The following is a 48,321-nucleotide window of genomic DNA, read 5'->3' as shown; positions in this document are numbered from 1 at the left end:
CCCAGTCCCGTTCATCATGTCCATATCGTTTCAAATAGCAGTCGCCCGTGCGATGCCATCGGTCCATTCGTTGATGACAGGCGCAATCTCGGCGTCCTGATCGAAACCATCACCCTGTTTGACAACAGGGAGAACCACTATGTCAAAGCCCACCTGGAAACCAGGAAACTTGAAGGATGGCATAATCAGGAAAACATACCCTGCCGCTGGACGGACGGCTATGCTCTCCTGCCCCTGGACCAGCATGTTCTGCAAAAGGGCCGGAAGATCCTTACCGTAAAGGTCATCGCCGCTGGACCGTATATCTCACAAAACCAGTTGGATCATAAAAATCAGCTGAAAAACTGAACAGCATACTTCAGATTATTACAGGATCAGGTTATCTAATACGTTTCAATACTGTATTTCATAACCTGATCTTACTATAAAATTTGCCAGACATCTTTCTAGAATAATTCTTATCCTCGATTTCATCGAAAAATTATCATTATCTGCATTTATCAACATTTCAATTAAAAATTTTATATACAAATGGTTATTGTTCCAATGATATTGATTGATAAATATCTCATATACCGAACATCAATCTGATATTCTGGATGGCCGCCCCTGATGCTCCTTTTCCAAGATTATCCAAACTTGCAGTCAATATTACCTGATCATTTCTATTATTCGAATGAACCCTCAGCTCCATACGATCGGTAGAGGCCAGCTGATTTGCGGGAAGACGCGTCAAACCATCCTCAACAAAAACAATATTTTTTCGTTGAAAGTAATGTTCCCTCAAACATGTTTTAAGCTGTTTGACTGTACCATTTAACAACTTAACATGCAAAGGTATCGAAACAATCATTCCCTGTGCAAAATTTCCTACGGATGGAACAAATACAGGTTCCTGCACCAGATCGCAATAATGACAAATTTCCGGTAAATGCTTATGATTCAAATCTAAAGCATATAATTCGAAAGGAGGTGCATTCTTTTCCCGTTCATAAACTGCAATCAACTTTTTCCCTCCTCCACTATAACCACTTACAGCATTAATGGTTATTGGATAGTCCACGGGAATTATACCCGCCTTTACCAAGGGATGAAGCAAAGCAATTGCTCCACTGGAATAACATCCAGGATTGGCAACCTTATCGGCTTTTGCAATTTTTCGTTCTTGACCCGGATCCAATTCAGCAAATCCATAAACCCATTCCGGATCTGTTCGAAATGCTGTACTGGCATCCAAAATACGCGGTCTTTTACTTTCCATCATCTCAACAAGAGCAACAGCCTCACGTGAAGCCTCATCCGGAAGACATAAAACCGCCAAATCAACTGCCGCCATCATTTGAAGACGTTTATCAATATCATGACGATGCTCAATGGGGACCGAACATAATTCAATTGGCAAATCCGCCAAACGTTGTCGTATACCCAACCCCGTAGTTCCATATTCCCCATCAATAAAAATTTTAGGCATTTCTGTCATGACTGTCATTCCAAATAAATCGGTTTTTAATAATTAAACATATGCTTAAATAAAAAAGGCGAAGAAAAGCATAATGCCTTTCCTCGCCCCTGATTTCATAAAGCTGTAAGGCTTAACGTTTACTGAACTGGAAGGAACGGCGGGCTTTTGCCTTACCATACTTCTTACGTTCAACAACACGCGCATCACGTGTCAAGAAGCCTGCCGCTTTTAATGCGGCACGTAATTCAGGTTCATAGTTGCATAAAGCACGACTTAATCCGTGACGAACCGCGCCAGCCTGTCCTGACAAACCTCCCCCTGTTACAGTGCAGTAAACATCAAACTCACCTTCACGATTGGTTACCTGAAAAGGTTGATTCAACAACATCTGCAAAACTGGACGAGCGAAATAACTTGTTACCGGACGTCCGTTAACAATAATCTCGCCCTTACCGGGTTTTACCCATACACGTGCAATGGCATCCTTACGACGACCGGTTGCATAGGCACGACCAAACTGGTCACGCTTTGGTTCACGAACGATAACTTCCTGTTGTGCCAAAACAGTATCAACAACTGCCTCTTTCAGATCAGCCAAGCTGCCTGTACGTTCTTGAGTCTCTGACATATTCCTCAGGCTCCAACTTTTGTAGTTTTATTAACGCTATTTTTTCGGTTCAACGCAGCTATATCGAGCTTAACCGGTTGCTGTGCTTCATGTGGATGAGCATCACTGGCGTAAACATATAAATGTTTCATCTGTTTACGCTGCAATGGACCACGGCTAATCATCCGTTCAACTGCCTTAATGACAAGATGTTCCGGATTTTTACCCGTCAAACGTTGTCTGATCGTACGTTCTTTGATCCCACCGGGATAACCCGTATGATAATAGAACATCTTCTGTTCTACTTTTTTGCCTGTTAAGGCGACTTTATCAGCATTGATAACAATAATATTGTCACCACAATCGACATGGGGTGTATATTGTGGTTTATGCTTGCCACGAAGGCGATTAGCAACGATAGCAGCCAAACGTCCCAAAACGATGTCTTTCGCATCGATCAGAACCCAATTCTTGGTTACTTCCGCTGGTTTAAGCGAAATGGTTGTTTTCATTAACTCTAGATTCCGTTAATTGAGCAAAACTGTAATTTGACTTTTGTTTATTAACTCAAGTATGATTTTCGTCAAGTTTTTTTTTAAAATTTACTAATTTTTATTTGTTTTTCAATGGCTTTAAATATGTGGTATTATAATACCACATATTTTTCTCTTCTCTTTGAGAAAAAATCAAATAAATTCTTATTACTTACTACAATACTACAATGATCCAGCATTAATTAGACAAGCAATACAATAATGGAAAATTATTTCCGCTAAATTTTTCTGTATCTTAATCTTCTTGTTATAATGAATATTAATCAAAGTATTGTAATATATTGGCACAACCAGTCCTAATTGATTTAATTGCCTGCAAATAAAAGGTATTAAATGCCAAATTTAAACCATGTTTTACGGAAAAATTTTATTGTCACAATAAATTGTCGGATGGGGCGAATGACGGGGATCGAACCCGCGACAACCGGTACCACAAACCGGCGCTCTACCAACTGAGCTACATCCGCCATTGTGTGATGAAATGTCTTTACTATAATTCCGTGTAATTCGTCAATTCATTTTCAAAAATTTTATTTAATTTTCTTTTATGCATAATAAATCAAGCTCTTACAAAAATATAAAGACCTGAATACTATGCAGAAATTCAAAATTTTAAAAAAATCAAATCAGAAATCTATACGTGCAGTCACCTTGAAATAACGTCCCGGTTGAGAGAAATATGCCTTCTGTAGACTGCGGGAGGATTGTCCAACCGGCAAAGAAGATGCATTATAATATTTTTTGTCAAACATATTATACATACCAAATTGAAACCGCAAGGGACGATAAAAAGAAGGTCTGTACCATCCGATCAAATCAAAAACAACATAACCTGGCGTATTCCACTGTTTGGAAAGAACACCCGTGTTATTCAAAAATTTGGCATTGTCCCTGGCTATTGCAAAAGTACTTGATAAATCTGTTCCCCAATTATCTGTTTTATATCCAAACCCAATGATTCCCCGGAAAGGCGCTATTGAACTTAAAGCATAATTTATATCTGTATTACGTCCATGGGCATATGCAAAAGAGGCCCACGTATGCCAGTTGGGATCGAATTCCCAGTTCATACTGGCCTCTGTTCCATAAATACGAACACGAGACAGGTTATCGTAGCCAAAACACATTTGTGTTCCGGTACAAGGATTGATACCGATCATATCAATATAATTGCGATAGTAATTATCATAAAAGGCAATATTGAAGCCCCGTCTTGAATTGCCATATTTAAGTCCAACTTCCCAACCACGACCTGTTTCAGCCTTTAAATCGGGATTACCAGTGACCTGATACATAGGAGGCGTTCCATAACTTAAATACTCTTCATTTGCACTGGGTGCACGATAGGATTGTGAATATTGCGCATAAGCAACCAATTGATGAATAATCCGGGCTTCGACCAAAATCTTTGGAGAGTAACGAGAGCCACTGGCCCCTTTGGGCAATCCATTGTAAATTGGATTGTTTTGATATTTCGAAGTGTTATGCGGATCCCGTTTAAAATAATCAAACCTTACACCTGATGTGATATGCAGCCACTCATTTTTTCCAATGCCAATACGATCTTGTAAAATGGCCCCCAAATCAGTCCCGTGCACATTTGGCATATCCGAAAAATTATTATGCAGGAATGGATTTTTGGTAGCGTTCCATCCTGATTGATACTGACTTGTATCTGTTAGATAAGCTTCACCCCCATATGTAACTGCATGATGTATCGAGCCTGTAAACACGTTCATTGTTGCATGTCCAACCACTCCATAAGATTGAACATCCATGTCCAGTTTCTGCCACGAATCACGCTTCGGCATTAAATCATAACGATCCGAGATATTCGTTATAACATTATTATCCTGCCAATAGGCAATAAACTGCCCTTCGCCAAATAAATCCTTGGCTGGGTCCTTTGCCTTGTAATCATAATGGACAGAAAAACGGGAGCGTTGATTTTCACTCTGTGTACGATAAAATTCCTCCTTTACCCGTTGAGAAGTCAATGTATGTTCATCAACATTACGATCGACCCATTCTCCTGTAATTCCTAGCCGATGACCGCCTGAAAAATAATGAATGACCTTTCCAACAAAACTTCCCTGATCGTAAGAGGCAGGATTACGTTTTGTACGTGTATTTCCATACCCCTCAGTATGTCCCATATTTCCGGTTTCACTACCATTGGAATAGCCTCCTTCCAATAAAAATAGTGTATTTTTGTAACGTGCGGCAAAAATCTGGTTTAACAAAGCGCTTGCACTGACGCCATCATAAGTAGTTTTTGTAATCCCGCCAAATTTTTGTCCTGATTTTAGAATATCCTCTGGATTAAAAGTTCGTAAGGCAACCACTCCACCCAAAGAACCTGTTCCAAAAAAACTGGAATCTGCACTTTTAATAACATCCATTCCACCCAAAGAATTAAAATCAAAGGTTGATAAACCACCCTGTTGAGTCGTAAATGCACTTGCAAATGCACCATCATTTGCCCACATCATACGAATACCATCAATCGTTGTTAATAAACGACTTTGATCAAGACCCCGCATATTAATACTATAATTATTTGAATTATAGTTAATTGCCGCATCCACACGACGCGAATAATCCTCCAAACTATCGATCTGTTTATCCCTGAAAGTTTTAAAGGTTGTTGTTGTCGTCAAAACTCTTGATTTTCCTTGGGAACTATAATCTTTATCGGGATCAATTTTTGTATAAGACAATATCGGGTCTGATTTTCCCTTGACTTGGATCGGAGAAAGCTTTAGCGAAGTCCCTTTAATATTGTTTTTCTGATTAAATTGATCCGATCTTTTTTCTTCATCTCTCTGTTGCGTTTTGAGGTCCGGCAATAAATCCTGATTAATGGGATTAGATGATTGACCCCAGGCTGATATATTGGTCAAACCTAAAAAACCGGACATTACAAACCATGGTAATTTATATGAAAATGGAAAAAAAAAATGTTTTTTTTGAATAGTCTGCATGGAATTCATCAATCGTTATTGTGAATGATTATTAATAACTTTTTGATGACACAACTGAAATTTAATGTCAATAAATTAATAATGATTCTTAATATCAATTGATATTGATAATTACTATTAATTGGTATATGTCTAAAAATTATGGTGCTAATAAATTTAGCCAACTTAACTGATTAATTTTCATGCAATAATGGAAACACAACCATGACAGACTCAGGAACCCTTACTTTAACAGAAGCTTTACGTCAACAAACACGGGAAACTCACGAAAAATTGGATCATTATCTTACCAATCTTGGATTATTTAACAACATTGAACTCTACAAGAAATTTCTCTCACTTCAATATTATATTCATCGTGATGCCAACAGTTATTATCATGACCAAACGTTAACAGCCATTATCCCTGATCTCATCAATCGCAACCGCTTTGAAAAAGTGAAAAAGGATTTGAAAGATTTAAAAATTGATATCCCTTCCACTATCTTTACTTCACCGAACACAACGAATGCTTCTGAGGCGGTAGGTTTTCTTTATGTTGTCGAAGGATCTAAACTTGGGGCAAATACGCTTTTGAAACGCGTGGAAAAAATTGGTTTATCTGAAAATTATGGGGCACGACATATGGCACCAGATCAAGATGGAAGAGGCGCATCTTGGAAAATATTTCAAAATTCAATTAACCAGGCAAAATTGGATATTCATACCACCATTAAAAGTGCCACCACCGCATTTAGCCAAATCCTTGCCTATGCTAAATTTGTAACGACATAACTTTAATTACATAAAACCGGTTATTTATTAAATAACCGGTTTTACATACAAATATCCTTACTATCATCTTTACATAAAAATTTTCTATTTTTTACGATACAGAAAAATATTTAATCTTAGGCTTTCTCATCCAGTTTAATACCAATTCCTTAATTTGATAATGATAATTAATATCACTTAATATTGATAATTAATATCATTTAATATATGATAAAATTCATAAAATTGAATTGCCTGTTAAAAAATTTATTAAATATACAGGATCTTATTGGATTAACATCATGTCAGATACATTTATAGGACCATATCTTATCTCTCGTCGTCTATATGGAGATAACTAATGACCACTTTATCTTTTTCACCCTTGCAACTATTTGAAAATGCAAATCCTGTTGTGCAATTTGTCATGATCATGCTTTTACTTGCCTGTTTAATCAGCTGGACAATTTTTATAGCGAAATATATAGAGATTTTCCGCCTCAACCATAACCTTTTGATTGATAAGTTCCGTTTACAAAATGCCAAAGAATTGATGCCTGACATTGATCTTTCCAAAAAAGGGATTGGTAGGACAATGTTAATGGCTATCACGGATGAATATCAGTGTTCCAATGTTTTGACACATGATTCGGAAGGGCTGAAGGAAAGGATTGTATTGTTATTAGAAAGAATTGAAAGCAATGAAGGTCATTATTTAAATAAAGGGACCGGTTTTTTGGCAACCATTGGTGCGATTTCACCGTTTATAGGCCTATTTGGAACAGTATGGGGGATCATGACATCGTTCACAGGGATCGTTTCCACCCAAACAACAAGTCTAACGGCTGTTGCCCCGGGAATTGCAGAAGCCTTACTTGCCACGGCTGTTGGTCTGGTTACCGCTATACCTGCCGTAATATTCTATAATATGATTCTTCGTTCAAACGCGAATTGCAGATCAAAAATGGCAGACTTAAGTACCATTTTCATGCGTCTGGTTTCTCGTGACATAAGCAAGTTGCAAATAAAAGACAAGAATACACAGATCATACCCTTTCAACCAAAAATGATGGGAGAAAAAATATCATGATCCGTATACGTCATGCTGATAACGATTCAAAAGAAATATGCGATATCAATGTCACACCATTTATTGACGTGGTTTTGGTTCTCTTAATCATCTTTATGATTACCGCACCTTTGACAACAGTAAAAATTCCGGTCACTTTGCCTTACTCTTCCTCAAAAAACATGAAACAACCCAACCACCCTGTTTATCTAACACTGAAAACAGACCATACCCTAACCTTAAATGATAAAACTATTTCATTAAAGGATATCAATTCCACTATTAACATTGCAACAAACGGCAATAAGGAAGAACATATCTTGCTTTATGCGGATACCAAAATTGATTACGGCTCTTTCATTATGGTAATGGATCAACTCCGTGCCGCGGGTTATCATAAAATTTCTTTGGTAAATTTACAAAACAAACAATAATGGCATGAAAACCTCCACGATTACTGACAAAATTTCCTTTACAGAATGGCAAGCCAATCGAAATGATCTCAGATCTAAAGAAAACCGTTATATAATAATTGTTTCCTTTATCGTCTCTTTATTAATTCTTATTTTTCCTTTTTTTCTTTTTTACAATAATTCTTCAGTTCCCAACAAACCCGTTGTTACTGAAAGCAGTGCTCTTGTACTTGACTTATTCCCCAATCGAACAGAAACTCCGACTTCACCATTATTGAATAAACCTACAACACTTGCCAAAACAGAACCCTTGACACCCATTCAAAAATTATTGCCAAAATTTCCTGTATCAAATATTCTACCTGATATACCAAGAATAGAAAAATTCTCTAAACTCAAAATAAAGCAGCCTTCCCAACATATTATTCCACAACATACTTCTCAATCTGGATCAAATTCAACATCCACATCAAAAAATAATAATACTAATCATCCATCAGAAAAGGATCAAAACGCACAAGTCTCACACACTTCTTCAACATCCGCTAACTGGCAGGGAATGGTTTTAAATAAATTCGAACGTTTCAAACATTACCCGACTGAAGCCCAAGCTGATGACCTAGAAGGAACCGCCATTTTGCACATTACCATAAATCGCCAGGGAATCATCCTAACAAGCAGTCTTGCAAAAAGTTCCGGATATTTGATCCTGGATCGAGAAGTCCTTACTTTATCCCACCGCGTTAAAAAACTTCCTCCTCCACCCGATGATATCCAAGGTTTACTAATTAATTTGGATATTCCTATAGAATTTCATATAAAACAATAAAAAGAAATTTGTTAAACAATATCTAAATGTTGATCTGTTCAACAAATTCTTGTCTTACCACACATCAATCATTATGCAGCATTTCCCTGATAAACTGTCACAGAAGAACTGTTTCCAGATGGATTTTGATATGCACTTAATGAAAACTCCTCAATAACCGCATAGGCATGTTCAAAAATTTCCGATTGAATGGCTTCATAATCCTTCCAGACAACTGTATTGCTAAATCCATAAATCTCCAACGGTAACAATCCTGTTGCATCGGGGGCCATCTGTCGCACCATATAGGTCATCTGATTAAGAATACGAGGATGATTTTTCAAATATAAATCCAAATAGATACGGTAAAGACCCAGATTTGTGATTGACTGGCCTTTGGATAAATATTTGCCTAAATCCATAATAAATTCTTTATTATCAACCCTGTCCTTATTTTTTTCTGAATTTGCAAAGGGTTGAAGCAACTTGCTTTCTAATATTTTTTCCTTTTCCTCAGGTGTTATATAATGAACGGTTGTAACATCAATATACACAGAACGTTTGATCCGTCTACCGCCAGATTCCTGCATTCCACGCCAATTGGTAAAAGAATCGGAAACAAGCGCATAGGTAGGAATCATCGTAATTGTATTATCAAAATTGCGAACCTTGACAGTTGTCAAACCAATATCCATTACAATTCCATCCGCACCATATTTGGGCATTTGTATCCAGTCATTTACACGCATCATATTATTTGCAGATAACTGAACTCCCGCTGATAAGCCCAGAATGGAATCCTTAAAAACCAACATGATGACAGCTGCCATGGCTCCCAGTCCACTGATCAGGATAAGTGGCGATTTATCAATTAGTACGGAAAGAATAAAAATACCAAAAAGCAGCGCGGCCAATAATTTAAATCCTTGAAATATACCTCCAAGCGGAAGCCGTGCCGCTATATCCAGCTTACTTGCAAATTTTAAAACAATATCCAGAAATGAAAATATTGACAGAAGTGCACAGACCAATACCCAAACTTTTGCGGCAATCATAAGAAAAACTAGCGTTTTCACACCCTGATGCACCCAAAAAGTGGTCTGCAGTATGACAATCAACCCCTGCACAGTAAAAGCCATACGGCTAAATAACTGATTCTCTGTAACGACCTTGCTCCATAGTCGCGTGCTTTTTTGTGCAAATTGAACCAATCGGACCAACACAATCCGATGTAAAATCACATGAACAATGGCCGCCGTAAGGATGATAATAGATACAGCTGTTAAAAACAAAGTAAACTGATTAAATTTAAAACCATGTTGCTGTAAAAAATCTATAATATGTTGTTGCATATTAACCTCTTGATTAATTGTGCGATAAAATAATTTTTCATTAATAATCTCATAAAAAAATCTGGTTATTTTAACCCAAATATATCTTCTATATCTTAATATCTTATCTGTAGCATTTTAATCGTTTAACGAATTTTTCCAGATCACTTTACGCCATTTACGAACACTGTTTATAAAAGCGATCTGACTTCCTACCTGTATATCCTGTTTATAAATCACCTGTTCTGTCGCCATGCCCTGATCCAACAGATATTGACACATCGTTCCTCTCAAGAGGCCAGAAGAGACAGGTGGCGTAACCCATTTCCCCCCTTTACACAAAAGAATATTTCCATTGACAAATTCTGTAACTTCATCTTTCTCATTAAAAAGTAATTGTTCACAATCCAATGTAACAGGAGGATAAAAATCCCTTCTTGTCGTTTTATGGTATAGAAACATATTATCTGACAAAACAGGTTCTTTCGCCCATCTTGCGATCAAATCGTGATGTAAAGACTGAATAGCATTAATTTCTATCTGGATTAACCCTTTTTGATCTAACAATATTCTTACCTTCCAGCATCCTCGTTCATATTGACAGGAGAGATGTTGCAGGCTTTTTAACAATTCTGCCTGGTTAAAGGAAAAATCAAAATATTCAGCCGATTTTTTCAGCCGGTCCAGATGTAAAGGTAAAAGAAAATAACATCCATTCTCTAGCAAGACTGATTCAAGTAAATGATCGGGTATCCGGCGATCATACAAAACCTGTATTTTATGAATAACTTCACGATATTCATCCTTGGAAGTGGAATCCCAAGTTATTCCTCCTCCAACACCATATACAGCTTTTTTATTTTGGACAACCAACGTTCGAATAGGAACGGAAAATATCGCTTCTTGATCAGGGGTTACTATCCCAATAGCACCACAATAAACTTCACGCGGCTGTTTTTCAAGCTTTCGAATAATTTTCATTGTATTTGCTTTCGGTGCACCAGTTATAGAACCACATGGAAATAACGCCCTAAAAATATCCAATAATGTTGTTTTTTCCTTTAATAGTGCAGTTATTTCTGAAGTGAGTTGCCAAACTGTAGGATATTTTTCTTTATCGAACAAAGATGAAACCTTCACACTTCCCTGCTCTGCAATTTGTCCCAAATCGTTACGCAGCAAGTCAACAATCATCAAATTTTCAGCACGATTTTTTTCATTATTCAATATTTTCCTGTTTTCAAGATCCTCCGTTAAGATTAATCCCCTTGGGGCTGTTCCTTTCATCGGTTTAGCAGTAATTTTCCTTTCTTTTACCTGAAAAAACAATTCCGGAGATGCCGAAAGAATTTGAAACAATCCAATATCCAGATATGCACTATAACTTGATTGTTGGGCCTGCAACATATGCAGATAGAACTCATACGGGTCTTCCTGGAAATCCGTTCCCATTCTCAATGTATAATTCACCTGATAGGTATCACCGTCAGCGATATGATTTTTAACAGCTGCAATAGCTTGTTGATATTCATGCAATGAACAATCAGGTTGCCAATTCATTAATCCAAAATCAATTTTTTTAGATTGTGGTTTGAATTTTCTTTTTATCGGTTTTTCAAAAATACCAAACCATAACAATGGCATTTTTTCAGGAGGATGCGTTATCAAATAAGAACGAAAGGCAGACGCGGCTTCATACGTTATAAATCCTGCTGCATAATATCCTTTTCCTACCCATTCCTCTATTTCCTGTATACAGGATAAAACCTTATCCAACTGACGTGTTTGTATAATCCTCAAAGCATTTTCGAAATTGTAAGGATAGTTTAAAAAATCAAACTGTAATTTCATAAAAACCGTAAACGAAAAAAAGATAATCACTGTAAAATTATCAATTTTTTAATCAAATTCTACAATAATACAGCGATATATATTTATTTTATAATCATTGATAGAAAATGATTCATTTAATTGTATAAAAACCAAATCATGAAAATAAACCTTTTAAAACAAATATTTGCTTTTAAAAGGTTAAGACAAAAAACGATTGTTTTACACGGTAATATTAAATAGCGTCCTTAATACTATCGACAACGTATCAATATATGATTTTTACGACCTGATGACAGCTTAATAACCCCATCACATAACGCATCATCAGTAATAATTTGTCCCTCATCACTAAGTTTTTCATCATTAATTCTTGCCCCACCCCCTCGAATTAATCTTCTGGCTTCCGCATTACTATTCACTAACTTTCCAAGAACAAATAAACGAAAAACAGGAACACCCTGTTGTAGCATGTCGGTGGGCAAGACTATTTCGGGTAATCCGTCTCGAGCCAGTTTACCCTGCTCAAATATGTCTCTAGCCGCCTTCTGTGCAGCTTCTGCTGCGCTACGACCATGACAAATTGCAGTCACTTCTGTTGCCAGCATTTTTTTCGCCTCGTTTATTTCCGCTCCTTGCAAAGCGGCTAAACGTTCACATTCCTGAATGGAAAGATCTGTGAAAAGTTTAAGAAAACGACCAACATCCTGATCTTCCGTATTACGCCAAAATTGCCAGAAATCAAAAACCGAACATTTCTCCTTGTTAAGCCAAATGGCTCCTTTAGCTGTTTTTCCCATCTTGGCCCCTGAACTTGTTGTCAATAAGGGGGCTGTTAATCCAAATACCTGTTTTCCCTCCATTCGACGTACAAGTTCTACACCAGATACAATATTTCCCCATTGATCTGAACCACCCATCTGTAAAACAGTTCCATAACGACGATTTAATTCACGAAAATCATATGATTGCAAAATGGAATAGTTAAATTCAAGAAATGATAACCCTTGTTCTCTTTCCAAACGTGTTTTAACACTATCAAAGGATAACATACGATTAACTGAAAAATGAATGCCAACATCTCTTAGCAAGTCAATGTAGGAAAGCTTTTTCAGCCATTCTGCATTATCAACCGTAATTGTTTTGTTTTCGCCTGATCCAGGTTGTAAAATTTGATGAATATTCTGGACAATCCCATCTAAATTCCGGTCAATTGTACCCTGATTCATCAAGCTGCGTGCTTCTTCCCGGAAAGAGGGGTCTCCGATTTGGGCTGTTCCACCACCAACTAAAGCAACGGGCTGATGTCCATGTTTTCGCAATAAACGCAACAGCATCAGCTGTACCAAAGACCCGACATGCAAACTGTCAGCTGTTGGATCAAATCCGATATATCCAGAAATAGAACCTTTTGCCATACGCTCATCCAGACTTTCCAGATCAGTCGCCTGAAAAATAAATCCTCGTGCCTGTGCTTCCTGTATAAACGAACTTTTTGGGGTCATAATATTATCTCAGAATCAGATTTGGTCAAAAATTTAATCAACGTTGACTTGAACTCGGCAAATCAGATTTTTCTATGTATCATGAATTAGTTTAAAATCAAAGAACACGCTTTAAATGTTCCTCAAAACTAAAGAGACTCTTTTTATGAAGGGGGTAATGAAATGGGCGGTGCATACCCATTTGACGGGTCAGTGATCCTGACCTTTTGCTGAGACTGGCGTGAATGTTTTAACCCTAACAAAATAGACGGGGGTGAAACATAATGATTAGGTGTTCCACTTGTATATTCACGCATAGTCGATTGATCATCTGTCAAGGCAGGATGTTCAGAATTGGTATAGACACCCCCCTCCTCGATATAGGGATCTGGATGAGTATGCCAACCTTTTTTACGTAGCGGATTATGCGTCTGATGTTTGGAAGGGTATAAACCTCTTTTTTTATGATAGGATGGAAAAATGCCAGTATCAGTATTATACTTATTCTCCGATTGATGGATATTCCATTCTTCATTCGGGGTTTCCTTAGTTGTCACAGAAGGCTTGGCATAAATTGAATGACTTGATGAATCATATAGACTTATCCCAATCATGAATAAGAAAAGTTGGTATTTTTTCATAATTCGCTCATATCCCTTAATAATCGCCTAGATTATAATATTTTTTTAGACAAATGGTGAATGTTTTTTTGATTATCTTTTTATGATTTGCATCCTAGTGATCGGACAAAAAAACTTTTCTTGAACAATTATACTCAAATAACATTTAATATTTTGTTTAAGCCTAAAAAACTTTGGAAATCCAACATTCATTTATAAATTAGCTAAATTTTTATTTCAGTAATTTTTTAAACCATTTGTCTTTTTCCTATGCCAATGCAGGTAAAAGCTAGGTTTACGATAATGATTATAACACGATAGGTGGCTTTAATTCTGATTTCGATAAGGTATATGATAAGTATTGTCAATTTATTGGGTAAGGTTGATCATAATTCCGGTAAGATATATAATTAAGAATGATCATTTTATTAGGTAAGATTGACCCAAAACATCACAACCGGGATTAATATTATTAAAAGATAAACTTATATCAAAATGGGTATGGTAATTATGAGGATTATAAAAAAAAGACTTTTACTGTCCTATAGCGCTTTTCTGGGATTACTTTTATCCTGTCCAGCCTTGGCTGAAACTACCCAAGTCACAGACGAATCAAAAACGACCATTAATCACTCCCCAACGGGAGATAACATGATGTATCAAAAATTTGATTTTCTAAAATCTTACGCTCATGAAAAAAACCAAGATTTCGATAAAGATCTAGATAAGCTGGAAAAGCAAATCCAGGACAAAAACAGCAATTTACACAAAAATCTGGAACAACTTAAAACCTATACACATGATAAAAAGAAAGATTTAAATGAAGAAATTGAATATCTTAAAACACAAGTTAATGATAAGAACAGTGACCTTTATAAAAAACTCAATGAATTAGAAACAAAGGCCAAAGACAAAAATAGCGATATATATCGGGAACTGAAACATATAAAAGATATAATCGAAAGTCAGCCTGATCAACCCAATAAACCGGCATCTTTAAGCAAATAAAGATAACATTTAATAACTGGAGAAACTCTCTTTTCTTCAGTTATCTTTTTTCATTAAAATTCATAGAATAACTATATCTCGTAGCATTTCATTATTTTCTATATAATTAAGTAATAAATTAAAATATATTGAATTTAAAATATTTAAAATATAGAATAGAAATTGTAATGAGTTATATAATATAAAATAATTTTGCCAATAATAATGAATAAAATTATCCAAGTAATAAAATTTAATTATTAATTTATTATTTTATATTTCTCAAATTTCTTTAGGTGATAAATATGTCTGAAAAAGAAAAGTCTGAGAATAATGCGAATTCTTCCGTATTTCATACCAACTCTCGTCGCCAAGTCCTTACCGGTGTTGCTGTTGGAGCTGCCGCTTTAGCGACAAACAGGAGTATTCATGCCATGCCTGAACATGTTGAAAATAAATCTATCCCTCCTCTAAAAAACCCAATGTCCCTATACCCAATGCCTCCCTTTTCTAAACAGCCACAACCTTGGCCTGGTTTACAGTCCAAGATGCAACCTGTTCCTGATTGCGGAGAAAAAACATATCAGGGAAGCGGACGTTTAAAAGGACGACACGCACTAGTTACAGGAGGTGATTCCGGTATTGGACGCGCTGCCGCTATAGCCTTTGCACGTGAAGGAGCGGATGTTGCCATCAATTATCTACCACAAGAAGAACCTGATGCAAAAGAGGTCATTGATCTTATTCAAAAAGCCGGACGTAAGGCTGTTGCATTACCCGGTGATATCCGGAATGAGGAATTCTGTAAAAAACTTGTTGCAGATGCTGTAGCCAAATTGGGTCAAATAGATATTCTTGCCCATGTGGCTGGAAGACAAAAATATTCTGAACAACTGACTGATATAACAACAGAAGAATTTGATTGGACAATGAAAACCAATCTTTATGCACTTTTCTGGATCACCAAAGCTGCCATTCCACATTTGCCACCTGGCAGTTCCATCATCACCACCTCTTCACTCGTATCATATATGCCTCCAGAAATTCTGGTGGATTATGGCATGTCCAAAGCAGGTATCAGCAACTTTACCAAATCAATGGCCAAACAGCTTCTTCCCAAAGGAATACGTGTCAACTGTGTTGATCCAGGACCTTTCTGGACCCCCCTACAAATTTGCGGGGCTCAGCCCCAATCAGCTATTCCCAACTTTGGTGGTGAAAGTCCGTTTAAACGACCTGGGCAACCTGCAGAAATCGCTCCCTTATATGTTACACTTGCCTCTACTGAATCATCTTATGTAACAGGGCAAAGCTGGGGAATTGTGGGAGGAACAGGACAACCTGGATAATCTTATTATTTTCTGCTTTATAATCTCTAATATCCATTATTTTTAAGGTTCATTAATTTTATAATGAACCTTTTTTATAAAAAATCATCTTTCTAAGTCTTGCTTATTTTCAATTTAACCCAATAATTTGCCTTTAAAACGGACAACTTGTCTCCAATTCCACGTTTCCGGGACAAATGATCCCATTGTTCAAACCTGTGTAGATCCCGTTTGGCCAAAATAACAGGTAAAATAACGGATCTGTAATGACGATCTAACAAACAAGCCTTCTCGCTTCTTCGCAAATAAAAATATGCCTTTTCTATTAAAATATCACGGATTGCATTAAGTTCTGATGATGTTACGCTAATTCCGTTTTCTGACCGCTGTAACGAGAAATCATGAATTATCTCTGCTGGCAAAGGACAACGCCCTTTTCTAAATATATTCGGTAAATTTTTTGAAATATGAACGGTTTCACTGGCAATACCCGCTGCAATCACCGCTTCAACCAACGGTAATTCTCTTATTTTAAAAAGATTTGCAAGAATCCGCTGAATTTGTCCAACAGACCGCACCATTATCGAATCCCAATGATTCCAATTTTTTATACCCTCTAATTCTTCTTCGCGAGCGGAAATGATTTTTAAAAGATCTTCAGCAGAAAACAAATTTCGATCCAGAGAATCCTTGATATAAGGCGCAATTTCATGATCCCGGTCGGATTTGTTTGCCAACAAGTCCCGCCACCATTGCAAACGGATATAACCCGCCATTGGCCCTGCCACATCCCATGAAGAGGATAGGGTCACGGCCCGAGTAATCTCGGTATAAAATGCCAATAAACGAAAATATTGTTCTCGTAAATCAGAAGGCATAAAAAGCGCGCAAAAGAAGTGATCTGGATCAGACTTTCTTACATATTGGCCGCAAAAAGAAAGGGGTTTAGATTTTTCTTTAATCATTTCCAAAAGATATATATAATTTATGAAGGAGATGTGCCTAAAAAATTTATCAATTAATCTCTGTAAAATTCCGCATAATCTCTATATAAGAGAATTAAGAACCAAAAAGGTCTTATATAATTTTTTAAAATTATTGCAATATATCGAGGAACCAAATGTCTTTTGAATTACCACAACTTCCCTTTCCCTATAATGCTCTGGCTCGTTCAGGAATGAGCGAAGAAACCATGCAATTTCACCATGACAAGCATCATCAAGCTTATGTTAATACCCTGAATGATCTTATCAAAGCAAACCCTGCACTTGAAGGGAAATCATTAGAAGAATTAATTGTAACGGCAGCAAAGGATGAATCCTTAACACCTGTTTTGAATAATGCAGGTCAACATTACAACCATTCTTTATTCTGGAATTCCCTAAGTCCTGATGGTGGTTCAATGTCTCCTGCATTTGAAGAGTTAATCCGTAAAAATTTTGGTTCAGTTGAAAATTTCAAAGCTGAATTCAAAAAGGCCGCTACCACGCAATTTGGCTCGGGATGGGCTTGGCTGGTTTTGACTTCTGACAATAAATTAATCGTTACCAAAACACCAAATGGTAAAAACCCGATTTCCGAGGGCCAGGGAAAACCTCTATTAACCATTGATGTATGGGAACATGCATATTATATTGATTTCCGTAATCGCCGCCCTGATTTTGTGGATAATTTCCTTAATAATCTCGCAAATTATGATTTTGCAGAAGCCCAAATAAACGCAAAATAAACTGTATCAAGGAAACCGGCATTCCGCCGGTTTTTTATTCCGCTTTTACCGTTTCATCAGCTTTATCCAATGTAACAGCCTTATTTTCTTTGGCTTCTTTTTTACCTTGGTTTTTTATCTTGGATTGGGTATTTTCTGTTTGGGCCTTACTTTCCAAAACAGTCGTAACAGTACTACGAACAACCATTACTCGGACATTTGACGCAATTTCCACTTCCATTTGATCTGAATCTTCCTGGTTACGTACAATTTTACCAACAATACCACCCGCGGTTACAATTTTATCACCCCGTCGCAATGCTTTCATTTTTTCACGAACTTGCTTGGCTTTTTTTTGCTGCGGCATAATAACAATAAAATAAAATACCAGAAATATTCCAATAAAAGGCAGTAAACTCATGATTGTGGCAGTACCACCTCCACCACCACCTGCACTTTGTGCATAGGCAGGAGTAATAAATAAATCCATAAAATTGATCATCAAACTGCTTTCCTATCTTATTCACATTACGTATATTGATCATCTATCATTATAGGCACCTTCATACACTATATAAAGTATCTCGCATACTACAAGATCATGAAAACCGGAAAAAAGATGACTCAATCCCTTATCCCCTTACTGGAACGTATCGCGATTTCCCTAGAGAGACTTGCCCCTCCTCAGCCAAAAATTGAAAATATTGATAAACATAACTGTTTTATCTGGTCCGCCCAGAATAATGAATTGACACCCATTCAGAATATGCCTTTTATCGACTTTCATCTGTTACAAGGGATCGAAAACCAAAAAGAAACACTTTTTCTGAATACATATCATTTTGCCAAAAATCTTCCCGCCAATAACGTTCTTTTATGGGGGGCAAGGGGAACGGGAAAATCTTCATTGATCAAATCGGTTTATCATGAAGTAAACAGCAAACTATCAAACATTTGCCCTCTTTTGAAAATTATTGAAATTCCCAGGGATGATATCTACTCCCTTCCCATTCTTTTACGGTTATTGAAACCTCTGTCTTACAAATTCATCATTTTTTCAGATGATCTTTCCTTTGAATCAGAAGACCGTGATTATAAAGCGCTCAAATCCGTATTAGATGGTGGAATTGCCGGACGCCCAGAAAATGTGTTATTTTACGCCACAAGCAATCGTAGACATCTAATGCCAAGGAATATGATTGAAAATGAATCCTCTTCCGCCATTAATCCTTCTGAAGCCATTGAGGAAAAAATATCTCTTTCTGATCGTTTTGGATTATGGATCGGATTTCATAATTGTTCCAAAGATTTATTTGATCAGATTGTAACAGAATATGCAAAGGCAAGAAAATTACCCATTTCAAAAGAGGATCTCATAGCACAGGCCAACGAATGGTCAGTTACTCGTGGTGCCAGAAATGGCCGTGTTGCCTGGCAATTTATAGAGGATTTAACGGCCAAATTATCCAGTGGATAATACTTTTTTCTTTTTACAATTTGACAGTCCAAAAACAAAAGGGGGTGAATTTTATCCCCTTTTGTTATATTTCATTATCCGATTTTTTCAATACCACCCATATAAGATCGAAGCACTTCAGGAATAGATATTGAACCATCCTCATTTTGATAGTTTTCCATAACAGCAACCAAAGCCCGTCCAACTGCAACACCAGATCCATTTAAAGTATGCAGAAATACCGGAGGCGTTTTTCTACCCTCTTCAGGTTGTGGGCGATAGCGAGCATTCATGCGACGCGCCTGAAAATCACGTGTATTGGAACAAGATGAAATTTCGCGCCAGGCTTGTTGGCCTGGCAGCCAAACTTCCAGATCCCAGGTTTTTGCTGCCCCAAATCCAGTATCACCAGAACATAACAAGACACGACGATAGGGTAATTCCAATTTTTCAAGAACCATTTCGGCACAACGGGTCATCCGCTCATGCTCTTTTTCACTTTCTTCAGGTGCGGTCACACTGACCATTTCAACCTTATAAAATTGGTGCTGTCGAATTAATCCCCTTGTATCACGACCAGCAGCTCCTGCTTCACTTCGGAAGCAGGCGGTTAAAGCAGTTCTGCGAACAGGTAATTGATCATAATTGATTATTTCACCTGCCTGTATTCCTGTCAGAGGGACCTCTGCTGTTGGAATTAGCCAACGATCATCTTTTGTACAAAAAGACTGATCCCCGAATTTAGGCAATTTATCCGTGTTAAACATGGTCTGTTCATTAACTAGTAATGGAACGACATATTCCTCGTAATCATGTTCAGTTGTATGAAAATCCAGCATAAATTGTCCCAGGGCACGATCAAGTCTTGCCAACGCTCCACGTAAAATGCTGAACCGTGCGCCCGCTAACTTGGTAGCTGCATTAAAATCCATCAACCCTGATTTTTCGCCCAACTCGAAATGCTGCAATGGAGTAAAACCAAATTCACGTATTTTTCCCCAATAATGTACAACAACATTTTCAGTTTCATCTTTTCCCGTCGGAACCTCCACAGCCAAACGATTAGGCAAACTTGCCAGAACCTCAAAAATTTGTTGATCCAGTTTATCCGCACGCGTCTGCAATGAATCTATTTCCTGACGCAACCTTATGGCTTGCGCTTCCAAAACGGAACTGTTTTCTTTATTCCGTTTTAACTGACCAATTTGTTTTGAAATGTTATTTCGATCAGCTTGTTTTTGATGCAGCTCATTCAAATATGAGCGCCGTTCCTCATCATACGATAATAATGTCTGACTAACTGCCGATAATCCACGACGGGCCAAATCGTTATCAAAAGCCACAGGATCAGAACGCAGAGCACGAAAATCATGCATTATAATAATTCCTTTTCTGGTTTGGGTTCCACCATTCGGGCAGATAAAATTGAAATCTCATATAAAATAATTAAAGGGATAGCCAAGGAAGTTTGTGTAATTACATCGGGAGGTGTAAGAACTGCAGCAATTACAAAAGCAATAACATATGCATATCTTCTGAATTTCTTTAACTTTAATGAAGTCACAAAACCTATTTTTGTCATCAATGTCAACATGACAGGAAGCTCAAATGCAATACCAAAAGCCATGATTAACCGCATAACTAACGAAAGATATTCGGAAACCTTGGCTTGCAATTCAATATGCATATTATGATCCCCCCCAACCTGAAAAGATAAAAAGAATTTCCAGGCAAAAGGAAAGACAAAGAAATAAGCGAGCGCTGCACCCAGTAAAAACAAAATCGGTGTTGCAACCAAAAAAGGCGCAAATATCCTTTTTTCATTTCGATATAATCCCGGGGCGATATATATCCATGCTTGAATGGCAAACATAGGAAATGAACAAAAAATTGCACCGAAAAATGCCAACTTGATATAAGTGAAAAATGCCTCATACAAGGCCGTATAAATAAGATGGGGTTGTTCTCCCTGTTGTCGCATGGCTTGCGCCAAGGGGTGGGCCAAGAACATATAGATTTGTTCCGAATAGTAATAACAAAACCCAAAAGCAATCAAAAAAGTTGCCAGACAGACAATCATTCGACGACGTAACTCAATAAAATGTTCCATCAGAGACATTGATTTATCATTGATCAACTCTTCTTCGGGAATATTCATGGCCATCCCTGTTCCCTGTAATTGACAATTTGTGGTGGAATCATCGCTGGAACAGGTGGAGCCGATCTTTTAACCTGTAAACGCTGCGCAATTGCAGGAGGAAAAAAAATTGGAGCTGGATCTTTTTTTGCCAAAGCTTCCAGATCAGGTTCCTTATGATCGGTTGACACTGAATATTCGGGAATAATCTCAGGCTCTTTATTTGAAAAAGGAATTTCATAAGGTTTCGAAGATTGAATAGATGTTTGATTCAAGGGGGAATTTAAATTCTCCTGAAGTGTTCTATCTCGATCGATTACATCCAATATTGCACTTTTAATATTCATACGACGTAATTTCATCAACTGATCTTTGGCTTCCTTAAGGTCTGGATCCTTAACCATCTCATCCACCTGACTATGAAATTCACGTGCCATGCCCCTGCATTTTTTCACTACGTCACTAAACCAATGGACAATTTTTGGAAAATCTTTTGGTCCTATAAATATCATGCTGACAATCCCAATCAATATCAGTTCTGCCCAAGAAAAATCAAACATGCTTTATATTTCCCCCTCTATTTCCATAATATGCATCATGATTTGGTTTTATATGATTTGTTTAGCAAAGAATTACCACTTATTTATTCATCATTTAAAGAATGGTACGGAATATCTCCAAATAACTCCTCTTTTTTTGGCAAATCATTTAAATCATTTAACCCCAAATAAGTTAAAAATTCTTTGGATGTTTTCCATAAAGTTGGTCGTCCTGGTACAGATTTATATCCACAAGGTTTGATAAGACCATATCCCAATAAAGTTTCCAAAACAGTTTGGCTTAAACCGACCCCTCGAATTTTTTCGATATCTGTCCGAGTGCAAGGCTGATGATAAGCAACGACGGCCAAGGTTTCCATTGTTGCACGAGATAAACGCTTTGGCCTGGCAATGATTTTTACCAGATATGCCGTCCATTCCTGAGCTGTCCGAAATTGCCATCCACCGGCAACTTTACATAAACGAATGCCACGATACGCATAATCCTCTTGAAGTGAATGAATAATGTCAAGGATGCTAACAGTTGCCTTTCCTTCAGGATTTAAATTTATTGAATTTTTTTCCAGCAAAGATTCAATTGATTGTTCTGAAACAGGCTCCGTTTGCGAAAATATATATGCTTCGATCAACCCTTTTAAATCTTCCAAGTCCGTCCTCATTCCACTTCCAAATTTTGATGATAGGATTGGCCGTCATTTCGTGATTGCAATCGAATTTGACCAAACTGCTCTTGCTGATCAAGCTTTATTTCACCAAGCTTTGCCAGTTCCAATCCGGCCAGTAACATTCCGCACCAGGCAGCTTTCCATTGTTGCTGTTGTTGGACAGGTGATTGATCCTTTTTATTAACCGCCTCCCAACGGGGTAGAAAAGCATCCAACGCATGCCATCCAGGTACATGATGAGATTTGAGTAAATGTTTCAAACGATTTAGAGCATCTTTGACCGTCCAAAAATGAAACGATCGAATTCGCCACTCCCTTTTTTTATTTTTACGATGGAATATCCGAATATATGCGTCAATAAAACGTGCACTATCCAATATCAATCCAGAGGAATCCACTGAAGTAAGATCTTCATAATATCCCCTGGCAAAAACCTCGCTCCCCAATAAAGGTCGCTCCTGCATCCACAATGCCGCTTTATTGATTTGTTCCAGCCCTTGCAAACGTTCTTGAAGTAAATCAACCGCCTGTTCAGTATCACCAAAATGATCAGTTTTTTGCGGCAATAACAGACATGATTTCAACCATGCCAACCAACTCGCCATAACCAACCAGTCGGCTGCCAACTCCAATCTTATTTTTTTTGCAGATTCAATAATTTGTAGATATTGCTCAACCAGTGGCAAAATTGATATCTGAGTTAAATCAACTTTTTGGGTTTTAGCCAATTGCAACAACATATCCAACGGCCCTTCAAATCCATCAAGCCGAACAATGAAAGTCTCATCATTCCATGAAGAAGAATGATTTTCCATTTCCATCTCATGAACAAGATCCGATTGCCGCATTATTATACCAGATTTATGAAAACCAGATTAAAAATTGGCCAACGTGCAAGAAAGACTTTTCGTTTTCAATTGGCTACAAAAACTATTTGCCTGAGTCTTGGAGGTAAAACCCTTAATTCTTATTCGATAAATCGTATTACCCTTAACATTAGCCTTTTGAATGGTGGGAGAATATTGCCCCAATAACTCTGGAGCTTTTTTGCGCATGACCTGCCATTGTTTTTGTGCTGCAGCATTTGACCCTAATGCAGCCAACTGCACAATAAAATGACCATTTCCTACGCGTTTTTCTTCCAATTTTACAGAAGGGACTCTTTTACCGTTATCTTGACGATGATGCTGAATATGTTTTTTTGAAGGAACAGGCGCAACAGATTTTTCTGCCTCATCCGATTGTTCATCAGAGACATTACCCTCATCTTCCTTTGATTGTGCCTGCTTTTTATTTTTATTCTCTGGCAAGTCATTACCCATTGATGATGTTGTCGTCGATGGAACTGCACCCGAAGGTACATTATTGGGAGACGATACTCCATTATCCGTAACATTGCCATTCACATTGGTCATTGCGGGAGTCTGATTATTAGAGGCTATTGAATTGCCTGTCCCATATTGTGCAGCTAATGCCGATGGGTCAGCCTGTTCAGGTCCAGGCGCAAGAACAGGTTTTCCATTCGCTTCCATTTGACCTTCAGCCTTATCCATACCAATAGTTTCTGTGTTGTTTTCCGGTAAAGGTTTTTCCTTGGCAGCAATTTGAGGCGGTTCAAAAACGGGAATACCCTGATGTCCTGCATGAGACATCATCCACCCTCCAATGAAAAGCAATAAAATACCGCCAATTCCCGCTGCGGCATAGGCTAATCGACGTGTCGAGGAATCTCCATGAAATAAATTCTGCATAAATGCGAAACGTGGCTGTCCGCGACGATCATAATCCTCATCATATTCGTCTTCTTCATCGTCTTCTTCATGATAACGTGATGCCATTCTTTCCCTGCCATTTGGATCAGGATGATTTTGACGTGGAGACAATCGTCCATCATCTTCACGGGCAGGATTCATATGTGGGTCTTGTCCACGCATCATATTCTCTCTACCCTGACCCGAACGAGAGGCTTCCATGGAATCATCATCAAAAAATGATCTTTTTCTAGGGGGTTCAGGTGAATTTTGATCCATCATCTCATTTCCTCAACTGGTTCTATTCCCAAGACCTGCATAGCAGAACGAATTACACTTGCAATAGCTTCAATCAACGCCATTCTGGCCAACGTGCCATGAACATCACCTTTTTGGATGAAGCGTAAAGTCGCATCATCCCGTCCGGCATTCCACAATGCATGAAAATCTGATGCAAGATCCATCAAATAATAGGCAATACGATGTGGTTCACGCATCAAAGCGGCGCTTTCAACTGTACGGGGCCATTGTGCAAGTCGCCGCATAATCGCTAATTCCTCTTCATTTCTGATATTGGATAGATCCGTTTTTGCCAGAGCGGAGGCCGTTAATCGCTCTTGACCAAAAATCTCTTCAGCAGAACGCAAAACGGAACGGCATCTTGCATGCGCATATTGAACATAAAAAACAGGATTGTCACGGGTTTGAGCAACAACCTGTTCAAGATCGAAATTCATTTGCGCATCAGATTTACGTGTTAACATGGTAAACCGCACCGCGTCTTTTCCAACTTCATCGATCAGATCGCGTAATGTTACAAAAGTGCCTGCCCGTTTGGACATCCTTACAACCTCACCATTACGAACAACTCGAACGATCTGACATAAAATAACTTCAAAATCAGTTGACACATCCACTGGATTTAGAGCTTTTACTGCCGCATTCATACGGGAAACATACCCACCGTGATCTGCACCCCATACATCCAATAGAATCTGATAACCTCTTTTTATTTTATCATAATGATAACCTATATCATTAGCAAAATATGTTGCACTGCCATCAGATTTCCGTAAGGGACGATCCACGTCGTCACCATAAGCCGTTGATTTAAAAAGTGTTTGTGGACGAACTTCCCAGTCATCTGGCAATTTCCCTTTGGGAGGTTCCAGTATACCTGTATACACCAGTCCCTTTTTTTCCAATATCCGAATTGCCTGATCGGCTATACCAGATTCAAGAATTGCACGTTCTGAGATGAATTCTTCCTGCAAAACACCTAAAGCTTTCAGATCTTGACGGATATCACGCATCATATGAGTCAAAACGCACTGTTTAACTTTTTCAAACCATGCTGGAAACGGTTTTTGTTCTATGCCCTTTAATAATGTCTTACCATATTGCTGAGCAAGATCCTGTCCAACTGGAATAAGATAATCTCCTTGGTATTGTAAACCAGTTGGCATGTACGTCTTGTAACGCTCTTCAAAATCAGTCGGGGAACAATCTCCTTCAAGAATCTGAACATAACGCCAATAGGCTGCCCATGTTAATGCAACAACCTGATTACCCGCATCATTGATATAATATTCCTTGGTAACGTCAAAACCAGCCTTAGCCATCAAATTGGCCAACACATCCCCAACGACCGCGCCACGACAGTGACCTACATGCATTGGCCCTGTCGGATTGGCAGATACATATTCAATGTTGGTTTTGATATTATTTCCAATCTGACTGTTTCCATACGCTTCCTGTATCTGCAAAATCGTTGAAACAAGATTTTGAAAAACAGAAGGGGCCAATTTCAAATTCACAAATCCCGGCCCAGCAGGTTCAGCCTTTTCAATACCAGAAACAGATTGCAGGCGTTCAGCCAATTCCTTGGCAATTTCCTGTGGCCGACGCTTGGCAATTTTTGCCGTAATCAAGGCTGCATTCGTCGCCATATCCCCATGTGAAACATCACGTGTAGGTGTCAATTCAATTCTTTTTATCAAATCTTCTGACAAATCAGGTAAAATTTGTCGCAAGGCCTTTATAACACAATGATAAAAGGAAACATATAAATTCTGCTCAGCCATACAAAAATTATCTTTCTTTATAAACACCTTATCCATACCCAATTATTCAGCAATCCTGAAAATAAAATTGACCATACCCTAAACAAGACTTTGAACCATACAACAAATTATTTAGATTTTTACGACAAAATAGATAAATCGGTCAGTCTTTGATACTCTTCTATTGCATAACGATCTGTCATACCAGCAATATAATCCGTAATAACCCGTAAAATACCTGATTTCTGTTTTCTTTTTCCTGCCTCCAAGGCACGTATTTGCCATTTTTTGGGTAACAAATCAACATTTTCAGATAAAATCTCGAATAAATGCTGAACCAACAATTCCCCCTTTCGACTCATACGATTGACACGCCAATGCGAATATAAATTCTGATACAAGAATTTACGAATTTTTTGATTGCCTTCCATAATTTTAGGACTAAATTGCACGATCCCATATGTGCAATTCCTGATATCCTCTGGCGTCTTCGGGTTCAAACCGCTTAAGTTATCAGCAGTCTGTTTTTTCAAATCACGAACCAGACAATCGATAACCCGTCTTATTACTTCATATCTCAAACGCTTTTGAAGACTATCCTTAAATTTACATTGCTCCATTTGTTTTCTTGCTTCATATAAAGCCTCTCCAACAACGGGAAGATCTTCCAAATCTTTAAATTCTATCAATCCCGCACGTAAACCATCATCCAAATCATGGCTATGATAGGCAATATCATCGGAAATTGATGCTATTTGGGCTTCCGCTGATGCATAATTGAACAAATCCAAGGGATATGACCGATTAATCCGTTCTAAATAAGGGTCGGGATTGTCAACCGGCCCATTATGTTTAGCTAATCCCTCTAAACTTTCCCAAGTCAAATTGAGTCCATTAAAGGCAATATATTGTTGCTCCAATAACGTTACCTGTCTTAATGACTGGTCATTATGACTGAAACCGTTATAATCCTGCATCATCTTTGCTAGAGCCCTTTCTCCAGCATGTCCAAAGGGTGAATGTCCCAAATCATGTGCCAGCGCCAAACATTCTGTCAAATCCACATTTAATTTCAAAGCGCGAGCAACAGAACAGGCAATTTGCGCAACCTCTAACGAATGCGTCAAACGAGTTCGAAAAAAATCACCCTCGTGATTGATAAAAACCTGTGTCTTATATTGCAATACACGGAAAGCTGTAGAATGGATTACACGATCCCGATCTCTTTGCCAGGGGTTACGACCTTGTGCCTCCGTTTCAGGATAAAATCGTCCCCGAGCTGTTTTTTCCTGAACGGCATAAGGTGCTAGATTCATGATTGCCACGCCTAAATTTATCCAACATAATCAATTTAAATTATCCTGATCATTTATTATTCTAATTATATCATTATAAAATTGTAATGGTATATAGCTCTCAATTTATTTTAAAATACGACCAAAATTCAATGACTACAATCATATATGTGTTAGATTAAAATACAGCACTTTCGATTTTACATAATTCAATCATCCGGAATTTTACTTTTTTCCAATCACAAAAAATCAAAGCTTAGAGACAAAAAGGATAATCTGTCCACCCTTGCCATCAAGATATAATGAGATTAATTTGACTGGAATTCAATTTGTATCTTTTCATACCAAGGATTATCCTGATGAAGCTTGCTAGCTGGAATGTTAACTCTATTCGCCAAAGACTTTCCCATGTTCAAAAATGGCTTCAAAAAGAACAACCTGACTGGCTCTTTTTACAGGAAATCAAATGCCAGAACGCACAGTTTCCATCGGAAAGTTTTAAAGCCTTAGGCTATCATGTTATCGTGCATGGACAAAAAGCCTATAACGGGGTTGCCACCTTAAGCCGCCATCCCTATAAATTGCTTCATACGGATTTACCTGATCTACAGAATACAAAAGACCATGCTCGATATCTCGAGATTGAGAGTCAAGGAATTCATCTCTGCAATCTATATTTACCAAATGGTAATTCCGGCGGCGAAGAGGGATTTCAATTCAAAATGGATTTTATTAATGCATTAATCAAACATGCCCAATCCTTATTGAACGACAAACAAAACTGTATTTTTGCAGGTGATTTCAACATTTGCCCCACCGACAGTGATTTAACCACCAATATACTTTCTTCCGATGACGCATTGATCCGTCCGGAAAGCCGAAAAGGTTTTTATACGCTCTTATGGTTGGGTCTGTCGGATGCATTTCGCATTCTCCATCCTGATACAATCGAATATAGTTTTTGGGATTACACCAAAGCTGCATGGCAACGAAATGCAGGTCTTCGAATTGACCATGTTCTATTGTCAGCAAAAATAACTGAACAATTAAAAAATTGCTGGATTGATAAAGAGGAACGAGCCAAAACCCAACCTTCTGACCACGCCCCCATTGTCATTGAATTTTGATAAACAATCAACTGTTCTTCAAACAGCCATCCAGCTTGTAGTTGTTCCTTTATAAGGTGTATCAAACTCCCTTATAACCTCGGCAAATTTTTGATGATCCAATAATATACAGGATGGATATTTTGCCTCTCCACGCAAAGCACGATAAAAATGACGGTTCAGTGCACGCGCGAACACTCCTGGGCCTGTCTTGTAGGCAATGAATAAACCCTGATGCAAATAACTATTCCGGTAAAGACTCAACATACATTCTTCTAGAATAGGACTTTTCGCAACAGAACCAAAAAAGTCATTATGAACTACATTATTATGCGTTAGAAAGAATACATGATCATAAATAGCAGGAGTTATTAAGTAAAATTTTTCAACAGATTGAATCTGAATATCAGCATCCAGCCACCAGCCACCATAATAGTTAATAACGTGAACCCTTAGAAAATCCGCCGCTTCAGCTGGATGACGAGCAGAAAGAAAGATTTGCCGTGCTTCAACACCGTAATTTTGATATAACCACTCTGTTGCTTCCGCCTTATCAAAAATTTTTAGGTTAAAATGACCAAGTTCTTTTAGAAATTTAAAATTATTACTTATTTCCTCCGGAGGATTCTGATCCCAATATAAAAATAAATTATTGGGAATAACACTAAAATCGGCCCTACCCACTTCTCTATTTTTAATCCCTATCGATGATACAGGATTAAAGATATTCATCATAATTGTAAGATAGATTGTATCGGCTTCCTCACCGGTATGAAATTCCTCATAACAATTTTGCATAATTCGAATGGCATTAAAAGCATCATTGTTTTCTCTATATTGTTTCCATCCAACCACAAAATTATATAAAGGAATACATAGATTTTTTAACTGTTCAAGTTCTTCTCGCTTTAACGGCAAACTTGCTTTCAGTAAAGCAACCTGACGGGCCATAAGTAAAACATGAGCCAATGGATATTGGGTTGGACTTTTGGAGTGGGTATCAAACGCTATTTTATAGAAAAAAGCTGCCTCGGAATAAAAATGATTTGTCGAGAGAATGTTTGCAATATCAAACAAGGGATTTAAATCTTTTGCCCCATGATGTTTGAAAACATCCAAAGCTTGGGGACAAACAGATAAAATCTCCTCATAACCAACATCCAAATTCATATCATCAGTCATAATTTTAACTTTACCTTAATTATATATTCAATTCTAAAATTGCTTAATATTTCAAATATGAGACCACTATTGACTATCAAACTGAACTCCAGGTCCCTTTTTGTTTGTATGCAACTGGATATTGTTCAGTTAATTTGGAAAAAAATGAAGAATCCATAATTTTCAAAGAAGGATATTTCAATTTTCTTTCTTTTATACAACGCGAATAAATTCTATTTAATGCTCTCATAAAAACACCCGGACCTGTTTTATAAGAAATAAATAAACCATCATATTTATAACAATTGTGATAGATAGACAACAAACAATCTTCTAAAAAAACGTTATGCGGTTGGGCTCCAAAAAGATCATTATGAACAAAATTTCCCTCAGTCAGAAAAAAAATCGCATCATAATTTGCCGGAATCATTTCAATAAACTGATTTTCAGAAACAATTTTCAAATCCGCATCTACCCAAAACCCACCCAATAGATTAATGACATGAACGCGCAAAATATCCGCAGCCTCTGCAGGATGTCTGGATTTTAGAAAAAGTTCCCTGGCATCACGCCCGTAATAGCCATATAACCATTCACAAGCCCTATCCCTGTCAAAAACCTCTACTTTAAAATGCTGGAACTTCTGATGATACTCAATATTTTCCTTAACATCCTCCGGTAAATTCTGATCCCAGTAAAAAAAAATAGATTGAGGAATCTTATTCTTAACCATTCTCTCAGGGAAAATATCAGATTTCAATGCATCATGAATTAAACCAACATTAATAGCATCAATTTCTTCACCTGTATGAAATTGTTCAAAAGTATGATCAATTTTCTTTATCGCCTGTAAAGCATCAATTTTTCCGCATCTATATTCTTCAACACCCCTAATATAATTCATCAAGGATGGGGAAAGCTCATGCAACCTTTGGCAATCTTTTTCATCCAGAGCTATACCGGCCTTTACCAAACACAACAGTTTAACCTGCAATAATATAGCTTCGCGTGGATGTGCTTCGGCTTCTAATTTACGATAATTAATCGCCTCTTGATAAAAAGCTGCTGCCTCTTCTAAAAAACCGTATAAATGTAAGTGATTAGCGATATTAAATGCCGTCATGACATCGTTACAGCCATGCTGATTATATAAATTTTCAGTCACTGGGGAACGTGCCGCCAGATCTTTTAAACTTTGTGCTTTCACTTTAACAATACCATCCTTACAGAATACAATTTAGAAAAAATACGAATTATATCTTACTGTTCCTTACTTGTAATAAAATAATGGAAGTTATAAAACATTATTTAATAAAAATATTCTTTGCTTTGCTTTACCACTTTCATATTATAATGCAATTAATTCTTTTTCGAGGCAATCAGGTATTCCAATGCGTAAATTATTTTACCTTTTAACTTTTTTTCCACTCTCAACATTTGCCAATGTTTCAACGGCCTCATCCTCCCCCGATCCCAAAACTTATCCTTCCACAATAAAAAATGAGAAAATTCATTCCATCATTAAAGAAAAAGATTTTCATGACTGGAATGTGATTGTCGGTAAAAATCATGCCTCCCTTAACTGGAACAGAAATTCAACTTCCAATTTAAATTTATATATTACACCTTCCGAACACAGAATAACCCTTGATGTAACAGCCAAAAAAAATACTTATCGGGAATTCAAGCTTTCTTACATAACCTGGAACATCAGGGAAGTTTCCGTAACCCTAAACAAGACAAGGGATCATAATGGCTGGGTAACCTATTCTACCGCTATCTACACAGATAACATCACAAAATTCATTAATGCTTTGCAACACAGTTCACCAATGATTTTGAATCTTTCGATTTCAACCTCAATTCCAATTGACATGAATGGTGAACGATCTGCATTGAATTCTTTCATGAATGTAATCAAGGAAAAAAATCTGGAAGCCCCCCCTCCCCTAGTCACAAGAAAAACAAATCCTGAACCTGTTAGCCCTCCTGACGGGATGTCTCCAGATTTAGTGCCTCTTTTTCAACAGGCTGATTATTATGTCAAAAAATGTATTGATCACGCCTCAGAACCATTAAATAGTCCAACCAGAAAATCAGTGTGTACAACACGTAATGATTATTTAAAAAAGATGAAAGATAAAGGCTGGTGCTGGGGAAGCGGTGACCCTGACCAACATGATAAAAATAAAAATTGGCGACTATGCATCATGAGTCCTAAAGGAAGCGTTCCCAAGTTGAAAGAAAAGGTCCAGGAGGATTTGCAAAAGGCTCAATCCATGATGAAGGATCAAATTTAATTTACATAAACCAGAACAAATCATAGTTTTTGCTTTAAACTTCGGTTTTAAACCTTTACTCTAGAATTAATTTATGAAGGGTAACGTATTCCATGATTTCTTTATCAAAAACATGTCAATTATTTGTTCTGGGTGTGAGTTTATTTACAACATCCTATTCTGTGACAACATATTCTGAAACTCTGAAAACACGAAAAATAACCCGGCAAACCAGCGAAAACATAAAATTTGGGGAATGGTTATATTATCCCCAATCTAATCCACCGACACTTGCCTGGTGGAATGAGAGAATGTCCCGAGCTGCACCAATCTTATATATTTCCTTTTCAGCTGAAAAAATCACGCTCAATGCCGTAACGCCACTTTGGCCAAATACGGGAATTATTTTCTACCTGAATGATAAAACAGAAAAACAGGGCATCAATCTCATTCTTCAGAAAAGAGATCAGGAAAACTGCTATTATTCCGCGACAATAGATTTGGAAAACCGACAAAAATTTGTGAATAATCTTGTTACTGTACGTAAGGCTCGTCTGATCACACCCATTTCATCGCAATCTTTATCCCTGAAACAAGTCAATCAAGCTATGCAGCTTATAATAACAACACATCCAGAGATTAACTTAACCTTACCGAGCACAACCGCTTCGCAATGATCTAAAGAGATTGTTTTTAATCTTTACCCAAAAAATGCCTTAACGAATTTAACAAAAAGTTGAAAAAAATATTAAAAATCCTTAAATTAAATTCAAATTTATGTGAACAAAAATATTGTTAATATTATTTGTTTTAATCCTCTTAAATGGAGATTTTTATTATGTCCAACTCCAAGAATAACTCCACTCCTGTTGATGCTCCCATTGAAATTGTCGTTGCAGATATCGGGGGGACAAATGCACGTTTTGCAATTGCCAGGATACAAAATGGACAGGTCGTTACCATTGACAGCGAAACCATTTTAAAAACAGCGGATTATGCAACTTTGCAACTTGCATGGGATGCCTTTGGACAAAAGGTTGGCCGTCCTTTGCCTAAACAAGCCTCCATGGCAATTGCCTGTCCGATTCGAGGTGATATTCTCAAATTTTCAAACAGTCCATGGATCATTCGGCCCGCCCTTATTCCCCAACAGCTAAATCTGGAAAAGCTTGTTCTGATAAATGATTTTGAAGCAATTGGACATGCGATCGCCAACTGTCAAGAGGACCATCTTAAACATGTTTGTGGCCCAAGAAGAAAAGAAAGTCCTCAAGGAATAACCACAGTTGTCGGTCCTGGAACAGGACTGGGAGTGGCTTCTCTTGCATTCGATACAGACAAATATACCGTTATTCCAAGTGAAGGCGGACATTCCTCTTATGCCCCTTGTGACAATATCGAAATCAGTATTTTACGGTACCTGAAACAACATTATCGCAGGGTTTCCGCAGAACGGATCATTTCTGGTCCCGGATTGGGTAATATCTATGATGCGCTTGGCGCAAATGCCGGACTGCCTGTTACCCATCACAGCGATAGCAATCTATGGGAGGCCGCATTAAAGGGTACCGACCATCTTGCCACGGCTGCACTGGAACGGTTTTGTCTGAATTTGGGAACTTTCTGCTCCGACATGGCTCTGGTACAATTGGCCAACCGTGTTGTAATTAGTGGTGGCATCGGTCTTCTTATAGCCGATTATCTTCCCCATTCGGGTTTTGCAGAACGGTTTGTTGATAAGGGTCGCTTTGAAAGAATGCTGGCTGATATCCCTGTTGAAATTCTGACCTATCCACAACCTGGACTTTTAGGAGCGGCTGCGGCTTTTGCAGTCCAACATTTAAAATAAGCCTTGTTGATTCTTTCAAAAAATTAGGTAAATTGATTCATTATGAATAGTGAGCCAAAAAAAATAATTTTGAAAGATTCTATAACTCAACGTCGCGACAAGGAAGCCGCGGCGTTACGCGAGAATCTAAAACGCAGAAAAAAGCAACAGCGTGAAAGAAAAGAGCGAGAACCACTAACGTAAAATGCTTTTTGTAAAGGTTTGTTTACAAAATACTTGTTTATCATTTCAAATTTATTTAATTAAAATGCAAAGATATAAAGGGTAGGGAGTAGCTTTATGCCAATTATGCCTGATCGCTGGATTAAAGAGATGGCTAATGAAAAAGGAATGATTGAACCTTTCGCTGATAAACAGCATCGTCAGGGAATAATTTCTTATGGTGTATCATCTTACGGATATGACGCCCGCGTTGCAGACGAGTTCAAAATCTTTACAGATGTCGACAATGCCATTGTAGATCCTAAAAATTTTACGCCAAGCAGCTTTGTAACCCGTAAAACAGATGTATGCGTGATTCCGCCCAACAGCTTTGCTCTGGCCAGAACCGTGGAATATTTTCGTATTCCAAAAGATATCTTGGTTATCTGTCTGGGAAAATCAACATATGCACGCTGTGGCATAATTGTAAATGTCACTCCTCTGGAACCTGAATGGGAGGGGCAGGTTACGATTGAAATCAGTAATACCACTCCCCTTCCTGCCAAAATTTACGCGAATGAAGGAATCTGCCAGCTTCTTTTCCTCAAGGGCAGTGAACCTTGTGAAGTCAGTTATGCCGATAAAAATGGCAAATACATGAAACAGATGGGTGTCGCTACCCCTCGCTTATAAATGAAAAAAAAAGAATGGATCGCTTTTTAATCCGTGGGGGCAGACCCTTATATGGTGATATCGTCATTGGGGGGGCAAAAAACGCAGCTTTGCCAATCATGGCATGTGCCTTGCTTACCCCTGAACCTTTATCACTAAGAAATGTTCCAAGTATTGTTGATATACGGACCATGTGCGCACTTCTGCAACAACATGGTCTTACCGTCACTTATAATGACAAGGATCCACATCATATCACTTTTCAAGGGGATATTGCAAATACCGAAGCTCCCTACAATATCGTTTCGAAAATGCGGGCCTCTATCCTTGTTCTAGGGCCCATTCTTGCACGTTGTGGTAAGGCCAAGGTCTCCCTGCCGGGAGGATGTGCAATCGGAACCCGTCCTGTTAATCTTCATCTGGATGCACTCAAAGCCTTGGGCGCTGAAATCGAAATTGATCAGGGATATGTTATTGCAACTGCACCCAAGGGATTACGTGGTGGTCGCTTTGTATTTCCATTTGTTTCTGTTGGCGCTACAGAGAATACAATCATGGCTGCCTGCCTTGCCAAAGGCAGAACGGAACTGCTGAATGCAGCCCGTGAACCTGAAATCTGCGATCTTATCGACTGCTTGATCGCGATGGGCGCCAAAATAGAGGGTAAAGGAACAAGTCATCTGATCATTGATGGCGTGGATCATTTACATGGCGCGGAACATTCCATCCTGTTTGATCGAATTGAATGCGGTACCTATGCCTGTGCAGCCGGTATTACAGGTGGAGAACTGCGCCTGATCGGAGCCGACATTCATGCCATGGGATCTGTTATTCATGCGTTGGAAGAGGCTGGGGTAGAGGTGTTTCCAGAAAAAAACGCCATTCTTGTCCGGCGCACGGGTGATTTAAGAGGCATTGATATCATGACAGAACCCTATCCAGGTTTTCCGACGGATATGCAGGCCCAATTCATGGCCCTTCTTTCAATTTCTGAAGGAGCGAGCATGATTACGGAAACAATTTTTGAAAACCGTTTCATGCATGTCCCAGAACTGAACCGTATGGGTGCAAGAATCAATGTTCATGGTTCTTCAGCAATTATTCGTGGTGTTCATTCCCTATCCGGCGCGCCTGTTATGGCAACGGATCTACGGGCTTCGTTTTCGTTAATCCTAGCCGGTCTGGCCGCAGCGGGAGAAACAAGCCTGAACAGGATTTATCATCTAGACCGCGGTTATGAAGCAGTTGATCAAAAACTGTCTGCCTGCGGTGCTCAAATTGAAAGAATCAAGACTAAATAATATTTTCATTCCTCATAGAAGAGAACTTGTTTTATACCAATGATCTGATTATAGTTAAACCTTAAATTATTTAACAATTTTATTATAATCAGATCCACTTTTGCTTACACTTTAAATGTCTGTACCTGGCGTGAAATCAAACCCTCTTATTTTAGCCCTTCCTAAAGGAAGGATACTAAAGGATTGTCTCCCTCTTCTTGAAACAGCCAATATTATACCAGAACCCGCTTTCTTTGATAAAGACAGCCGCCTTCTTCGCTTTAAGACAAATGACCCTGGGCTTGACATTATCCGCGTCCGTTCTTTCGATGTCGCAACATTTGTAGCTTTTGGCACGGCTTCTCTGGGTGTTTGTGGTTCCGATGTCCTGATGGAATTTGATTATTCGGATATTTATGCACCTCTTGATCTCAATATAGGACGCTGTCGTTTATCTATCGCGCAATTAGCGGATACAAAAAATAAAAATCTGGAAGACCCCGCGCGTTGGTCACAGATAAGTGTTGCAACCAAATATCCGAATATCACCCAACGTTATTTTGCCAGTAAAGGCGTGCAAGCAGATATCATTAATTTGCATGGTGCCATGGAACTTGCGCCTGTCTTGAAATTATCCAGCTTGATTGTGGATCTTGTCGATACAGGATCAACCCTAAGGGCCAATGGTCTACAGGAAATTAAAATGATTACACAAATCTCCAGCCGTCTCATCATCAATCGCACCGCCTTAAAAACACAATCTGCCCGCGTTAATGCATTAATTGAACGGTTTCGCCAACTTGTCACCCTTCCAAACAATGAAGATATATCATGAAAATCATATCAACAAATCAACCGGATTTTAAAACATTTTTCTGTAATCTTCTTGCCGCGCGAACAGCAGACACTTCACAAGCAACAAAACCCGTAACAGAGATTCTACAGGCTGTAAAAAATGATGGCGATGATGCACTTTGTGAATATACCAAACGCTTTGACCGCTTGGTACTGTCTCCTACGGAATTACGGATCACAGAACAGGAAATAAAGCAAGCCTGCAAGAAAATTGATCCGGAATTGCTTGATGCACTTGATCTAGCCGCCCAACGAATTCAAAAATTCCATGAAAAACAATTGCCTCCCGATCTTGATTACCGGGATGATTGTGGATTTAATCTTGGGTATCGCTGGAATGCCATGAATTCCGCCGGATTATATGTTCCAGGAGGTACCGCTGCCTATCCTTCATCCGTTTTAATGAATGCTATCCCGGCCAAGGTTGCTGGAGTCAAACGATTGGCAATGTGTGTCCCGACCCCGGATGGCCATCTAAACCCTCTCGTCTTGGCTGCGGCTTATAGGGCAGGTGTTACCGAAATTTACCGTGTTGGTGGAGCACAAGCCATTGCCGCCCTGACCTTCGGGACACAAACCATTGAGTCCGTTGACTATATTGTTGGTCCTGGCAATGCCTATGTCGCCGAAGCAAAAAGACAGGTTTTCGGTTTGGTCGGAATTGATAGCGTCGCAGGCCCCTCCGAGGTTGTGGTTGTTGCTGACCGGCATAATAATCCAACGCATATCGCCCTGGATCTTTTGGCACAAGCGGAACATGATACCATGGCACAATCAATCTTTATTACTGATAATGAGGAATTTGCCCATCAAGTTTCGCTAGCTGTCAATGAACAATTGAAAAGTCTTTCACGAAAAGAAATAGCGGAAACAAGCTGGAAAAATCATGGTGCTATTCTTATTGTGAAATCTTGGGAAGAAGCCATTCCCCTTATCAATCGGATTGCCCCTGAACATCTGGAGCTCATGCTTGAAAATCCAGATGACCTATTCAGCAAAATCAAACATGCCGGCACGATATTCATTGGAAAATGGTGTCCTGAGGCAATTGGAGATTATGTTGGCGGTCCCAATCATGTTTTGCCAACCAATCGTACTGCACGTTTTTCATCCGGATTATCGGTTTTTAATTTTCTTAAACGAACGACTTTCCTTAAAAGCGATGAAAAGGGTATTGAAAAAGTGGGACCTGCTGCAGTGGCGATAGCAAAAACTGAGGGTTTAACCGCACATGCCTTAAGTATTTCCTCCCGTTTGGACAGTTTGCATAAATAAAACTGGACATTTTTCAATATTCATCGTTATGGTAAGAACAAAATTAATTGTTTTAACTTGAAGGATATATATACTAAAAATGTCTAAAGAAGATATGATCGAATTCAACGGAACTGTTACTGAACTTTTGCCGAACGCAATGTTTCGTGTAAAATTGGATAATGAACATGTTATTTTGGCCCACACCAGCGGTAAAATGCGCAAGAACCGTATTCGTGTTTTGGCGGGTGATCGCGTAAGCGTTGAAATGACCCCTTATGATTTAACCAAAGGTCGCATCACGTTCCGCTTTAAATAATAATGCATCATTCCTCTTTCTTGATGGAAAATTCTGATTTTCCAATTACACTGGCCTCCGCATCACCAAGACGTTTACAACTGCTTGAACAAATCGGCATTAATCCTGAAAAAATCGTTCATCCTCGAATTAATGAAACGCCCCAAAAAAAAGAATTGCCCAGACAGTATGTTCAGCGCCTTGCACAGGAAAAACTATCGGCTGGCAGGGAACTCTCTCTTGAATCACCCATGATTTTAGCCGCTGATACGGTTGCGGCAGCAGGACGACGTATTTTAAATAAAACGCAAGATGTAAAAATCGCGGAAAAACAATTACGTTTACTGTCTGGTCGAAGACATAGAGTTTATACAGCTGTTATATTGTATAATGCAAAGACACAACGGATCTCCTCACGTCTTGTCTGTACTATCGTGCATTTTTCACGATTGACTGATAAACAACTCTTTTCTTATTTAGAAACCGATGAATGGAAAGACAAGGCTGGGTCCTATGCCATTCAGGGTTATGCCGCCAGTTTTATCAAATCCATAAATGGGAGCTACAGTAATGTTGTCGGTCTTCCATTATTTGAGACAGCCCAGCTTATACGCGGTCAAGGATTAATCCCCTGATGCCTCAAATCTGGGTTATTTCAGCGCCTGGTCTAATACATATTGCCGTTACCCATCATGACACTCTCTTAGATTATGCCTTGTGGTATCCTGGATTTCCTGATGGTTTCGGGGACATTTACTATGGTCGGGTTACCGCCCATTTACCTGCATTAGGTGGAGCCTTTATTCTTCTGGGTAAAAACATATCCGGTTTTTTGCCTGATAATGCAGGTGCCAAAAATCTGCACAATGGCGATAAAATAATTGTCAAAGTCTCACGAAGTGCCCAGAATGGAAAAAATGTCCGTTTGGATACCAAAAACCTATCCATCAATATCCAGAAAAGCACTGAAATACATCTGATCCAACAAGGACCGTCTCCTTTAGAAGATCTTTCAAGATTTTGGGAAAATTTACCAATCATAATTGATGATCCGCACCTTATTCATATCATACCAAGTTCGTTGCATAATCGTGTTCAAATTGCGCAGACTTCCTGTCCAAGCATTATATCGGAACAGATTGAGACATTAATGGTATCATCCGTTAAATTACCAAAAGGAATTCAAGCATCAATTACCCCGACCCCGGCTCTCGTCGCTATTGATATGGATAGTGTAAGCCATAGCCAAGAAAATCAAACAAAAATAAAGGCGCAATTTGACGCAAACCGTATCGCTTTGCCACCATTATTGCATCAAATAAAATTGCGTAATCTATCAGGTGCAATTTTTATTGATCTAATAGGTCTGCCAATCAAAAAAAGACGTTTATTACAACAGGACATCAATGACGCATTGGCCAATGATCCATTATCCCCCCGATTATTGGGATTTACGCACCTGGGATTGGCCGAAATCGTTCGAATGAGAAAACGCCCACCCCTTCATGAACTGTTAACCTCGGATCACGGAAAAGCTGTTAAGATCCTTGCGAAGGTCATGCTGGAATTCAATTCAGTCAATCACCATTACCGTTATCATCTTTTAAAATTGAAACTTCACCCGCATTTATATCAGGCATTACTAAAGGATGAATATGCCATTAAAGATTTTGAACGACGATGTTCTATATCGCTACAACTAAAAGCGGATTTAACGTTTAAACCTCAAGAATGGGATTTTTCTTATGAATAAACCTGCGTTACATTGTCCTATCTGTAAAAAACCGGCCCAAGAAAAATTCAAACCATTTTGTTCTAAACGATGCGCCGATATTGATCTAGGTCGTTGGTTTTACGAGGATTATCGCATTGCATCCCCTCCACAAAATGAAGAGGAAGAAAAAGAATTGCTAAATTCCATAAAAGAAAGACTTGATCCTGATCCCAATGTAGGGTAAATGCTTTGTATACATTGATTCGCGTCAAATACCGAAAGCGAATATCAAGATGCCCAAGTAGCTCAGTCGGTAGAGCAAGCGACTGAAAATCGCTGTGTCGGTGGTTCGATTCCGCCCTTGGGCACCATAAAAATTAATTATATATAAATATATTATTTAGTAGTTTGCAGTGATTTGCCACAAAACGCTGATCTCTTTTCAATTTTAATTTAATTTCATTAAATTTCATTTCGTTTATTATATTTTATTCGAAACGAATTTAACCTTGATTTAAAATCATAAAAGAAATTTAAAACAATGAAAAACTCGCCAAAACTAACGCGAGAGGCATTTCTTGAATGTAATTGGAAATATGAACCGGAACAAAATCCTGTTTCTTACGATAAACTTCACTCCAGTTTAAAAAAAATTGCAAAAGAAAAACTAGATATTGGACAGCAAGAACAATATGAAATATTTGAATTGTTAGCGGAAATTTCTTTAATGTATTTAGATGCCAATAATAAAGATAAACCTTTTAGGGCTTTTTATACAAATATAATACTAAGACAACGTACTAAAGAACCTTCAGATCTTACAAAAGAAGAGCTTGAATTCTTAAGCCTTATATTAAATGACATTCCTGAACCATCGTTAAAAGCAAGAATAGCCGATATTTTATGGCTTGTTCAAGAACCAAAAAATTATAAATATGCCCAAATCGCAATTGATTCATACACTTATTACACTTTTGACAACAAAAAAAATATAATTTTTTTGTTCCAAGATTTGAACAAATACTACGAACGTGCGATTTATTTGTGTCAACAGATAAATGATAGTAATCAATTAGATAAAATACTATCTAAATTGACAGATGTTTTTAAAAGTGAAAATGACCGTGGACTAATATTAATATTGGCAAAATTAATAGATAAAACAAAAAATAAGGATGTATTACAAAAAATTGTAATGCCTAAATTATATCAAGAGGCAATTCAACTTAAAAATAAAAATAATTTTCATTTAGCAACAATTATTTTAACATTTCTAAATAGTAAATATAAACAGTTTCACGATAGAGAAAATGAAATAAAATCTCTTTTCAACATAGCCGAATATCATGAATATCATGGAGATTTTAGATATAAAAATAATGATTGTAACGCTTATTATTTTTACGACGCAGCTTTACAAACATATAATAAAATACCTAAAAAAAATCGAAACGATTACGATGTGGATAATAAAATACACAACCTTCATGCTAAATTGGAAGAATCTAACCAAATAGTGTTAGCAAATATGGATAAAATACATATAGGCCCCTTTGATATTACAAATTTAGTTCAAGCATTTGTACAACGCATTTCAAACAAAACAGATCCTATCGAAACTCTCAAATATTTTACCGATTTGCCTATTGCTTATCAAGATTTTGTTCATGATACTGCAATATTATCAAATGATTTTTTTTACTCTAATATACTTTCAAAATTTTATAGAAAAGATTATAGAGGTGATGATGGACGTTTAATCGCAAAAATCTCACCTGACGATGAAGAAAATAAATTAAATGAAAAAAACCAAGAAAAATATAGATTAAATATTTATATAAACATACCATTGATTAATGCAGGGCTGAACCAACTTCATAAAGAAGATAAATTTTCAAAAGAAATTTTTGAAAATATCTGTCATAAATCTCTTATTGTTCCTAAAAATCGGGAAAAAATCATGGCAAACGCCCTGTGGTCAGGTTTTCAAAAGGATTTTATAGCTGCTATTTATCTACTTTGCCCGCAAGTCGAAAATATTATAAGAGATCAACTTAAAAAAATTAAAGTTCGTACCAGCAATTTGGATAAAAATAATATTGAAACATATAATAGCCTGAATACTCTTTTAAAATTACCTGAAATAGAAAAAATTTTAGATGTAAATTTACTTTTTGAATTTAAAAGTTTATTTATTGATCCAATAGGCTTTAATCTTCGTAATAATACCGCTCATGGATTACTAGAGGATAATAAAGCATCATTATCAGCATCCATTTACGCTTGGTGGTTCATTTTAAAATGGGTTTTTCTGTCAATAAAGTGAAACAAGATCAACAAAAATCATTACTATCGTCTATAAAACGACCTGCAAAAGTGTTTAACCTGTTCTTAATTTCTTCAGGTATCATAAATCGATCAAAATAGTAATTTTGAATTTTATTCAATTTTTTTTCCACCAATTCATCATGATAATCGCCCATCATACCATTAATTGTCGATAAATATTGAAAAGTCTGATGATGATAATCTGATGGAAACAAAACATCAAAAGTACCATAGGTGGCTGCAATCATACTGATTGTTTTTCTCATGTTATGAAACTCATGAGCTGTTATAGTTACATGTGTTTCAAGCTCTTTCTTAATGATTTCCAGTCTTTTTCGAAAATATTTTACAAAGCTTTTCAAGTTGCAGGGAAAAAAGCAATTTACTTCCCGTTTTAATAAATACAACCCTTTTTCATGCCAAATATAATCCAGAAATACCGCCCTTGGTTTTACAATGAAAGATTTCCTGTTTTTGAAGCCATCCTGTAATTTGCCTAATAAACCCGTCATCTTGCCAAGCCAGTACGGTCTACAATGGCGTTCATCAAAAGCCCTATATGCATAGCACAAATGTTTGAATTTGGCCCTTACCTTCTTGTAAACGGCTTTATTTTCCTTGGATAAATGGCAAGAGTATCTCAAGGAATGCAAAATATTCATAAATGCGGGTTCCATAACCCCTTCCACCCATAATTGACGACTAATCATAAAACCGTCAATCAGTTGATCCTGTGTATAATCAAATACAAGTTTGTCAGGTAATGAAACATTGAGGTGAATTTCATCATCCACCAAAATCATTTCATATAGCTGATCACATTGAAAACGAGAAAAATGGAAACCCTCAAATTGTATAATATTCTGTGGCTTGGTAAAAAATTTAAAATTCACGATATTTCCGCTATAAAATTAATACAGTAAAAACCTGCCTGATTATAAAATATAATCTAGCAATTTTTGAACAAATACAGTATTTCTAATCCCCATCATAAAAGCAAACCACATGATCGCACATCCCCATCCTGCCAGTATATCACTTATCCAATGTGCCCCCAATGCCAAACGCGACCATCCCACTAAAAAAACCCATATCAATGATATCCAACAAACCAAACTGTAATTTCTTAAACAGTATAATATAATCAACACAAACATCAGTCCATTGACTGCATGTCCACTTGGAAAGCTGGCTGTTGTCGCATGAATATGAGAAAATGGAAAAGCGGGCCTTGCTCTAACAATTATATTTTTCATTAAAAGAAAAACCAGACGCGCTGAAATCAAGATTACAAACAGCCAAACCGCGTCTCGATGCGAACGATAAATCCAGACCCATAATATGAATATTAAGCTTAAGGGAAGAACAACCGCAAATGAACCCGATTTAGATACAAGTCTATTCCAATAAATCAAGCTACTGTCATGATCAGAAAGCAAAACACCATTGAGTTTCTGATCCAGATCTGTGCAAAGGAATAAAAAAACAGCAAATAAAAGAAAAATAAAACCTATTAAAAATAGCATTTTATGATTGAACAATAATTAATTCCTTATTTTCCCTTCGCTATATGCAATTTCTACTTTCCTAATTGCCCGCATAGCTGTTTCATAAACTTCTTTATAAGGCAAAGAAGCATCAATATCAACAATTGGTGCCCCTCTGAATTTTAATTTTTGAGTGGCTTCCACTTTGATTTTTAACAAATTATAATCGTGATCCTGTTTACGTTGATATGCGGTATCAACATCAATGTTCAACCGAATTATCAAGTCCGGTTTTATGGAAGCCATGTAATCATAAAGCCTGTATTCTGTTTTAACAAGAAACTGGATAAAACGGTTTTGCGTATGTGCAGCTGACAAACCGGGTCCGTCATAAAATCCTACAACATCTGTCTGAGGATAGCGATCCGCAATGATCAAAACCCCCTGTTTTCTTAATTTCAACATTTTTATAAAATTAAGAAAACGAACACAGGAAAAAAAGAAAATAACCAAGGCCGTTAAAACACCAGGAATTTTTTTCCCCTTGGTACGGGCCGTTCCCGCTTTCTTATCGATTATACGTCCAAGTATTTTTCCCCCAAATCTGAATTGGCTGATCTTTCGACCAATATTTCCTGATCCTTGGCCCAAATAGCAGCACTTTGCAGGTCGCTCTTGATTTAATGCTTCAGCAAGATCAAAACTTAATGTTGATTTTCCTGATCCATCACAACCGACTAATGCAATTAATGGGCCCTGATTTTCAGTTGATCTTTTTTTATGCATATATAATCTTCTAAAATATAACAGATTTATGTATATAATTATGGATATCTTTGGAACACAAGTTTTAACTTAAAGCCTGATTTGCTTTAAGTTACTGATTCTATACTGAAAAATTCCAAGGAATTTCCAACCTAACAGACTAGGAAAGGTTGTCTTATAATACAGTTTTCATTGACTAACAAATCAAATTTGACCGTAATCTATTGAAATATAGAAAGATTACGATATCCCATTTAAATAACCAAGAGATATATAATTTATGACACAATCTTCTACGCCACCGATTATTGCTATTATTGGGTGCGACGGATCTGGCAAAACAACAGTCTGTCTGGAATTGGAACGCTGGTTGAATTCAGTTCATCCTACAAAATTATGCCACTTGGGCAGACAAACGGGAAATATAAGAAGACGTCTGATTAAACTTCCGTTTCTAGGGAAAAAACTTGATAAAAATATTACCAAGACCAATAAACAGGCTAAATCAAAAGAAGGACCGAACGCATTATTGGCATTGGGAATATTCATAATGTCTCTGCGTCGCGTTTATCGCTTTTACAGGATGCTTTCCCTGCGTAAGCAAGGCTTTTACATTCTTACTGACCGATTTCCCCAAGTTGCCGTTATTGGTGGACTGGATGGACCTGATCTGACAACAGAAAACCCAGCGTCGTCCATAACACGCCTGCTCTCAAAGCTTGAACGATCACTTTATAACTGGATGATCAACCATACACCCGATCTGGTTATACGGCTAAACGTAACCGTTGAAACAGCCCAACAGAGAAAACCTGATCATCGCCTTGAATCAATGATCAAAAAAATTGGAACATTACAACAGTTAACCTATAATGGTGCCCCCATTATTGATATTGACAATAATACACAACCCATTGAAGAAACCATTAATCAGGCTAAAAAAGCAATTGCCGAAAAATTAAATATTGTTTCATGAACGTTTAATAATTTGGTTCATATATCGGCATTGCTCTACGAAAAACGTTACGTGTTTTATTTTGAGTTGGATCCGCTGTTTGAGGAAGAGGTGCATTAATACCAATATCATGATGACCACGTTGACGTTTACTGTTCACCCAACCTTGTTCAGCATTCAAATGGCCTTTATCACCCCTTGTATAATGATTGGGAAGTAACAAGGCGGGCTTGTTTTCTTGTTTTAAAGATTGATAATGTTCAACCCTCTGATTCTCCTGCATTTTTTGCCTGATGGTTGAAGGAATAGAATCCGCGTCTTTAATCGTTTGTTGCGGCGTGTTTTCATCTTCTTTTTTTTCAACCGTCTTTGGAGGGGGAACATGGTGATGATGGTGGTGACGTGCGAAACAAGATAAGAACGGAATCATTGAATTTACCATCAATCCCCCAATTATCCCCAAAATCAATCTATTTCCTTTTTGTTTCATTAAAGAAAAACCACCTTTTTTCAGTAAATTTTAAACTGTATTAATTATACATTATATAAAAGGGAAAATAAAAATACGCACTACAAATTATTACCTATTTATTCATTAATTTACAATATAATGAAATGATACAAGGATTTCACATCTTATAAGTATAGATTGAACAAAAACCTCTGAATAAATTTTCTAAAAATTAATATTGGTTTTTAATCCAATAACAAAAGCATCTTTGTAGGCTTTAGTGGCAGCAACATGATGAAAATATTCGACAACTGGCATGACCATAACACCCCGATAAGCAGAAATACCATAATTCAATTCAAACAAAGCAGAATTTGACTGTGCTGCGGGTGCACCATTCAATAATGACAAAACCTTTGCATTAAAAGGGGAAGACAATTGCGTCATTTGATATTTTTGAGCATGTTTTAAACTCTTAGGCACTGTATAATAGGTAAACATGAAACCTATTTGGTCATAGGGTCTTTTCTTCCAAAATCCCTTATTAATAAAACCTACATTATAAAGATCCTTAAATGTAGAAGTTGTTGTTGAATCATGTCCATAATTCAAAATTAAATATAATCCATGATCTTTCTTGGGGTCATTACGAAAAATCATCTGATCCATCATAACCCAAAATTGACTGCGATGATCTTTTTTATTTCCATTTACAGCCTGTGCAGACCAGGTTTGAAAACGACTGGTATCAAGACCAGCACCTATATGATAATATCCCGTTAACTTATCTTTACCAAATTCAGGGTTATAACTGTATTCAATTGGCATAAAAACACCTGTTGCAGCATTCGTACTCCAGTCAAAACCTGCGACACCCCCTTTACCGGTTCCCCATGGAGAACTTTCATAAGCACCCAATTGGAAGTAACTTTGTTTTGTTAAATGAAATAAAAATCTAATCCCCCAAACAGTTCCAGGCCAGGGTGTGAAACCTTGTTGGGACTGAATACTCCTGGGTTGACCACAAGTTGCAATTAACATAAACTGACATGCGAATGGACTTGATGCAAATTCATTTCCAACACTTAACCGTCCTGCACGAATATTAACCTGATCTTTCCATAACTGTTGTTCAATATAAATATAATTCATATGAAATAATCGGTCATATCCACCCCCATATATTTCCTGGGCCTGAATTTGTGAATCCCCAACATAATCGGAACTGGCATTGCGCCCAGCTAGATTTAAAATCATCGCATGAGTAGAAAATCCCTTTAAGCCGGCGATTTTCTCCCAATCCATATCAACTGAAAAAGCAATCTGATGTGCATAATCAACACCCTTTCTACGTCCTCCCCTTACAATACCTGCTGTTTCACCTGTCCAGCTTAAAGCAAACTGCACACCATGAGGATCCAACTTTTCATTTAATTTGTGGAAAAATAATTCACCATCTGAATCGTAAGGTACACTTTTACCATTTTGGTCTAATGTATCAATTTCATGATCAGAATAAGTCTGTGAAAAAACGCATTTAGAATAGTAAACACTGTAAAAAAAACTAAAATGAAACAAAAAAAGAATTTTAAACCAAGTCTGATTAATAGAATTGTAAGTTTTTTTTTGTGTCATAATCTCCTTTCATAGAATTGACATTGCAGAAAAATAATATTTCTTTTAATGAACCAGACCTGCAAATTAAAAGCAATTAACAAGCAATATATAAATATTAAATTAAATTTTAAACTGATATAACGAGTAAAATTCGTTTAAGTGATGATATAGCAATTTTGAGTGGAAGTTATTGGGAGCGGGGAGAGGATTTGAACCTCTGACCTTCAGGTTATGAGCCTGACGA

47 protein-coding genes, 2 tRNA genes and 1 pseudogene are annotated in these 48,321 nt (G+C 37.5%); 24 read left to right on the top strand and 26 right to left on the bottom strand.

Annotated features, from left to right (window positions below; genetic code table 11):
• Positions 1-348: pseudogene (locus H3T57_RS08910) on the top strand (hypothetical protein); the annotation flags it as partial.
• Positions 349-568: 220 nt separating this feature from the next.
• Here H3T57_RS08910 and argC read toward each other — a convergent pair.
• The 5 genes from argC to H3T57_RS08885 all read right to left on the bottom strand — a co-directional run bounded on the left by argC (position 569) and on the right by H3T57_RS08885 (position 5,544).
• Entirely contained in the window at positions 569-1,480 is a 912-nt protein-coding gene (gene argC / locus H3T57_RS08905; protein WP_198194149.1) for an N-acetyl-gamma-glutamyl-phosphate reductase, read from the bottom strand.
• A gap of 112 nt (positions 1,481-1,592) precedes the next feature.
• Positions 1,593-2,090, bottom strand: coding sequence for a 30S ribosomal protein S9 (rpsI, locus tag H3T57_RS08900; RefSeq protein WP_110439378.1), 498 nt, complete (start codon positions 2,088-2,090; stop codon positions 1,593-1,595).
• A 5-nt stretch (positions 2,091-2,095) separates the two neighbouring features.
• Positions 2,096-2,581, bottom strand: a complete 486-nt coding sequence (gene rplM / locus H3T57_RS08895; RefSeq protein ID WP_110439377.1) for a 50S ribosomal protein L13 — start codon at positions 2,579-2,581, stop codon at positions 2,096-2,098.
• 433 nt (positions 2,582-3,014) lie between these two features.
• Positions 3,015-3,090: transfer RNA gene (locus H3T57_RS08890), tRNA-His, on the bottom strand.
• A gap of 159 nt (positions 3,091-3,249) precedes the next feature.
• Positions 3,250-5,544 (bottom strand): TonB-dependent hemoglobin/transferrin/lactoferrin family receptor, encoded by a 2,295-nt coding sequence (locus H3T57_RS08885; protein WP_198194147.1) that lies wholly within the window; start codon positions 5,542-5,544, stop codon positions 3,250-3,252.
• 267 nt (positions 5,545-5,811) lie between these two features.
• On the opposite strand from H3T57_RS08885, the gene H3T57_RS08880 reads away from it, so the two are divergent.
• The 4 genes from H3T57_RS08880 (at position 5,812) to H3T57_RS08865 (ending at position 8,671) form a co-directional block, all read left to right on the top strand.
• Positions 5,812-6,381, top strand: coding sequence for a biliverdin-producing heme oxygenase (locus H3T57_RS08880; RefSeq protein ID WP_198194145.1), 570 nt, complete (start codon positions 5,812-5,814; stop codon positions 6,379-6,381).
• Between the two features lie 340 nt (positions 6,382-6,721).
• Entirely contained in the window at positions 6,722-7,450 is a 729-nt protein-coding gene (gene exbB, locus H3T57_RS08875; RefSeq protein ID WP_198194143.1) for a tonB-system energizer ExbB, read from the top strand.
• Positions 7,447-7,863, top strand: coding sequence for a biopolymer transporter ExbD (locus H3T57_RS08870; RefSeq protein WP_198194141.1), 417 nt, complete (start codon positions 7,447-7,449; stop codon positions 7,861-7,863). The genes exbB and H3T57_RS08870 overlap by 4 nt, the downstream gene beginning before the upstream one ends.
• Before the next feature lie 4 nt (positions 7,864-7,867).
• Positions 7,868-8,671, top strand: coding sequence for an energy transducer TonB (locus H3T57_RS08865; RefSeq protein WP_198194139.1), 804 nt, complete (start codon positions 7,868-7,870; stop codon positions 8,669-8,671).
• A gap of 71 nt (positions 8,672-8,742) precedes the next feature.
• Here the strand turns inward: H3T57_RS08865 and H3T57_RS08860 are convergent, their stop codons facing one another.
• The 4 genes from H3T57_RS08860 to H3T57_RS08845 form a co-directional block, all read right to left on the bottom strand.
• Complete coding sequence (locus H3T57_RS08860) at positions 8,743-10,002, bottom strand: mechanosensitive ion channel family protein (protein WP_198194138.1); 1,260 nt, start codon at positions 10,000-10,002, stop codon at positions 8,743-8,745.
• Positions 10,003-10,119: 117 nt separating this feature from the next.
• Positions 10,120-11,832, bottom strand: a complete 1,713-nt coding sequence (pabB, locus tag H3T57_RS08855) for an aminodeoxychorismate synthase component I (RefSeq protein WP_198194137.1) — start codon at positions 11,830-11,832, stop codon at positions 10,120-10,122.
• Between the two features lie 233 nt (positions 11,833-12,065).
• Positions 12,066-13,316: a tyrosine--tRNA ligase gene (gene tyrS, locus H3T57_RS08850; RefSeq protein ID WP_155568843.1), complete on the bottom strand. Its 1,251-nt coding sequence runs from the start codon at positions 13,314-13,316 to the stop codon at positions 12,066-12,068.
• A 143-nt stretch (positions 13,317-13,459) separates the two neighbouring features.
• On the bottom strand, positions 13,460-13,936 hold the full coding sequence (locus H3T57_RS08845; RefSeq protein WP_198194136.1) for a hypothetical protein: 477 nt from the start codon (positions 13,934-13,936) through the stop codon (positions 13,460-13,462).
• 489 nt (positions 13,937-14,425) lie between these two features.
• On the opposite strand from H3T57_RS08845, the gene H3T57_RS08840 reads away from it, so the two are divergent.
• Positions 14,426-14,923 (top strand): hypothetical protein, encoded by a 498-nt coding sequence (locus tag H3T57_RS08840; protein ID WP_198194135.1) that lies wholly within the window; start codon positions 14,426-14,428, stop codon positions 14,921-14,923.
• A gap of 284 nt (positions 14,924-15,207) precedes the next feature.
• A complete protein-coding gene (locus H3T57_RS08835; RefSeq protein ID WP_283949369.1) occupies positions 15,208-16,251 on the top strand; it encodes an SDR family oxidoreductase in 1,044 nt (347 codons plus the stop codon).
• A gap of 92 nt (positions 16,252-16,343) precedes the next feature.
• Here the strand turns inward: H3T57_RS08835 and H3T57_RS08830 are convergent, their stop codons facing one another.
• Positions 16,344-17,195, bottom strand: coding sequence for a squalene/phytoene synthase family protein (locus H3T57_RS08830; protein WP_198194134.1), 852 nt, complete (start codon positions 17,193-17,195; stop codon positions 16,344-16,346).
• 155 nt (positions 17,196-17,350) lie between these two features.
• Between H3T57_RS08830 and H3T57_RS08825 the strand changes: the two genes are divergently transcribed.
• Positions 17,351-17,959, top strand: a complete 609-nt coding sequence (locus tag H3T57_RS08825) for a superoxide dismutase (protein ID WP_110439365.1) — start codon at positions 17,351-17,353, stop codon at positions 17,957-17,959.
• Positions 17,960-17,993: 34 nt separating this feature from the next.
• Here the strand turns inward: H3T57_RS08825 and yajC are convergent, their stop codons facing one another.
• Positions 17,994-18,440, bottom strand: coding sequence for a preprotein translocase subunit YajC (yajC, locus tag H3T57_RS08820; RefSeq protein ID WP_110439364.1), 447 nt, complete (start codon positions 18,438-18,440; stop codon positions 17,994-17,996).
• A 117-nt stretch (positions 18,441-18,557) separates the two neighbouring features.
• Here yajC and H3T57_RS08815 point away from each other — a divergent pair, with 117 nt between their 5' ends.
• Entirely contained in the window at positions 18,558-19,415 is an 858-nt protein-coding gene (locus tag H3T57_RS08815; protein WP_155566330.1) for an ATP-binding protein, read from the top strand.
• 74 nt (positions 19,416-19,489) lie between these two features.
• On the opposite strand, the gene serS is transcribed toward H3T57_RS08815, so the two are convergent.
• From serS to H3T57_RS08775, 8 genes are all read right to left on the bottom strand, one after another.
• A complete protein-coding gene (serS, locus tag H3T57_RS08810; RefSeq protein ID WP_110439363.1) occupies positions 19,490-20,770 on the bottom strand; it encodes a serine--tRNA ligase in 1,281 nt (426 codons plus the stop codon).
• Complete coding sequence (tatC, locus tag H3T57_RS08805) at positions 20,770-21,552, bottom strand: twin-arginine translocase subunit TatC (RefSeq protein WP_198194133.1); 783 nt, start codon at positions 21,550-21,552, stop codon at positions 20,770-20,772. The genes serS and tatC overlap by 1 nt, the downstream gene beginning before the upstream one ends.
• Positions 21,549-22,091, bottom strand: coding sequence for a Sec-independent protein translocase protein TatB (tatB, locus tag H3T57_RS08800; RefSeq protein ID WP_198185397.1), 543 nt, complete (start codon positions 22,089-22,091; stop codon positions 21,549-21,551). Before tatB ends, tatC begins: the two co-directional genes overlap by 4 nt.
• An 83-nt stretch (positions 22,092-22,174) precedes the next feature.
• Positions 22,175-22,750, bottom strand: coding sequence for an SMC-Scp complex subunit ScpB (scpB, locus tag H3T57_RS08795; RefSeq protein WP_198194131.1), 576 nt, complete (start codon positions 22,748-22,750; stop codon positions 22,175-22,177).
• Entirely contained in the window at positions 22,747-23,604 is an 858-nt protein-coding gene (locus H3T57_RS08790; protein ID WP_232349822.1) for a ScpA family protein, read from the bottom strand. The genes scpB and H3T57_RS08790 overlap by 4 nt, the downstream gene beginning before the upstream one ends.
• A gap of 27 nt (positions 23,605-23,631) precedes the next feature.
• The gene (locus tag H3T57_RS08785; RefSeq protein WP_198194128.1) at positions 23,632-24,789 is read right to left on the bottom strand and encodes an SPOR domain-containing protein; all 1,158 of its coding nucleotides are present in this window, start codon (positions 24,787-24,789) and stop codon (positions 23,632-23,634) included.
• Positions 24,786-26,591: an arginine--tRNA ligase gene (argS, locus tag H3T57_RS08780; RefSeq protein ID WP_198194126.1), complete on the bottom strand. Its 1,806-nt coding sequence runs from the start codon at positions 26,589-26,591 to the stop codon at positions 24,786-24,788. The genes H3T57_RS08785 and argS overlap by 4 nt, the downstream gene beginning before the upstream one ends.
• A gap of 119 nt (positions 26,592-26,710) precedes the next feature.
• On the bottom strand, positions 26,711-27,886 hold the full coding sequence (locus tag H3T57_RS08775; RefSeq protein WP_110439357.1) for a deoxyguanosinetriphosphate triphosphohydrolase: 1,176 nt from the start codon (positions 27,884-27,886) through the stop codon (positions 26,711-26,713).
• A gap of 338 nt (positions 27,887-28,224) precedes the next feature.
• Between H3T57_RS08775 and xth the strand changes: the two genes are divergently transcribed.
• Entirely contained in the window at positions 28,225-28,992 is a 768-nt protein-coding gene (gene xth, locus H3T57_RS08770; RefSeq protein ID WP_155567645.1) for an exodeoxyribonuclease III, read from the top strand.
• 18 nt (positions 28,993-29,010) lie between these two features.
• Here the strand turns inward: xth and H3T57_RS08765 are convergent, their stop codons facing one another.
• Positions 29,011-30,153: a hypothetical protein gene (locus H3T57_RS08765; RefSeq protein WP_198194124.1), complete on the bottom strand. Its 1,143-nt coding sequence runs from the start codon at positions 30,151-30,153 to the stop codon at positions 29,011-29,013.
• A 76-nt stretch (positions 30,154-30,229) separates the two neighbouring features.
• Positions 30,230-31,339, bottom strand: a complete 1,110-nt coding sequence (locus tag H3T57_RS08760; RefSeq protein WP_198194122.1) for a hypothetical protein — start codon at positions 31,337-31,339, stop codon at positions 30,230-30,232.
• A 184-nt stretch (positions 31,340-31,523) separates the two neighbouring features.
• On the opposite strand from H3T57_RS08760, the gene H3T57_RS08755 reads away from it, so the two are divergent.
• The 13 genes from H3T57_RS08755 to H3T57_RS08695 all read left to right on the top strand — a co-directional run bounded on the left by H3T57_RS08755 (position 31,524) and on the right by H3T57_RS08695 (position 42,800).
• A complete protein-coding gene (locus tag H3T57_RS08755; protein WP_198194120.1) occupies positions 31,524-32,432 on the top strand; it encodes a hypothetical protein in 909 nt (302 codons plus the stop codon).
• A 92-nt stretch (positions 32,433-32,524) separates the two neighbouring features.
• A complete protein-coding gene (locus H3T57_RS08750) occupies positions 32,525-33,088 on the top strand; it encodes a hypothetical protein (RefSeq protein WP_155564947.1) in 564 nt (187 codons plus the stop codon).
• Positions 33,089-33,249: 161 nt separating this feature from the next.
• On the top strand, positions 33,250-34,260 hold the full coding sequence (glk, locus tag H3T57_RS08745; protein WP_155566321.1) for a glucokinase: 1,011 nt from the start codon (positions 33,250-33,252) through the stop codon (positions 34,258-34,260).
• Positions 34,261-34,539: 279 nt separating this feature from the next.
• Positions 34,540-35,094, top strand: a complete 555-nt coding sequence (gene dcd / locus H3T57_RS08740) for a dCTP deaminase (RefSeq protein WP_198194118.1) — start codon at positions 34,540-34,542, stop codon at positions 35,092-35,094.
• A gap of 14 nt (positions 35,095-35,108) precedes the next feature.
• A complete protein-coding gene (gene murA / locus H3T57_RS08735; RefSeq protein ID WP_198194115.1) occupies positions 35,109-36,374 on the top strand; it encodes a UDP-N-acetylglucosamine 1-carboxyvinyltransferase in 1,266 nt (421 codons plus the stop codon).
• 115 nt (positions 36,375-36,489) lie between these two features.
• Positions 36,490-37,188, top strand: a complete 699-nt coding sequence (gene hisG, locus H3T57_RS08730; RefSeq protein ID WP_198194113.1) for an ATP phosphoribosyltransferase — start codon at positions 36,490-36,492, stop codon at positions 37,186-37,188.
• Positions 37,185-38,483: a histidinol dehydrogenase gene (hisD, locus tag H3T57_RS08725; protein ID WP_198194110.1), complete on the top strand. Its 1,299-nt coding sequence runs from the start codon at positions 37,185-37,187 to the stop codon at positions 38,481-38,483. The genes hisG and hisD overlap by 4 nt, the downstream gene beginning before the upstream one ends.
• 79 nt (positions 38,484-38,562) lie before the next feature.
• On the top strand, positions 38,563-38,781 hold the full coding sequence (gene infA, locus H3T57_RS08720) for a translation initiation factor IF-1 (RefSeq protein ID WP_110439346.1): 219 nt from the start codon (positions 38,563-38,565) through the stop codon (positions 38,779-38,781).
• Positions 38,782-38,783: 2 nt separating this feature from the next.
• Complete coding sequence (locus H3T57_RS08715) at positions 38,784-39,395, top strand: nucleoside triphosphate pyrophosphatase (protein ID WP_155568829.1); 612 nt, start codon at positions 38,784-38,786, stop codon at positions 39,393-39,395.
• The gene (locus tag H3T57_RS08710) at positions 39,395-40,513 is read left to right on the top strand and encodes a ribonuclease E/G (RefSeq protein ID WP_198194108.1); all 1,119 of its coding nucleotides are present in this window, start codon (positions 39,395-39,397) and stop codon (positions 40,511-40,513) included. Before H3T57_RS08715 ends, H3T57_RS08710 begins: the two co-directional genes overlap by 1 nt.
• On the top strand, positions 40,506-40,718 hold the full coding sequence (locus H3T57_RS08705; RefSeq protein ID WP_155566314.1) for a DNA gyrase inhibitor YacG: 213 nt from the start codon (positions 40,506-40,508) through the stop codon (positions 40,716-40,718). The genes H3T57_RS08710 and H3T57_RS08705 overlap by 8 nt, the downstream gene beginning before the upstream one ends.
• Positions 40,719-40,769: 51 nt before the next feature.
• Positions 40,770-40,845: transfer RNA gene (locus tag H3T57_RS08700), tRNA-Phe, on the top strand.
• 170 nt (positions 40,846-41,015) lie between these two features.
• Positions 41,016-42,800, top strand: coding sequence for a DUF4209 domain-containing protein (locus tag H3T57_RS08695; protein ID WP_198194106.1), 1,785 nt, complete (start codon positions 41,016-41,018; stop codon positions 42,798-42,800).
• Positions 42,801-42,807: 7 nt separating this feature from the next.
• Here H3T57_RS08695 and H3T57_RS08690 read toward each other — a convergent pair whose 3' ends face one another.
• The 3 genes from H3T57_RS08690 to H3T57_RS08680 are packed head-to-tail and all read right to left on the bottom strand — an operon-like array spanning position 42,808 to position 45,075.
• The gene (locus tag H3T57_RS08690) at positions 42,808-43,695 is read right to left on the bottom strand and encodes a hypothetical protein (RefSeq protein WP_198194105.1); all 888 of its coding nucleotides are present in this window, start codon (positions 43,693-43,695) and stop codon (positions 42,808-42,810) included.
• A 42-nt stretch (positions 43,696-43,737) separates the two neighbouring features.
• The gene (locus H3T57_RS08685) at positions 43,738-44,343 is read right to left on the bottom strand and encodes a phosphatase PAP2 family protein (RefSeq protein WP_155566310.1); all 606 of its coding nucleotides are present in this window, start codon (positions 44,341-44,343) and stop codon (positions 43,738-43,740) included.
• Positions 44,344-44,346: 3 nt separating this feature from the next.
• Entirely contained in the window at positions 44,347-45,075 is a 729-nt protein-coding gene (locus tag H3T57_RS08680) for a hypothetical protein (protein WP_198194104.1), read from the bottom strand.
• A gap of 259 nt (positions 45,076-45,334) precedes the next feature.
• Here H3T57_RS08680 and H3T57_RS08675 point away from each other — a divergent pair, with 259 nt between their 5' ends.
• A complete protein-coding gene (locus H3T57_RS08675; RefSeq protein WP_155564938.1) occupies positions 45,335-46,030 on the top strand; it encodes a nucleoside triphosphate hydrolase in 696 nt (231 codons plus the stop codon).
• A 4-nt stretch (positions 46,031-46,034) separates the two neighbouring features.
• Here H3T57_RS08675 and H3T57_RS08670 read toward each other — a convergent pair whose 3' ends face one another.
• Together H3T57_RS08670 and H3T57_RS08665 are read right to left on the bottom strand one after the other, a co-directional pair.
• Positions 46,035-46,499 (bottom strand): hypothetical protein, encoded by a 465-nt coding sequence (locus tag H3T57_RS08670; RefSeq protein WP_110439338.1) that lies wholly within the window; start codon positions 46,497-46,499, stop codon positions 46,035-46,037.
• Positions 46,500-46,685: 186 nt separating this feature from the next.
• Positions 46,686-48,095: a carbohydrate porin gene (locus H3T57_RS08665; RefSeq protein WP_198194103.1), complete on the bottom strand. Its 1,410-nt coding sequence runs from the start codon at positions 48,093-48,095 to the stop codon at positions 46,686-46,688.
• Positions 48,096-48,321: the final 226 nt, after the last annotated feature.

The organism is Commensalibacter sp. W6292M3, assembly GCF_016101315.1.
GTDB classification, from domain to species: domain Bacteria; phylum Pseudomonadota; class Alphaproteobacteria; order Acetobacterales; family Acetobacteraceae; genus Commensalibacter; species Commensalibacter melissae.
Note: the sequence above shows the minus strand (reverse complement) of the source record. Positions and strands in the feature narration are given on the sequence as shown.

Bases quoted from the DNA above. Each gene is read 5' to 3' on its own strand.
- argC (WP_198194149.1), bottom strand. From the start codon at position 1,480: ATGACAGAAATGCCTAAAATTTTTATTGATGGGGAATATGGAACTACG.
- rpsI (WP_110439378.1), bottom strand. From the start codon at position 2,090: ATGTCAGAGACTCAAGAACGTACAGGCAGCTTGGCTGATCTGAAAGAG.
- rplM (WP_110439377.1), bottom strand. From the start codon at position 2,581: ATGAAAACAACCATTTCGCTTAAACCAGCGGAAGTAACCAAGAATTGG.
- H3T57_RS08885 (WP_198194147.1), bottom strand. From the start codon at position 5,544: ATGTCCGGTTTTTTAGGTTTGACCAATATATCAGCCTGGGGTCAATCA.
- H3T57_RS08880 (WP_198194145.1), top strand. From the start codon at position 5,812: ATGACAGACTCAGGAACCCTTACTTTAACAGAAGCTTTACGTCAACAA.
- exbB (WP_198194143.1), top strand. From the start codon at position 6,722: ATGACCACTTTATCTTTTTCACCCTTGCAACTATTTGAAAATGCAAAT.
- H3T57_RS08870 (WP_198194141.1), top strand. From the start codon at position 7,447: ATGATCCGTATACGTCATGCTGATAACGATTCAAAAGAAATATGCGAT.
- H3T57_RS08865 (WP_198194139.1), top strand. From the start codon at position 7,868: ATGAAAACCTCCACGATTACTGACAAAATTTCCTTTACAGAATGGCAA.
- H3T57_RS08860 (WP_198194138.1), bottom strand. From the start codon at position 10,002: ATGCAACAACATATTATAGATTTTTTACAGCAACATGGTTTTAAATTT.
- pabB (WP_198194137.1), bottom strand. From the start codon at position 11,832: ATGAAATTACAGTTTGATTTTTTAAACTATCCTTACAATTTCGAAAAT.
- tyrS (WP_155568843.1), bottom strand. From the start codon at position 13,316: ATGACCCCAAAAAGTTCGTTTATACAGGAAGCACAGGCACGAGGATTT.
- H3T57_RS08845 (WP_198194136.1), bottom strand. From the start codon at position 13,936: ATGAAAAAATACCAACTTTTCTTATTCATGATTGGGATAAGTCTATAT.
- H3T57_RS08840 (WP_198194135.1), top strand. From the start codon at position 14,426: ATGAGGATTATAAAAAAAAGACTTTTACTGTCCTATAGCGCTTTTCTG.
- H3T57_RS08835 (WP_283949369.1), top strand. From the start codon at position 15,208: ATGTCTGAAAAAGAAAAGTCTGAGAATAATGCGAATTCTTCCGTATTT.
- H3T57_RS08830 (WP_198194134.1), bottom strand. From the start codon at position 17,195: ATGATTAAAGAAAAATCTAAACCCCTTTCTTTTTGCGGCCAATATGTA.
- H3T57_RS08825 (WP_110439365.1), top strand. From the start codon at position 17,351: ATGTCTTTTGAATTACCACAACTTCCCTTTCCCTATAATGCTCTGGCT.
- yajC (WP_110439364.1), bottom strand. From the start codon at position 18,440: ATGATCAATTTTATGGATTTATTTATTACTCCTGCCTATGCACAAAGT.
- H3T57_RS08815 (WP_155566330.1), top strand. From the start codon at position 18,558: ATGACTCAATCCCTTATCCCCTTACTGGAACGTATCGCGATTTCCCTA.
- serS (WP_110439363.1), bottom strand. From the start codon at position 20,770: ATGCATGATTTTCGTGCTCTGCGTTCTGATCCTGTGGCTTTTGATAAC.
- tatC (WP_198194133.1), bottom strand. From the start codon at position 21,552: ATGAATATTCCCGAAGAAGAGTTGATCAATGATAAATCAATGTCTCTG.
- tatB (WP_198185397.1), bottom strand. From the start codon at position 22,091: ATGTTTGATTTTTCTTGGGCAGAACTGATATTGATTGGGATTGTCAGC.
- scpB (WP_198194131.1), bottom strand. From the start codon at position 22,750: ATGAGGACGGACTTGGAAGATTTAAAAGGGTTGATCGAAGCATATATA.
- H3T57_RS08790 (WP_232349822.1), bottom strand. From the start codon at position 23,604: ATGCGGCAATCGGATCTTGTTCATGAGATGGAAATGGAAAATCATTCT.
- H3T57_RS08785 (WP_198194128.1), bottom strand. From the start codon at position 24,789: ATGATGGATCAAAATTCACCTGAACCCCCTAGAAAAAGATCATTTTTT.
- argS (WP_198194126.1), bottom strand. From the start codon at position 26,591: ATGGCTGAGCAGAATTTATATGTTTCCTTTTATCATTGTGTTATAAAG.
- H3T57_RS08775 (WP_110439357.1), bottom strand. From the start codon at position 27,886: ATGAATCTAGCACCTTATGCCGTTCAGGAAAAAACAGCTCGGGGACGA.
- xth (WP_155567645.1), top strand. From the start codon at position 28,225: ATGAAGCTTGCTAGCTGGAATGTTAACTCTATTCGCCAAAGACTTTCC.
- H3T57_RS08765 (WP_198194124.1), bottom strand. From the start codon at position 30,153: ATGACTGATGATATGAATTTGGATGTTGGTTATGAGGAGATTTTATCT.
- H3T57_RS08755 (WP_198194120.1), top strand. From the start codon at position 31,524: ATGCGTAAATTATTTTACCTTTTAACTTTTTTTCCACTCTCAACATTT.
- H3T57_RS08750 (WP_155564947.1), top strand. From the start codon at position 32,525: ATGATTTCTTTATCAAAAACATGTCAATTATTTGTTCTGGGTGTGAGT.
- glk (WP_155566321.1), top strand. From the start codon at position 33,250: ATGTCCAACTCCAAGAATAACTCCACTCCTGTTGATGCTCCCATTGAA.
- dcd (WP_198194118.1), top strand. From the start codon at position 34,540: ATGCCAATTATGCCTGATCGCTGGATTAAAGAGATGGCTAATGAAAAA.
- murA (WP_198194115.1), top strand. From the start codon at position 35,109: ATGGATCGCTTTTTAATCCGTGGGGGCAGACCCTTATATGGTGATATC.
- hisG (WP_198194113.1), top strand. From the start codon at position 36,490: ATGTCTGTACCTGGCGTGAAATCAAACCCTCTTATTTTAGCCCTTCCT.
- hisD (WP_198194110.1), top strand. From the start codon at position 37,185: ATGAAAATCATATCAACAAATCAACCGGATTTTAAAACATTTTTCTGT.
- infA (WP_110439346.1), top strand. From the start codon at position 38,563: ATGTCTAAAGAAGATATGATCGAATTCAACGGAACTGTTACTGAACTT.
- H3T57_RS08715 (WP_155568829.1), top strand. From the start codon at position 38,784: ATGCATCATTCCTCTTTCTTGATGGAAAATTCTGATTTTCCAATTACA.
- H3T57_RS08710 (WP_198194108.1), top strand. From the start codon at position 39,395: ATGCCTCAAATCTGGGTTATTTCAGCGCCTGGTCTAATACATATTGCC.
- H3T57_RS08705 (WP_155566314.1), top strand. From the start codon at position 40,506: ATGAATAAACCTGCGTTACATTGTCCTATCTGTAAAAAACCGGCCCAA.
- H3T57_RS08695 (WP_198194106.1), top strand. From the start codon at position 41,016: ATGAAAAACTCGCCAAAACTAACGCGAGAGGCATTTCTTGAATGTAAT.
- H3T57_RS08680 (WP_198194104.1), bottom strand. From the start codon at position 45,075: ATGCATAAAAAAAGATCAACTGAAAATCAGGGCCCATTAATTGCATTA.
- H3T57_RS08675 (WP_155564938.1), top strand. From the start codon at position 45,335: ATGACACAATCTTCTACGCCACCGATTATTGCTATTATTGGGTGCGAC.
- H3T57_RS08670 (WP_110439338.1), bottom strand. From the start codon at position 46,499: ATGAAACAAAAAGGAAATAGATTGATTTTGGGGATAATTGGGGGATTG.
- H3T57_RS08665 (WP_198194103.1), bottom strand. From the start codon at position 48,095: ATGACACAAAAAAAAACTTACAATTCTATTAATCAGACTTGGTTTAAA.